We start from the raw sequence: 57,671 nt of genomic DNA, 5'->3' as shown, positions 1-57,671 counted from the left end.
ATAACTACATCAGTTGGGCTTCAGGGCACAGGCATAATACGTTCTGCAGTTTTTGCTTTACTGAGATACAGAAATATTAGAGAAAATAGAAAAGAAGTTGGACAGATAAGACCTCTTTTGATTGGATTTGAAGAACCGGAGATCTATTTACACCCTAATGCAGCACAACAAATGAGAGATACAATTTACGAATTAGGGAACTCTTCAAGCAATCAAATTGTCTGTACCACTCACTCCCCATATATGATTGATTTAAGTAAAAAACCTTTACAAATTTTGAATTGTTTATCTCTTAAAAAGGTCAATATAGAATTAAGTGGAACGGAGTTTGAAGTAGAAAAAGTGAATTGTAACTCGTTTAACACTAGTAAGGAGTTCATTAATCTTCATGAAGTAGACAAAACTTATGTTAAAATGATTTTGAAAATAGACGATCATATTTCTAGAGTGTTCTTTTCTAAAAATATTTTAATCATAGAGGGAGATACGGAAGATATTGTTTTAAGAGAAACGATAAAAAGAATGCCTGACGTGGTAAGAAAGGACATTGAATGTAACTGGCAAATAGTTAAAGCTAGAGGGAAGGCAGTTATAATTTCACTAGTGAAATATTTGAGAGCCATGGGTCTGAGTCCAATTGTTATACATGATCAGGATGGAGGAGTTGCAAGAGCCGAACAATACAATGAACCTATTCGGATTGCTGTAGGCGATGATGAAGCCAGAATGATGCTGACCAATTGTATAGAAGATGTACTGGGGTACACGGCACCAGCAAGCGAAAAACCATACACTGCTTATAAGTTCATTACTGAAAATTGGAATGATCAATGGAACTCAATCTCTAGAGAATGGAGTTTAATTGTGGAACATGTATTTAAAGAATCATTTAGTCTCATGCCTAAAGACGATGTTTTAGATATTCTAGATCAAGTAGCGACGACTTTGGATGAAGAACCTTCAATTTAAGGGATAAATAAAAGTATGAATTATGGTCTAAAGCAGTTTAATTTTACTAAATGAATAGAGGGAGATTGCATGTGGCAAAATTTTTATTTTACAGAAAAGTCGGATTATGAAACTCCACCTTTGAAAAATGAAAGAAGGAAAGTTTTGGAGGTTGTCTCGGAAAATATCCTTTTTAAAAATGAAATAAAGATTGCGTTAGGATTTGGAACTGCTCATCCTATAAATGACGAGCTTAGAGAGTTTCCTTCATTGTTGAATCTATATCTACATCTGAAAAAAATGCACCCGGTACGTTACGCACAGGTTTTAAGATCTATTTGGATTGATATTTCTAAATTTGGCATTGACTTGACGGCTGATTTGAAACCGTCACCAAAGATTGGTCAAATATGGCTTATGGATACGCCATACGGCGATTATAATTTAAAGCCCGAGAGATTGTTTGTAATAGTGGGGATTGCAATTAAGAAAGTTATAGTATGTGAAGTTCAACAAAGCTGCGAAGATGGGGCAGTAAAACTAGAAGATGACAATTTCCAAAAAGGTAGGCCGTTGTATGTGAATTTTAATAGAGATGTTGCAATGAGAGAAGATAACCTTAATATTTGTATAGCATCCCTAAACGAAAATAATGCATGGCGCGTTTCTGATAAAATGATTGAAATGCAACGAATTCGTAAGGAGAGTTTTTATAGAAAAGTAAAGTTAAGTTGATAAGTCGGACTTTTAAGAAAGTATTTATGATCTTTTTTTTGTAATTTAATGAACTATTTTATAATATATGTATATATCCAATTGCACCATAGTCAACAAGTACAGCTACCTCATCACTTTTATCAAGCTGGTTACAGAGATGGACTAGACAATTTCCTTCGCTATCGCTAAGATTTGGATTCAGACCGTTGTTTAACATCAATAGAAGTGTCTGTACATCTCCAAGAGCCACGCATTCAAAGATGAATGGTGGTTCTTGGAGAATTTCGTTTCTATAGATACTAATGAGCATAGCACACTTTAATGAATCGTTGTTTTGGCAGGCATCTAGAAAACTTTGTTTTATTGACAACTGAATCAGTCCTTTTATTTCAATTAAAAATCGGACAATATTTTTGTGTCAATTTATTTACTTCGTTCACACAATGATCCTTGGCATGGTTACGTAATTGTATGCATAAGGGGATCCTACTATGTAAAACTCTCTATGATCCTGAAATGAATCTCGAGAAAAGTGGGGATACAGTACATGTGTTTTTGTTAATTACCTTCTGTACCTATATCACAAATAATCCTTCCAGCATACATGTAGAGACGCGTTTCCAAAACATGAAAAGAGCCCACACAGTGTGTAGGCTCTTATTAATCACTATTTGGAGAATCTGATTACAACAGTGTCGTACGCTGTAGGGTGCGGCTCGATAGAGACTTTGTAACCACCATATGTTGTGGTGGAAGTTTCACGAGATTCCACAGCCGAAGACAGTTTGCTTGTGAAGCTACTTGTCACTGGTACACCAGCAGCCTTCAAGATGTCAGTAGCCAGTTTTTGTGAAGCGCTGCTACTTGCATCAAAAGTAATAACTTGGTTACTTCCTTTTCCACTTTGTGGCAGCATGTAACTCACAGAAGCATACCCGTCAGAGTTGTTTACACTGACTTCTTTAGCGTTGCTTTTTACTTCATATCCTTTGTAGGCACTAGCACTGATTGTTTTTACCACAGCATCGTACACTGTTTTAACATCGGCAGGTACATTTGTAGCTGGTGGTGTTACAGGCTTGTCAGTTGGGAAACGTGGACGATCTTCCAGTTTAGTCAAACCGTTATCCATTGCACGTTTGATGAAAGCTACAGCTTCGGCACGAGTGAGTTTGTCATTCCCCTTGTAACCTTCTACTGTACTTCCAGTTTTACCACCTGCCAAGTTTTCATTGAGCAAGTACTGAATAGCATCTTTTCCGATGTAGTTAATACCGTTGGCACCGGCGATGATGTTGGCTACATCACCACGAGTAACTGCTTGGTCACGTGTAGCTCTACCAATTGCAGTTTTAGCAGCGCCATTCACTGGCCAATTTTTCGCAGTTGCGATTTGGTACACTGGGTCAGCCCAGTGTGTTTGACCAGAAATTGGTTTTACCTCTTCGTAAGCCGAGATAAACATCATCAAGAATTCAGCTTCAGATACTTGTTTGCTCGGTTTGAACGTACCATCTGGGTAACCTTTGATTACACCGTTGTTGATGGCCCATTGAATTGTACCGTACGCCCAGTGAGTGGATTTGACGTCTTTGAATTTTTCAGTTGGATCTGTGGCGAAGGCTGTAGTTACCAATTGTACAGAGAGCAGTACCGTCCCCATTATACCCAATAGCTTCTTGCATTTCATTTTAATCCTCCTGATCATTTTTTTTTCATTAAAATATGATTGAAAGATTTTTGTCAATGTTAACAAATTAAAACTTTTTAGCATGAAAGACTGATGTGATGTTGCAAAATATTGTTGTTAGATAATGTTTACCTATGAAGCAATAATTACTGATACAAATTTTAAATGCAGGTGCTTTAGGATAGGTGTAAGATTACAGTTCAATTTGCTAATTTCATAGAAGTGCGCACTAACTACATAATTTTTTGATTATTTACGAGATAACACAGGATTCACAATATTAATCATAGCATATCCTTCATTAACGACTCCGAATTCCAGGCTAAGATCCAGAACACCAGAAATATTAACACTCGCACTCTGGGTTGGCACACCTTTGCTAACTATACTAGTCCAAAGAACCTTCCCATCCCCTATAATAGTTAATTTTCCTGATCCTTCTTTAACACTATCGTCAACCCCGTACATAAAGGATAAATCTGAATATTGTCCATTTAGGGTGTAGCTTTGAGTAAGGGATTTATGATGATCACCAAAACCGTTAATGATAAAACCTCTTTTTGGAAGCTGTAAACCTTTATCATATTCCTGCCCGTCAATTTTCATCTTACCATTAATCACCATATCTTCAGCTAGCTTAATTGGAGGCTTGTTAGAAAGGTAATCTCCTTCTGCTACCGAGTCCCCAAACAAAACAGATTTTGTTTTACCATCCCAGGCAACAGACTTCCCTATCATATCTCCAATGAGCTTAATAGGCACATATGTTGTTCCACTGTAGATGAGGGAGGAGGGAACAGGCGAGCCGTTATTGTTAAATTTACCACCAGAAGGAGTTTTGTCGACTTTGTCCACAATAAATCTAACCGGATCAAAGCTGACTTCAATCTTGTTTGTTGCTCCCCAAGCTATTCCACTGAAAAATAAAGTACCCACTAAAAAACCTGCTGCTCCAAATTTTAATTTCCCCATTTTTCCCATTGATTGTTACCTCCGTAATTAGAATTAGTTTGAATAGGATAAACTTGTGAAAAAACTTTAAATTAAAAACTATAAATGTTATTATAAATAATTATAACATTTATAGTATGTTAATATGGTGTGCCGCCTCAGTTACGCTTAGTTTGAGGTGGTTTGTGTGGAAAATTTAGTAATAAAACTCGGAGATCGTATTCGAAATATTAGAAAGCAACAAGGGATGAGTCAGGAACTTTTAGGAGAACGTTCAGGACTACATACCAATTACATTGGACAAGTTGAGCGTGGCGAGAAAAATGTAACAGTAGAAAGTCTGGAGAGAATAGCCAATGGGCTGAACATTACACTTGAACAATTGTTCCGTCACCTTGATCCAGTTCCTCCGACAGATGACCTTCAAAGACTTCTTCTTTTGCTTGAAGATAGACCCCCACAAGACAAACAACTTGCACTTCAATTGCTTCAATCCGTGTTTCGCTGGGGGGACCAAAAATTCTGATCTCCCATAGTAAAGGAGTATGACGATGTACCAATCTGTAGTGGATAGTCCTTTTTTCAAAGATATAATTAAAGAAGAGGAGCGAACTTGGATAGAGTCCAAGTTTCTTCTCAGAAAATATCCTAAGAACCAAGTACTTTACTTTCAAAATGATCCAGGTCACACGATGTACGTTATCCAAACGGGTATTCTGAAAATATTTCGTCAAGAAGATCACCAAGAGATTGTGCTCGGGCATCAGTTTCCTGGAGAAGTTATTGGTGAACTTGAGTTATTTCATCACGATAATCTTAGAACAGCTTCTGTCGCCGCGTTTGATGAAGTCAGTGTGTGGGAAATCAGACGTGAACAAATGGATGAAATTGTCCGGATCTATCCGGATCTCATGCGTAAAGTAATATACATACTTAGTGAACGCTTAATTCAGGCGGATCGTAAAATCGAATATCTTGCCTTCTTGGATGTGCGAGTGCGTGCAGCAAACTTACTGCTCGATTTGGTATCCAACTTTGGTAAAAAAACATCAAATGGATATCTGATCAATTGGAAAATTACGCAACAACACTTCGGTAGTATGATCGGTGTAGGTAGAGAAACTGCTTCCAAGGCTCTTAATGATTTTAAGGCTGAGAAATTAATTCACATGGATCATCGTGAAGTTTACGTTATTGATCTTGAAGGTTTACAGTGTGTTGCTAATGCCAATCAAGATCCAGTTGAAAAACGTGTGTGGCATTCGACCCATAAGTATCATATCCCAACGATTTAGATGATTCTGCACTCTTGCTTACAGAATTTATGTAATTCTCATTACAAACGAATGTTCCTATAGATTCTGTCTCCTAGTACATTCATTTACTTGTCCGGCAAAATTTGTCCATGTTTCAATAGGGACAAATTTTGTAGGGGAGAGAAGTCATATAGCTAGATTTCAATTAGGTGATATTGTAGTTAATGACGGGGTCTTGGAGCAGATTAGCGAAACCGATCAATTGATTGCATTGAATCGCCATGCTCAAGGAGACTGGGGAATGGTATCAGAGGAAGAGTTTCTAGCTAATGAGAATGGTTTGTTAGTAGGATCATATTTAATGTCCGTGTACTTGAGTGAACGTGGTGTTGTGTTCTGTGTGATCACGGATGCTGGACGAACAAAGACGACACTTTCTCTGCCCGAAGAAGCTAGGTGGATCTGAATATGAAAAAAAGTGTTGTTGGTATTGAGCTATATTCGTGTTCAGAGATTCTGATACAACATCGGAAATATATTGCAGTACATGGGTTTGTATTTGAAGCGGGGAGGGAGCCTGCTGATTTTGTGTTGTTACTTGATGTATTTTACGGGAGTCCAGTTTATATTAAATTGGAGGATTACGAACTTTTACCAGTGATTAGGGAGAATTTATCAAGAATTGGGGCAGCCGCTAAAATGTGATCTCGGGCAGGGCGTAAAGCCCCACCCAAGTCACATGAAGTTGTCCATTCTCGGCCAACACGAGTGTGACTAGTTCTGGTTGAAACAAACTAAACCAGGGTCAACGCCATGCCCACTTGCTAAAATCAATTCTTCAAGCATACTCTTCAGATCATCAAGGTCCCCTGTTTTAACAGTCCGGTCAACATCGACGTCTCTAATTTTTACAGTGGCAGTACCACTAGCTATGTCGCACTCTACTGTCACTGTTGTAGCTTCGTTAGCAATTCGAAATATGGTAGGTACATCGGAACCGTAGAATACTTCTACTCCAGAGGGTGAAACGGCATGACCGCTATCTGGCAACGGAGCCTGCTGAACTAAATCAATGATTTCTTTTATTTGATCAGATATATTCATTCAAATCTCTCCTTAGCTTGTTATCTGTTGAGGCCACATGCAGATACAAAAATGTGCACGTAACTGTCTTTATAAATCGAATCATGGTCATTAAAATGTAGTCAATGTAATCCATGATGTGCTGGATAGCGTAATAGGGATATTTTTTGAAGAGTAAAGCCAAAGAACCGATCCATTGCTCTGGAGCCATGAAGTCCCCAGAAAAATGGTGATTATTTTGATCAGTCCGGTTTATAGCCGAAATAATCACAGTCTTCATCTCGATCTTCAATGGCTTCAAAATCTACTTCAACTGGGTCATATTCTTGGAGGCTCAATATTTCCTCCACATAAAGGAGTTCAGTTGCTTTTTCTTGTTCTTCCAAAATAGCTTCTACTTCTTCTGTATCAGGTCCTTCTTGTTCTCGGGCCAGCATTTCGGCATAGTCTTCATCCATCCACGGTTGTGAAGTTGTTGTTTTGTGAGTAGTTTTCAATAGTATCTCCTCCTTTGTTTGGTACACATGCAGTATGTCACATAGAGCCTTCACACGTCAGCGACCCTAAGAATGCATGTTCTTATTCTTGCAGTTTGATTATGTCCAAAATGTGAACGTAAAGTTCGTGCGCAAGCACATTCCATTGGTTTCAGATTAAAGAACTTGAATATACGTCTCGTCAGAAATGAAGAAACCTTTTCAGGAAGGGGAAGTAGACTCGTATTATGATGCCCCCTTTGAGATTTCCCATTATCTATTTCTTAACGATGACCCGATAACTATTTTGACTTTCTCAAGTTGCACTAAGTTTTTCGACTTTTGGTAGAGTGCTTCGAAGTATCTCTTGGGGTCAGCTTGGCACATCATGTTTGTTCCAACAGGAAAGGAGGTGAATATATCTTCAATCTCTTGTTTCGACAACCCTGCTTGAATGAGCCGGACACAAATGTGCCCTTCGCGTTGAGACCAAGTAGGGTTTTTACGCGGGTGTTTTAGAGTATTGTTGTAATGCTCTAAATTACTAGCTAAAATTCGATCAGCCAGTTGCTTGCCATGAGCGTCCAATTTGTTTAGTAGTTCATTATACGTCATCTGTAAACACCTCTTTCTTTGTGAGTATACGTATCCTAGCACATATTTTTTGGCGGCATAATTCCCTTGACGTGAAAAGGTAAAATGTTGTACGATATCTTGTTTTGTTTGTTCAATAATGCGACTTTCTTAAAAGAGCAAAAGAAGTCAAACAGGATACTTGCTATCAGTTTGTTCCCCCGCCGTGGAGTATGAGAGACTGGACGTATTGTGAGCGATAGACTTTGGATAGCTATGCTCTCCCAAGAGAAAGATCAGATACAATAGCGTCCAATCGTAACATAGAGATAGGTCACGTCTGACATTTTTTTAGAAAAGACATGTTTAATTTCTGCCCCTGGCTGTCCAGACACTATGGGCAGGCTTCATCTCTTGCCAGAAGGGACTCTGTTCCACATCAGCCCACAGCCCTAAACTTCGCATATACATACATACAAACTATAGATTTAGGAATTGATATTTGTTTAAAATTCTGGTCTTCTGGGCTGAATTTAGCTGATGCCCTTGTTAGCAAGGGGAGATGATTGCCCAGAGGGTATTGGGCAGGTATGGGCGTAGTGGGCTTGTCGGGTAAGAGATGTTGGAGATAGGGTTTGGAGATTTTTATGTTATTTGGAGCATGTTTTTAGAGTGCTTTGTATCTGGACTCTTTGGGAAAAGTGTGTATGAAATATACAAACGATAGAGATTGTAGTAGGTTTTATTTTTCTGGCGCTTGTAAGAGCGAGGTGAGAGGAATCTTTCTACTGGTTTTTTGGTTATGAACACATGTGGGAATCATTTGGGTGGAGTATTTTTTATGGAGACGGGGGACTTGATATTGGACTTTTCAAAAATAATACAGCACAGCACAGAAGCCTGTAATAGCTTCTGTGCTGTTGGGTTGCCACTTAATAATCGCTCATATCGTGTTCGTAGAAACCTTCACCGATGTACTTTTCTAATTCTGACCACTTGAATTTCATCATACGTTGACGTTTATGTGAGCTTATTTTGACTTTGGGATTAGTCTTGCCGTCACTTTCAAGCTCTAGAATGCCTAGACTCTTCCATTCGTCAATAACCGAAAGATTAAATCCTTCTTTAGTAATGTGGTGAGAAACGGATTCGGCTGCAATTGCGATATATTGGCCGGATTCAATGACGCCGTGCTGTTTACCGCTTTTACTTATTGCAGAGAAATGTGCACCTTCGTTGACGACCGCCCAGTGCACTAAATTTCTTAGTGCTACTAGTGGTTTGCTGTTTCCATCGAGTTGTTGGTAGACAATTTCAGTAATGTCCTTCATTACTTTGTCTTCGTCAAAAGAAAACCCAAAGCAACTGTTCATAAGCTGAATGGTTACGTAAACCACGGCGAGGAGAGAGTTTTGGTCCGTAATTGAATCTAAGTCGGTCCGTGAAAAACCTCGTCCCTCTGCAGCACAATCCATACGTTCAATAGTATCTCTATATGCAGCTTTCCATTCGTTTTGTAGTTCAAGATTTGCTATAAGAAAGTCTGTCCATTGTTTTCCTGCAATTCCATATGCATTCTCATGGAGTTTCTCTGCAGAGCGAGCAGCTTTTTTAGCTTCGTCCTTATTAGGATAAGGCTTTGCAATCAACTCGATGAGTCTTCGACGAATTCCGTCAAAATGAATGCGATAGGAGCTCTCAGTTTCTGTACTAGAAAAAAGAATACCTGTGAACGAAGAGGTTAGCCGGTTCCCGCCTTTTTTTGCGCCACGCATTTTTCCACTTCCATTGAACACCATATAAAACACATCGGCTATTATAGTTTCATCTTCATTGGAGTGTGCATCCTCTAAGCAAACAATGGTACCATCTGCGAATTCCAAATGGGATTCAATCCCTGCATAAGTGGTTTTCCAAGGGCGCATTAGCTTTTTTGGATTCCCCCACACCCCAAGCGCAAGTTTTTGTAATACTGATTTCCCGTACCCGGAGTTCCTGCAAATTTCGACTGAGAAAGGTTGGGCGTCTAAAATTTTAAGTAGAGGTGATGCGAAAGACAATGCATAACAAAAAACAGGCACACTGTAATCTTGTAACGTTTCTTTGATACCTTCTACATAACTTCCAAGACTGTTTGAGTCTCCTTGCATGACATATCCATTCTTTAATTGCTGGCGCTGTTCCTGACCAAGCGGATTGATTTTTATGTTGTTACTATACAAAGCAAATTCCTTAAAGTTTTCTGTAAACCCAATCGTTGTCGTTAGAACTTGTCTTGGGATATGCATGTAGTTTTGTTCTTCAAATTGTTGAAGGAAAGTCATTAACCTTTTTGCTGTAGAATTATTCTTTTCATAGGAGACCGAGTAACCGTATCTATTGACCTGTGTAATCGTGCTCTCTTTGGCAAGTGCTTCACGAGTTATAATAAAGTATCTCCATTTTAATGTAGCTACATCGTAGAAAGCCAATTCAAGCTGTTCTTCATTTGAAGCGTAATCACCTTCAAAAATTTTAGTTATGACAATGGGGGCAGGCAAGTATGTTTTGAAAGTGTGGACACTGTTAACTTTGTCTGAGATGCTTTCTACTAGAACTCCTGCCCCAAACTTTGATTGAAATCGGTATTGTGCTGGCAACATGATGTTGTTCCCAACAGGTGCATGAAAGAGATCCGCTAAAACCGGACGTGGATCTCCGGGAGAAATTGGGAATTCAGGGGGCGAATTGATGCCAGCATCTTTCTCTTGAGGATCTTTTGAGTTGCTAAGAACAGAATCGAAAATTGGTATGTGCAGCTTGTTGATGTCAATCTGGTGACTTGAATAATTTGGGATAGTCTCATGATGTGTTTGCTCATTTTGAAGAGTTTCGTAAGTGTTGAGGTTGGATATGCTCGATCCCATTGCTAGTTGGGCTGCCTTAAATTCATTAGAATTTTGTAGTATTGACATGTTTTTGTGCCTCCATTTTAGTGGTTTTAGGTTGAACTTGATAGAGGCACACTGCATCTTGACGCGATTTTACCTCGCGTGTTTTAATGAAAAGAGAGTAGTCAGATGTAGTGTGCAGTTGGTAGCAGTGGCTGGGTGGGTAGACCGAGTCACATTTTATGCCTTAGTTTTTAAATAATCACCTCTTTTCAGGACGCAAAAAGGCGAGCTCTACGAGAAGTGCACATAGTTAACCAGACCCGATAAGTTCATCGGATGTGATAAGACTATGAAACACTCCTTACATTAGAACTCGCCTTTATTGGCGTGCGATATATTTTATAGTACAGATACTACTTCGTTGTGATTTTTAAGTAAATAGGTATAATTACCTATTTTAATTGTTGTTCTTCATCCATTCCTTAACTTCTATCAAATCAAAACGCGGGTGACCTCTTGGTGAGAGCGAATAGAAGGGAAGCCCGTGTTCTTTGCGAAGCTTTTCAATATTTCTTCGAGTGGTCTGCAAAATTTTACTGAGTTGACTGGTTGTCAAAAGTTGACTGGTCTCAATTACAGTGACTGCTGGATCGTGTGTATGCTGGTTCAAGATGTTTCCCCCTTTCTAAATCTATTTTATCATGTCAAAATATGTCGGAACAATTATTCTATTCGCATCTTTTCGTATGATGAACAGTTTAACTTTGCAGATCAAAATATTGTTGATTACGTTAAAGAGGATGGTTTTTCTGGAAAAGTTAAACCGTGTTAAACCGAGTTGAACCAGGTTTAACGAAGCAGGCGAGAAGCATTGTTCAGTCCTTCGCAAGATACAGGAAATTCCTTGGCGATGATTTGTTCTCCATGTTTTACTTTTGGGGATAACTATGTAAGGAGGCATGATCATGCGAGGTTGTATCAGTAAAAGGAAAAATGGTACATATGCTTACACCATTGAGATGGGGAAACACCCGGAAACCGGTAAACGTCGGCAAAAAATGAAAGCAGGATTTGCTACACGGAAAGAGGCAGAAGCAGCGCTGGCTCAGGCTTTAGCTGAAATAGGGAGAGGTAGCTATATTACTGAAACGAAGGAGACTGTTCAAGATTATTTTATCAAGTATCTTGATCTAAAGCGGCCCCAGCTACGTCCAGGCACAATTAAAACATACAAATGGCTGATTAACTATCATATCATTCCGAAGCTTGGTCAGATTCCGCTGGCCAAGCTTGCTCCACATCATTTGGTCGCTATGTACGAGAAGCTACGGATTGAAGCTGGGCTGTCGCCCCAGTCGATTAATCATGTCCACAAGGTGCTACATGACGGTTTAGCTACAGCAGTCCGGCATGAAATCCTGAATCGCAATGTGGCCACACTAGTAAAGCCGCCGAAGATTCCAAAAACTAAAACGACTGTATGGACAAGTGAACAGCTTACTCAATTCTTGCAATACACCGAGCCGTATCGATATCATATGATTATTTTGCTTGCTGCCACTTGCGGATTACGTCGTGGAGAAGCTATCGCACTGAGATGGGAAGATGTTGATTTGAAAGCTAGAACACTAACCGTAAAGCAATCCTACACCAGGGGAGAAAAGGGGCATATATTTCAGGAACCAAAGACTGCTTCCGGCATTCGAACCATGGCTATACCTGATGTAACTATGACCGCCTTGAAAAAGCAAAAAGTATTGCAGGCAGAGGACAAGCTGGCATCTGGTTCTAAATACAATGATCACGGGCTCATTTCTCAGACCAAACATGGTTTGCCAATCAGTCCTTATTATTTTGAAGCACGTTGGCTTGATTTGCTTAGGAGGTCAGGGCTTCCCAAAATCCGGTTCCACGATTTGCGTCACACCCATGCTTCATTGTTATTGAAGCAAAACGTGCATCCGAAGGTTGTATCGGAGCGAATGGGGCATTCGTCGGTGGGGATTACTTTGGATCGTTACTCGCATACGTACGGTGTAGATTACGGAGCAGCGGAGCGGCTAAACGACTTGTTAACATATGAAAAGAAATCATTGTGATGCGAAAGGCCTGTTAGAACGAATGTTTGTGATCAATCCTACACATTAGATGTTGTGCTGGTTACTGCTTGGTGAGGAAATGTAACTCATAATGATCTATGTATAGACGATCAAACGGGGGTGAAGAGGTGAGTAAGCGAAATTATGGTGCTGGAAAACTCTTTTTGGCGCTGTTTACAGCGACTACACTATCGAGTGTATCCTATCCAGCAGTGCCGGTTTCAGCAGAAGTGGCCCCAAAAAGCACCAACTTTACGGATATCAAAGGCCATTGGGCTGAAACATCTATTAAAAAAGCGGCCGAGCTTGGGCTAGTGGAAGGATACACTGATGGCACATATAAGCCAGGTGCTAATGTCACACGGGCTGAATTTGCGGCAATGCTTAGCAGGGCTACAAAATACAAGCCGAACAAAGTGAGCCAAGCATTTAGCGATGTATCACCTACAAACTGGGCAGCAGAAGCAGTAAATAAAGTTACTGCGCTGGGGTTTGTGAACCGTGTAGATTATCCAAACGGATTTGTAGGTAACAAAGCAATGACGCGGATCGAACTTGCGAAATGGATGGCTAATGGACTGGCGGCAGCAGATTCTGAGTACAACAAGGCTCAAGGAGATGCAAAAGGGGATAAAGCCTTGATCCCAGTACAAGAGTTTTTCAAAGGTACACTGAAAAAGTCTGACTACCCATTCGTTACGATTGCAATGGGCACGGGGATTATGACGGGGGATGCGGCAGGAAAGTTCAACGTAGACGCTCCGACTACACGGGCTGAGGTAGCCACGATCTTGCTTCGTTACATGGAAGCAGAAGGCAAGAAAGCCACTGACTTTTACGGACTGAACGAACTGCGTGAAGTAGCCAAAACAGGTACTAACTTCAATACATTTGGAAAAATGAAACTCCTACATCCGATGAGTAATCAGTACAAGAACGTGAATGAAGCATTTGGTAAGTCCTTGAAACTCAGAAGTGATGTAGCTACGGTCACAATGTCGAAGATGATCTTTGTAGACCCGTATCCAGCCGATGGTAAAAAGAGCGTGTATGCTCCAATGTTCCATTCAGACGCTGATCCAATGGCAAAAAACATCTACCCAGACCGATATCGTGTATTTACAGAATACTCGTTTACATCAAAAGTAGATAACTTGGTGCGACTTGGTACATTGTCTGACCAAGGGTTGCCGATCCAAATCGGTAGACCAATCTTCGATACAAACATCGATAAATACGGCGCTAACTATTATAAACGAGATGGTACATCAGTTTCGTCTTACAAAAAGGGTCAAGGTGAAAGAGACATGTGGGCAGAAGCCTACGCCACAAAGGTATCGGGAAATGATATGGTGCCTATGGAAACAGAAGATGGGCGCAGACTGCTAGTCCAAGTTAACTGATATGAGAGAGGCCCCTACAGAGATGTGGGGGCCTTTTGCTATGTTACATATGTATTCTCTGATGTTACCTGTGATGCTGTGAAAGTAGAGAAGAACCACGTGGTTACACGTGGTCTTTTAGAACAACAGCATGGAGTTATGGTTTATATTTTTTAGCCATTGCAGAGTTTCTAAGCTGTCTGATTCTAGTTTCACTTAGGTTTAGTTGTCTAGCGACTTGAGCCATAGTGCGACCTTGAAGTACAACTCTGTTCCATACTTGTTGCTCTCTGTGTGTTAAAGTCATTATAATTCCTCCATAAGAAGATTATTTACACTCCTTAACACAAATGCATCATAACACATAACAACATTTAGTTCTATATGAAATAGACCCCACAAAAATGTGGAGTCTTCTAAACTGTAAATCATAAAATTTATTGAACATAATGACCTCGAGTAATCGAGGTAGGACGTTATTTAAAACAACTCCCAACAAGAAACCGCCAAAAGCGATACAGGTAAGCCAGTTATTTATCATAGACATCCCCCCCCTGAATACTTGCCAAATTACAATGTCCCCATGAGTTCGTTGGCATTCAAAAGTTTCCTTTATCCGAGGCAGGACAACAAGAATATATCACAATTTTAAATATGAATTCAAGTGTCTTCTTATACTGTATAAAGTATAAAAATGTCGTTTGTTTTTCCTTGATAGAAGTGCACGTAGTCCTCTGCATAGTTGCTGATCAGAATAATCATTTAACAACATATGGAGTGCCCACATGTTGATCTTTTTTTTACTGACGTGTAGAGTGTGGTACTTATATATGTGAATTTGTTGGGATATTTCAAACAGCACCGTTAACAGATCGTTTGATAATTCAACACGAGGATAGGTGTAAAGTACCTTAGTTCCACTGCTTAAATTAAGATTTTTGCATTCAAGTAGATTCGTATTGATGAAATAGACATTAATTAACTCAGTATCAGTGAAATCTGTTTCACGCAAATCACATCCGAAAAACACTGAATCGCTTATTTTAGCGCCTTTAAAGCTAGTCTTTTTTAGGTTGACAGATATGAAGTCTATTCCCGTTAGAGAGGCGTTCCTGAAATTACATTTTGTAATGCATGATGCTCTGAAGTTTACATTTTCGATTGTTGCGTCCTTAAATGTTAGATTATGTATATTGGATTGATAAGAGTATTTATTGCAAAATCCTCTATACTTAACTGGCGAATTAGCTAAAGTAAATCTGACTGTTTCTCCTGATTTACTTCTGTTTAATCTCTTGAAATTTAGGTTGCTTTTTCGTCGCTTCCTTCTTCTATCCATAACCGACCTTCTTTCATGATGGTGCGTAGTTAGAATCACATAGTCATTACCTGATTTTCCTATGAGTTCTAGACGACCACGGTTGATCGAATGTTGATTTCGATTTAATCCTGTTGATTTGTAGCTTATAAGGCATGAGGGTTTTCCTGAAATTCTAACTATAGAGTTGGATTTTTTTGAGTGAATAACGAAAATTTGGGCAATGAGCAATGGCTTAATTAACCCAGATCAATCATTGTATGATATTATGCTTTCAAGTATAAAAAAACTCAAAGGGTTCAGATCTGTTCATTTATTTTCTTCCTGTTTTGCAGATAGGTGTCAAAAAGAAATAGGATTGTAATGGCTTGTATTAGTAATCCATTATTAGCACCAAAAAATGTGGCATAAACAAAAAATATTAATAGAAACAAATATGTTGTATTTCTTAGAGAAGGGAGAAAATTATCTTTACCTGTTCTGCAGTAGCCTATTTTTTTCAGAACTATATTGCGTAAATAGCCAAATAGCCAAGGGACCATATAGTAAAATAAAAATAATAAGACACAAACTGTAATTAACTTAAATGAACCGTCTACTAATTTATGAACAATTGGTATCGTGTATCCAAGGTACAAAAGCATAAACAGGAAGTATAACAAGTATAAAAGCGGTGTAGTCAGTTTATTTATGAGCCTATCCATAGATCTGAATGATATTTGAATTGCATTACTAATATTCTCCTTCACTCGATCAAAACCTAAATATTCAAATAGTTTTTCACCATAAAAAATCCAGAAAGAGATGAGAGAGATAACTGGCATAGTAAACTGAATCCCTAATACATTGGGATCTTTTAAGAGTATATTACTAAAGTCTAAGCTTGAGAGAAGAAATACAATGTAGAGTACAATAGAACTAAATTGTATTAATCCTGCTAGAATGTATAAGAAGGCTCGCATCTGAAATGCTTTAATCTCATCACTTATTAATAAAGCTCTTTCCTTAGGTACGTTAAGGTTTTTAACCAAATAATTATAGATCATAGTGTGGTTTTTCTTTATGGGGGTAGACCAAGATATAACTAACTGAAAAGATTGCATTTCCTCCATTTCAACGATCTCGTTACTCTTCTTTACAAATGAAAGCAGGGGGACTACTGGCATAATAATAATCAAGAATCCAATAAAAATATAAATCATTGGGATACCCCCTACTAAGATTAGTCTATTTCCTAAGTATGAGAATTATATCAAATAAAGAAACCTAAAACTATATGATGATAAACATTCCATAGCCTATATATCTAAAATGTGAGATTCTTTTGACGTGAAAATGTTTTCTGTTCTTTCTTGTTGACCCTCTGTTGATCTTTAGTTTTTAGCTAAAATCTTGGTAGCTCACTACAGCTATGGTTTTCGGTATAAAATGCCGAAGAAGCCCGCGCAGAGCGCGGGCTTCTTAAACGTTATTCAGTCCCTGTCGCCACTGCATTCTCCTCATAACTAATCCAGTCGCTCCAGCTCCCGGAATACAGCTTCACATTCGCGTATCCCGCTTCTTCGAGCGCAATCACGTTCGGGCAGGCGGAGACACCTGAGCCGCAGTACACGATAATAGAATCATCTTTCCCCAGCTTCACGAACCGCTCCTCCAATGCATCAACACCAGACCAGCGACCATCCGTACCAAGCACGTCTTTCCAAAAATAATTCACGGCCCCCGGAATATGTCCGGCCTTCGCATCGATCGGTTCCTCCAGTCCCGCATAACGGCGGGTATCTCGGGAGTCGATGAGCACGGCGCTGCCGCTTGCAGAAGCGTGCTGCACATCCTCAACACTGGCCAGCATCTGTGGCTGCAGCTTCACGTCAAATGAAGACGGAATCTGTACCGGTACGTCCGTTGTCACCGGGAACTTGGCGTTCTGCCAAGCCGAGAAGCCCTCGTCCATAACATATACTTGTTCATGACCCATATAACGCAGCAGCCACCACAAACGCGAGGCGTTCATGCCACCTTGATCATCATAGGCAATAATGCGACTATTGGAGCCGATTCCCGCTTTGGCAAGGCGGCTTGCGAGCGCAGCCGGATCAGGAAGCGGGTGACGCCCGCCGTGCTCAGTGACCGGAGCAGAAAGGTCCTTTTCCAGATCAAGATAAACAGCTCCCGGAATATGTCCGGCTTCATAGGCTTCACGTCCGGCATCGGGTTGACCGAGCAGGAAGCGACAATCTACGATGGCAACATCGGATTCGTACATTCTGGCGAGTAGCCAGCGCATGGATACTATATTTTTCATAACAACACACCGCCTTCATATGTAATGGGTTTTTTACACCGTCTTTGGTTCAACTGGAACCGGAGCAGTAATGGGCGCATCCGCCGGAATGGGCTGGGGTTTGGTTTTGCCATACCGAATGAAGATCCACACCCCGAATAGAATCACGATACCAGCCAACATCTGGAGTGTACTCAATGCTTCACCCAGCAGCACCCAGGCCAGCAAGGATGAGAATACAGGCTCACCGAGAACTCCCATAGATACCGTGGTCGCATTCATATATTGCAGCAACCAGTTGAAGAGGTAATGTCCAAAGATGGTAGGCACGATGGCCAGCAATAGGAAGATTCCCCACTCCGAAGCCGCATAACCGCCGAACGGATGTCCCATGAACAGATTGTACACCGCGAACGTACAGGCCGCGACAAGAAACACCCAGAAATTATACGAGAATGCACTGAGACCTGTTCGTAAAAATTGACCCAGCAACATATGCACAGCCACTGCCATCGTACCAAGTAATGATAAAATATCTCCCTGCAGCGCAGTGCCTGCCACCTGAAAGTCCCCTGCACCAATAATGATCGATCCGAACAGCGCAATTCCCATACCAATGAGCATCATGCGGTTGATTTTAGCTTTGAACAGCCATACCGAGCCGGCCAGAATTAAAATTGGCTCCAGAGCAAGGATGACGGTGGAACTGGCGACACTGGTTAATCGCAGTGATCCCATCCAGAGCAGAAAGTGTAGCGCAAGCATTACACCGGAAGCAAGTAACAAGACCCACTGCCGAGAATTCATCCGTAACATCTCATGCCTGTGCGGCCAAACGAAAGGCAACATGAGCAGATTGGTTAAAAACAGACGATACATGGCAATGACCGCAACATCTGCGTCTGACCAGCGTACAAAAATAGAAGAGAAAGAAATGGCAATAATGCCGACAACAAACAACAAATAGATGGATCTGCCGGCACGGTTCATGCTTGTCATAGGTGTAGCTCCTTCTTGTAAATAGATAACCCAAATCACCTCATTATACAGGAGAAGATCAGCGCAGGGAAGATCAATAGCAGGTAAAGGTGCTGCACTCCTTAGCAGACATCTTGTTATCGATAAATAACATATAGACGCTGAAAAAATTGGAAGCAGCATCTCGGCCATGAAGTACGTTTTACTTTTAACAACGAATAAATTCAGTTGCACATCCGTGGTTAGAGAAACATGGAAAAGAGATAAGTAGATTGTAACCGAGCTTGTAACTATTCTGTCATTCACAGTGTCCAGTTTTCTATTAATCTTCTATATAGAGACATGAATCGATATAATATTCCATTCATCGGGAAAAAATGAAAGTTAGGAAGTGGCCAGGACGTGAGAGTACAACAAGAAACAACGCGAGACTATGGAAATGCGATTCGCAGTGTCAGTCGAAAACAAACTCATAAAAAAAGGAAAATCCGCTACGGCAGATTGAGCGTGGCGATCATGCTCTTGCTTGTGTTTGTTGCGGGCTTGACATATGTGTTTATCGGTATGACTCATTGGATGAAAACGGTATTATCACCACCTCCGATTGCTGTCATTGAGCAACCTGCCAAACTGGGGATGATTCAGGCCACACCGGAGGCGAAAGAGGAGCCGGCACGATTTATGGGTCAGGTTCGAAAAGTGGTGTACATAACATTTGACGATGGGCCAAGTCAATATACAGATCAATTGCTGGATATTTTAAAGCAACATGAAGCGAAGGCAACGTTTTTCATGATTGGACGGCAGTTAAATGAGCATCCGGATGCAGTGAAACGTTTGGTAAAGGAAGGTAGTTATCCAGGGCTGCACAGCATGACACATAACTATAATAAGCTCTATAAGAGCGGTAGCTCGGCGAACTTTGTGAATGAGTTCAAAAAGGAACAGAAAATGGTTGAGAAACTGATCGGATACACACCGCATCTCATCCGTGCTCCCTACGGAAGCAGTCCGCAGATTGGCGAATCATTCAGGGGAGACATTGCAGCAGCAGGTTTCAAAATGTGGGACTGGACGACAGATTCCCTGGACTGGAACCTCCCTGGTCAGCCGGATAAAATCGTAGCCCGAGTGAGCGACAGTGTGCACAGGGATAAGGAAGTTATTTTGATGCATGAACGGGAACAGACTGTGCAGGCGCTGCCGCGCATTATGAAGCTGCTGGAAGAACGGGGCTATGAATTCGAAGTGTATGATCCGAGCGCACACTGGGTCGCCAATTTTAGCGGAGATACTCGTCTGTGAGTGATAAATGGCGCAATAGTAACTGTTGCATGTTACAAGATGCCGCTAGCGTGTATATTAGAACAACATAATGATTGAACCTTTGATGGTTATGGCAAGAAAGGGAGAACACATGGGGATTATTCGTAAAAAAATTATTCTTACAGCATGCAGCATAGGGCTGGTGCTTTTACTCAGCGGGTGTGGAGAACCGCAGGAGCCTGCGGCTAACCAGATTAATCATTTGGTGCAGGGCGGTCAGGAGATTGACAAAAGTTTGAAGGCTTTAACACGTTATGAAGAAGAGGATATGGATTTATACAAGTCGATTTTAAGTAAAGGGAAGAAAAAAAATAGTGATATTGAAGCACTACTGGACCAAGCCGATGCTCATATTCAGGAACGACGGGCGTTGCTTGAACAGACGGGCAAGGTGATGCAAAACACGGGAGAGAAAACAGAAGCGCTGCGCCACTCATTAAAGGAACTTACGATTGAGAAGGAAGAAACCCTTGTTCACGCAGGGAAAGTGCTGGATCAGTATGAGGCAAGAGCCAAAACATTTGAACTGTTTGTTGTCTCTTATGGGCACAGTCTGGATGCCGAGGCTGAACTGTATGGACTTATGAGAGAAAGCGCCAAGCCGAATCTGGTCAAAATAAAGCGCGCTATCCGCACACGCAATGAAGAATATGCAAAGCTCGCGAATGTACGGAAACAATTTAACCTGCAGACGCAAGCGTTCAACGCTGCACACGCGCAATTGGTCAAGCTGGATCAGCAGGGCTAAGCTTGGAGCGGACTGACGAATACCGTTTTTACGTGATTGAGCTGTCTGACTCCCGTGTAAGTAATATTATAAGGAAGCTATATAATAGAACGAATAGCCTTTACACATAAGCGGAGAGAGCAGAGGAGATCTGGGAAGCGAAGCGGTTGCTTCAATGCTTTGCGGCAAGAAAGCTACATCGGAAGCAATCGCCTATAACCGGATGTCTCCTACAGAATAGGGGACAAAAACCTGTGGATCACAGCGTTTTTAAAAATTCCTCTGCCACTCGGAGTATATTCGTGTGAAGCATCGTTGGTTCAATTGATGTAGCAACATGGACAAGCAGCATTGCGTATAAGCTAACGGAGGTGTTCATATGCGAAATGGAAATAGGGCAAAGGTCAGCACCACCGTACTGGTTCTGCTCATGGGATTCTCGCTTGTGGCTTGCGGGAGCAGTGCACCTGTACTTCAACCATCTGTGAACAATACGGAGGAAACGTCACCAGCGCCGGAACAGAATACAGAGGAGAGCAATGTCCTTGAAGCAGAGGGCATCCTGACAGGCTGGGCTGACCCGCACACCGTGGAGATTCGTGTGAATGACCAAGCGATGTCATTCCAGGTGGGCGAGGATATGCAGAAGTCACTGGACGACATCGACGATGAGGATTCAGTTCGTTTCAAATATGTAGAAAAAGCAGTTGATGCATCGACTAAACAGCTGGTACTCACCCAGATCACCAAAATCGCATCAGCGGATGACGATAACACGGGAGCAGGGGCGGGAGACACCATTACATCTGACCGTCCAAAAACGTCAGAGCTGGAAGTAACTGTGGAAGGAATCACCGAGAAGCGGCCAGTAACTCTGGCACAGGCGAAGGGATACTCCCTGTATATCTTTGGGCCAATGGAGTTTGATGCAGAAGACCATGAGTTAACGATGAAGATTGATCCGGGGTATAAGGTAGAGATCGAAAAGCTTCCTTCGGACTTTAATTTGGATTATGTGAAGATGGACGCCAAGAAAGAGTTGTCCAAAACCGGAGAGGTCAAAGAATTAATGGCTGAACAACTCAACAATGGACCGATGAAAGATGCAAGGTTGTTCATGATGTCCCAGAACGATAAGAAAACGCAATATTTTATCGTCAAAGAACTGGATGGCAATGGATTCATTTTCCACATTAATGCGCCGATTGGTGAACCTTCCGAAGGTTTTCTGCCTATGGTGTATGCATCGGTGAACTCCATCATGAATGAATAGAGTGGTTTCTGTAAGCAGCGTGTTCCCTGACAAGAGGGAATCCGCTGTTTTTGTTTTGATAATAGTAAGGGCAGCGTAGAGATAAAGCTTCCGAAATATTGGGGAAAAGGAACAGGAAAGAGCCGGAAGGACCAGAGTATGCACAGGTTCCTTCCGGCGTCTTCGCCGTGGTCATGATATTGATAGTCTGTTAAGATCGTCGATTCATATCTTGAACAGTAAGCTCAGCTGAGTACGCTCGGTACCTTGTGCCCTTGAAGTTCGTGATAGCGGTTAATCACTTGCTGATGAACGGGGTGGCCTTCGGGGATGCCCATGTGTTCACGGATGAAAGCAGAAGGGCCATCTTCACGAATCAATCGTTGCAGCTTCATTGCTTCCTCATCGCGCTGGTCATCGAACAGCATTGCAGCTGCCATTGCAGAGGTTAAATGAGGAATAGCCATTCCGAATTCACTGGCCTGCATCGCTGGGCGAACAAGCCGATCATGAAGCGAAAGCTTGCGAAGCGGGGAACGTGCAACCCGGGTCACCTGATCGGTGAGATTTGGGTTAGCGAACCGACCTAAAATGGTATCGATGTATTTCTGATGTTTTTCGGCATTAAAACCGTGTTTACGGATCAGCATGGCACCTGTCTCTTCCATGACGTGACGTACTTTGGTGCGAAGAGCCGTGTTGCTCATGACCTGACGAATCGTCTTGAAGCCAGCGAGATAACCGAAGTACGCAGCGACACAGTGACCTGTGTTGACCGTAAACATTTTGCGCTCAATATATGGTTCCAGTGAATCAACGTAGTGCACGCCTTCGATTTCTTTAAAACCATCCAGTAGTGCGGGACGATGAACGACCCATTCATAAAAAGGTTCAACGGTGACCTGCAGCGGGTCTTCGTGGTTTTGAGCCGGAACAATCCGGTCTACAGCTGCATTGGGGAATGAAACATAACGTTCGGCTTTGTCCCGGGTGGACTCATCCAGAAAAGGATAAATACGCTTTTTCAGCCGGGTGCTGCCGCCAATCGCATTTTCACATGCGATAATGTGCAGAGGATTATAATTATTGGCTTTCATACGCAGATAGATGCCTTTTGCAATCGGTTCGGCGATATCCCCAAGAGCAGAGACACCTACCGCCGTAGTGATGAGATCAGCGGATGCAATCTCTTCTGCGACACGGTGCTGCTCGTTTATGTTAATCGCGGTTACATTGTTAACGATGGTTGTATCCTGTTCGTTATTGGCGAGGGTAATCGGGTATTCCTGCCTCTGTTGAAGCATCGATATTTTCTTTGGGTTACGTGCGACAAAGCAGACGTCATAATCAGAAGCGGACAACATATGACCGATAAACCCGCGACCTATATTGCCCGCACCAAAATGTACAGCTTTCATGTGTGAACTCCCCCTTTAAGATTGGATGACGAAATTCGTTCAGACCTTAGACGGTAGTGACGAGTGGCTTCGAGATCAAATCGTTAAATTGGAGGTCGGTCAGGCAAGATAGCCGCTGGTGAGGCATATCAAATTCCAACGTCCCAGTGATGGTATTCGAGATGACCACGCAATGCATACCAGCTGCAGCAGCTGCACGTGCGCCGTTAGGTGAATCCTCAATGGCTACGGCCTCGTCTGCAGTTACTCCAAGGGCTTCAAGTGCTTGATTGTATAGTTCCGGATCGGGCTTTACATTGGCGACATCATCTGCTGTACGGATCACTTCGAAATAGTCTTTTAGTTTCAATTGCTCCAGGTGCTGATCTACCCAGTCACGTTTGGAGCTGGAAGCTACAGCAAGTTTGATGCCGGCTGCACGCGCTTGCTCCAAGTATTCCTGGATACCTGGTCGAATTTTTTCTTTGTTCATTAGCGCAGCGTGCTGCAATTGAACCGATTCCCTGAACTCATCCCGATCAATTGGAAGATTCAAATCTGTGATCAGGTACTCGTATGGATTAAAGGTTTTGAGACTGGTACCAATGCACCCGGAGTACATGTCAAGTGTTAGATCAACACCGTGTTCTTTGTACGCGTCCCGAAACGCAATAAACCACGCCGTCTCTGTGTCAATAATCGTTCCATCGAAGTCAAAAATCAGTGCCTTAATCATAAATCTGTTCCTCCTGTTTTCAGAATTTGTTTTTTGGGTTGAAAACAAAACATTTGAATTGCGAAATTTTTCTGCAAATTCAAACCCATACATTCATTAAACCGCGGGATATTAGTTAACGCGAAAAGCGGGTGTAGAATATTAATTTGGGAAAAAATATGCGTTTAATCTAATAAAACCGTAACACAGGACGAAGAATAGGGTCAAGTGTGTCATGATTGTTTACATTGAAAGTTTTCGTATTCATGACTCGTTTTCAGAAAATAAAAGATCTTGCAAACCGTTAACCCCTTTGCATGTAAGCGGTGTACTGGATGAACTGTTTTTTCAATACAAAAAAAATAATAAAAATTGTTGAAAATGAATCGGATTTGACCATTCAACAGCTTTCGACACGTTTATAATGGAAGAAATGAATCAGCATGCTTTGTTTAATTTGCTTTACGTCAGATCAGCGCATGTGGGAAAATAAGAGAATGAGCTTGTTAAGTTGGTATGAAAGAATGGGGTTCGTAAATTTAATTGAGGAATTACAATGAGGCTATGACTTGCCTGTTGTATAAGTGATGTGAAGGAGGAAGAGAACATGCTGCAAAGAGATCGTTTTGAAGGTTGTTTGGTCGGGCTTGCAGTGGGTGATGCACTGGGAACAACGGTTGAATTCAGCAGTCCGGGCACTTTTGAACCTGTTACGGATATGGTAGGCGGCGGAGTGTTTGGATTAAAAGCGGGAGAGTGGACAGACGATACATCCATGGCCCTTTGTCTGGCGGAAAGTCTGGTACGTCAGCCAGACTTTGATCCGGGTGATCAGATGCGCAGGTATACGAACTGGTACAGAGTAGGATATATGAGCAGTACAGGGAACTGCTTTGATATTGGCGGAGCAACACGAAGTGCACTGGAACGATTTGCTCGAACTGGGGAGCCTTACAGCGGATCAACTGACCCGATGACAGCAGGCAATGGCTCCATCATGAGACTGGCTCCAGTTGCCATGGCTTACGCGTCTCAACCGGAGGAGGCCGTTCATTACGCAGGGCTGAGTTCACGGACAACACATGCCGCAACGGAAAGTGTAGAGGCTTGTGAAGTGCTGGCCGCTCTTCTTGTGGCCGGAATCCATGGAATGGACAAGGCCGCGATGTTATCTCCAAAGACGATGAGGCACTGGCGTGCGGAGAATAGAGCATTTTTTTCACCTGCTATTGAAGATGTGGTTATGGGATCATATCAACGCAAAGAACCGCCGGAGATTCAAGGCAGTGGGTATGTGGTACGTTCTCTGGAAGCCGCGCTTTGGGCGTTTAACAAGTCATCCAGCTTCGCGGAGGGTGTACTGCTTGCGGTTAATCTGGGAGATGATGCGGATACAACCGGTGCGATCTATGGACAGATTGCAGGTGCGTATTACGGACGCAGTGCGATTCCCTCACATTGGCAGGACAAGCTGGCGATGAGAGATACGTTTGATCAATTAAATGAGGCGTTATGGTTAAAAGCAGCAGGAGATACCGCGAGAGAGAATTAGGAGTTCAAGTAGAAAAGAAACAGAAGCAACTTCGAGCAGATCAGGGTCTGTCTGAAAACTGTGAAGAAAACAGATGTTGCCGAATTTTCGTTCCAAGTAAGGAAATTTCCCGCAGGCGTGCCGGTGCACATCAAGGGGAAGTGACGTAGCAGAGGGCGAAAAAGGGGTACAAGATGCACTTCAGTAGGTTTCAAGACACGCCCAAGATAAAACTATAGACATATGAAGGATAGGAGCAGAGAACACATCATGAGCAGGACAGAACATTCACGAGACGATTCAACAGATGAACGGAAAGAATCCGCGAGTACATCACAGGCCCCGGCATCTGGAAAAAGAAAACCGTTCCCCTTATCGCTGTTATGTTTGACGATTGGGGCATTTGCTATTGGCATGACTGAATTTATCATTATGGGTTTGCTGCCTAATGTGGCAATGGATCTAAACGTAAGCATTCCGCAGGCAGGACAATTAATTACCGGATATGCACTAGGCGTAGCCGTAGGTGCACCCATTCTAACGGTATTCACACATAAGATTCCGCAGAAAAAACTGCTGGTGCTGCTGATGTGCATTTTCATAGTAGGTAACGCCTTGTCTGTCATCGCGCCTACGTATGGGCTGCTCATCTCGGCACGTATTCTGACGGCATTTGCACATGGCACGTTCCTCGGCGTAGGTTCAATTATGGCTACCAAACTTGTCACACCAGATCGACGGGCTGGCGCGGTGTCGGTTGTGCTTGCCGGACTAACCATCGCCAATATTATTGGTGTACCGTTTGGTACGTTTATCGGTCAGCAACTTGGCTGGCGATCTTCTTTTGGCGCGATTACCATTCTGGGTATCGTTTCACTGCTCGGAATTATTCGTTTTATCCCGGTTATTCCGCAAGGTACACCAGCTAACCTGGGACAACAGTTCCGCAATCTGATCCGCCCACAGGTATTGCTTGTGCTGCTCATCGGAGCGTTGGGTTGCGGAAGTTTGTTTGCCGTTTTCACCTACATTACACCAATGCTTGTGGATATTAGCGGCTTTGCGGAGCAGAGTGTAACCTGGATTCTGGTACTGTTTGGCTTCGGTGTTACGCTTGGCAATATGCTTGGCGGACGTCTGGCGGACTGGAAGCTCATGCCTTCGCTTATTGTAAACTTTGGCATTCTTGCGGTATTGCTTGCTGCATTAACACTGACACTGCACAATCCGGTGTTGGCCGTAATTACGATCTTCCTCTGGGGTGTCGCGGCCTTCGGCATTATGCCAGGACTTCAGCTTCGCATTATGAATATGACGCGTGAAGCCCCGCTGCTGGCGACGACATCCAGTCACTCTGCGTTTAACCTGGGGAATGCGGCCGGTGCTTATCTCGGCGGATTTGCCATTACGCATACGGGGCTGATCTCGGTACCGATCTATGCAGCAGTAATTGCGGCGCTTGGCTTGATTGGGCTGTTATTCAGCTTGTTCAGGCAAGATAAGAAGTCTTCGCCAGAAGGGGCAGAGGGCATTCATCCCGCATCGGTACATTAAATTACAAATTATAGACTAATGATAATGAAGAAAACCTCAGCTTCTTGTTGGAAACAAGAAAACTGAGGTTTTTTGCTCTGCATTATTTTAATAGATCTCAAGCTCGTTAATTCGAACATAGGTTGGCTGATGTGAAGGCCCTCTGCTAGCAACGACACGTACCTTAGAGGTGTTTACTGCTGCAAAAGTATGTGATCGTGTCGTCTCCTGATTGCCTGTGACTTGAACCAGGTTTACCCAGCTTGAACCATTCCAGTATTGCAGGTCGTAGTTGGCAAGGACATAACCCTTGGTTGTATATAGATCGATCCGCTGAATGGAACTGGATGCAGGCAGATCAAGAATGACGTATTGCGGCAATGAGGAATTACGATTATTTGCCCAGCTATAACTTTCCCCAAGTGCCGTGTTACGGTCGCCGTCATTGATTCGGGCTGTTGAGTACCCCGGATAGGTTGAGGAGGCGGTTATGGTTGCATTTCTCGCAAGGTTCTGACCGGTTCCCGGATTGGTAGGATTTTTCACCAGTCTTACGAGATTCCAGCGTAGCTCAAAGAGTTTGAAGGATTTATTAAATACAGCTCCTTCCCCCTTCACGAGCGCATCAATGGTAAGGGACATGGTGCTTGGCACACTGTTGCTGCTTGTCCACTTTCCTGTGGCCTCAATGCCTGCGAACACACTGACCTCTAATATTTTCTTGCCTGCAATTTTCAAACTCACTTCAGCTTTGGCACCTGCCCAAGCCGTAACTTGTCCTTCAATTTTATGTGTGACGGTAAGATAACGGCTCACATTGCTGTAAGGCTTGATTTGTACAGGAATATAGGCCCGTGTTTTACCTTTGACACCTAGCGTGACGGTATACCCCTGATCCACCTGGAATTCAAATGTGACATTGCCATCAATCCCGATGACCAGGAAAACGCCAACGGATACGGAGCCCAGACTGCCTGCACCGATGTTGAAGCCCATGATGGGTACTTTGACTTCTTTTTTGAATTTGGCGTCGCCTTTAATATAGACGTTCGCTTTCTCACCTGCAGTGAATTTCAGATCATATTTTCCCCAGAAGCCGTATTTTCCTGTTACCTTGGGTGCGATTAAGGTAAGCTTGCCGCCTGCTTCAACAAAAACCTTGTTGCCGTTTGAATTTTGTTGATTCACAAGCACTTTTTTGAAATCACAGACAAACTCGTTACCCGATTTTTTACAAGTGGCAAAATCACCTGCTCCAGCGGTGCGAATAAGCTCATTCATATCGATGGCGTTTGCATCAGTGATGTCTGCGGAATTTGCTTGATTCAAGTCTGTGGTAGCTTCTTCCCCCTGATTATTTAAGGTTTCGTTATTGTCATGGATCGAAGTTTCATCGCTCTGCTCGGATGTAATTTCACCAAATCCCATAGGATCGTTAGTTGTGAAGGCATCATCGGCAAGAATATCTGGATTCGAGAGGTCCGCATCTTGCTGAAGTGTGTTGTCGATGTTGAAATGTTTGATCTCTTGATCCACATCGATCTGCTCATCGGATACAGACAAAGCACCAAGCCGCTCATTGCTTTCCAGCACCATGTCCAGGTCAGGCATGACAATATTTCGCTCTTCCAAAGAGACTTCCTGCTCAGGAATATCATAATAATCAAACAGTTCATCTACACCAGGCGTGGTGTAATCTACCAGTAAGCCATCTCTACTTTTGCTGGTGCTCGCGACTTTGATTGCACGGGCAGAGGACTCATCGAGGAAAATCTGACCCGGTGAAAGCAGGTTTCCAATCTGAGCGGCTTCTCGTGAATTCAATTCGATTGAACCTTTATCTTCCACTGTCTCGAAGACAGAATTGACTACAGGTAGTTTTTTTACCATGGAAGATGGCATAGGTTGCGTTGGCTTTAATTGATAATCCACCTGTTCAAACTGGCCTGAGGATGTAATCGGATTACTGACACCCAGGCCGTCTTCCGAAATGGTAAATGTAATGCGGAAATAAGCTTCCGCAATCGGGGCATCCACATTTGTTTTGCCTGCCCAGATCCAACGTGCACTTGTCTCTTCCGGCATGCCTTGAATTTGTTTCCATGGATCAATGCCATAACGTCCAAAATCTGAAGCGCGCGCCCAGGATGTATCATCGAATCTTGGTTGTTCCCATCCCTCAACGTATCGTTCGGATACTTTCCAGTTGAAGTCAGTAACCAGATTTTCATCTTCATAACTGAGATCTGCCAGCAGTCCGGCATACGAACCCCAGTCCTTGGCTTGAACCGCAATAACATTGGTGCCAGGTTGAATGGGGACAGGGAACGTATAGGCTTTGGTCCAGTCATCCCCTTTACCTGCTTGTTTACCGTTCACAAAAAGCGAGAATTCATTGTCGGCTGTTATGTATAGTTTTCCCTCGTTGTTAGAAGCAGAGTAGGCGTTGGTAGGCCAAAGACCGACAAGTAAAGGCAGCAATAACGTGAAAACCAAAAATGAGGCCCATGTCTTTTGAATAGATGAGCGAAGTTTGTTCACAATCATTTCCCTCCCAAGAAAAGTTGGTTTGCAGAACAATTAATCATGCCGCCTGACTTGGTGAATTAAATGCCTGTAGAGCGGAAAAACGAGAAAATATTGTAATTTGGTATAGACACCTCCTTGTTTGAGTTTATAATAAGGTAAAATATTCAATTTAACAACAGTAATTTACATTTTATCCATGTGACTTTGTTAGAAAGATAGAAGAAAGAATTCCTCTTTGTTAGATAAAGATGGATTTCGTAGATGTAAGTGTCGAATATAGTTGCAAAAAATGGATAAATAAGTTTAAATATACTATATAAGTAATTTTCGCGAGACAATAGAGTTAAATCTACGATGTTCAATGTGTTTTGAATCGTAATGTTTATGATGGAAGGGAGGTGGTGGATTTATTTGTAAGGGCTTTCATGACAGAGGTGTTGCTTGTGATTAACCCAATTGAGAGGAGAAAAGTGAATGAAGAAACGTATTTCTATCCTTTTAAGTCTTTCTATGGTTGTTGCTATGCTTGCTCCAACGATGGCGTCTGCCACGGAATCTAGCGAAATTTCTGCTCAGAACACTGCATATGAATCCACCAATGCTTCCAACAATGAGGTAAACAATACTTTGAATTCAACACCGGTTATACCGGCACCAGCGGGGTATGATGGCTATCGGAATAACATTCCGCATGGGAATATGAACCTCATTACCTATAATTCAACGACGGTTGGCAATGCACGGAAAGCGATGGTATACACGCCGCCTGGATATTCACCTAATAAAAAGTATAGTGTGTTATACCTTCTGCATGGTATTGGCGGGGATGAGCACGAGTGGGCTAACGCGATGAAACCGAAGAACATCCTGGACAACCTGTATTCGGAAGGCAAACTGTCCCAGATGATCGTAGTTATGCCGAATGGCCGTGCAATGAAGGATGACCGCCCGGTAGGGGATATTTATGCACCGGATAAGGTCGCCGCGTTCGAACGGTTTGAGCAAGATTTGCTCAAGGATCTCATCCCTCACATTGAGAGAAACTATCCCGTGTATAAGGACAAGAACAATCGTGCATTAGCTGGCCTGTCCATGGGCGGCGGACAATCTCTCAACTTTGGATTGAAGAATCTGGATACGTTCGCTTATGTAGGTGCCTTCTCGGCAGCACCGAATACGAAGCCTGTGAACCAATTGATCACGAACCCTGGACAGGCGGCCAGCAAACTGAAATTGCTCTGGATTTCTTGTGGAGGAAATGATGGCCTGTTGTGGGTGAGCCAGAACTTCAAAAATGGCCTCAGCAGTATGAATGTTCCACATATTTGGTATCAGGATGTCGGCGGACATGAGCCAAAGGTTTGGAACAGTGGCCTGTATCAGTTCTCCCAACGCATTTTTAAATAAATAGTTCACCAACTTCCATCCAAAAGTAATCATCTCAAAGTTCCATCCACACGGTTCTCTAAGAAGAGGGTAGTGTTAAGAGGGAGCGTTCAGATGAACATCAGCCTCAGGCTTGTATTATACAGTGCCTGAGGCTTTATGTATTTTTCTCGGTGAAGCGAATTCAAATCAGAAGGGTAAATAGTATAGTATTAGATGAAACGTACATAGGTAGTTTCGTAAAAGAGGAGGAACCCATTACAATGTTTTATTATAAAGGGGCATTTCGGGAAACGGATAATGTTATCTATTTTAAAAGTGAAGTTCCGCTGGTACAGCATGATGTGGTTCTGTTTGGAGAGAGAACATATTTTATTGAGAGTGTGGAGAAAGAGTTTTTGTTGCTCGAGAGGGTGGGTTCAATTGTTACGGTGAGTGTGTAACATGTTTATTTTGATACAGATTGAATGGTACGTGCACTTCTAGGCCCCTGCCCACATACAATAGATCGACCCTGTTCCCTTATGTGCTCAGGCCAGATCGTTGTAAAACTGCAGGAGGTGTCATCTGTGCCCGGATTGTTTACCGCAATAGCCCTGTTCATCAAAGAATTAACGTTACTCGTTTCATATGTCAAAAACAATGCGTTTCCTCAGCCGCTTGCTGAGGATGACGAAGCCAAACATCTGCGCCTCATGGCTGAAGGTAACGCCCACTCGCGTAATCTGCTTATTGAACACAATCTGCGCCTTGTGGCGCATATCGTCAAGAAGTTTGATAATACCGGCGAAGATCAGGAGGACCTGATTTCCATTGGAACGATTGGTTTGATTAAAGCCATTGAAAGTTTTCAGCAAGGCAAAGGCACAAAGCTGGCTACATTTGCGGCGAGATGTATTGAAAACGAAATCCTGATGCATCTGCGTTCCCTGAAAAAAACACGCAAAGACGTATCCCTGCATGACCCCATTGGGACGGATAAAGAAGGAAATGAAATTACACTCATTGATATCCTCGGCACCGAAGCGGATGATGTGGTAGATCGTGTACAATTAAAGATTGAAAAAAGTAAAATTTATCGCAATCTCGACATTTTGGATGATCGGGAGAAAGAAGTCGTCATTGGCCGCTTTGGCCTGGAGGCTGGCGGAGAAGAGCGCACTCAGCGCGAGATTGCCAAGGAGCTTGGCATTTCACGCAGTTATGTTTCGCGGATTGAGAAGCGGGCGTTGATGAAGCTGTACCATGAGTTCTATAAGCAAAAATAGATGTGAACTAAACATGTATGTGTTTATGATTCAGGAGGGCGGCCTTTCGTTGTGAGAGGCGGCCCTTTTATGGTTGCTTTTTAGTTGAAGTGAGAATTCACCATGGAGATCATACTCTTTTTTTAGAGAGAATGTAATAACTTCCTAGGATGATTGAAATTCCAATAACTGAATAAATTAACATAAAAGTGTCATGGCCAAATCGGCTTACGAGAAACCCGCCGATTGCAATAGTTAAGGTGATTAGACCAAAAGGGATTTTGTTTTTCATATCAAAACTCCTTTGTATCGTTGATGTGCAATTCTTCTGAGCGCGAGAGGTATACCAAATGAAATTCTAATGCATCTGCGTGAACTAGGCAGTCCTACAATAATAATTATAAAACGGATAAAGAAGGAAATGAAGTCACATTCATTGACAGTAGTTATTCGATTCAAAGGCAATCCTTAAAAGATATTTAAAAGAGGATCTTTTTCCCATATCCATTGATGAAAAGTAATGATAGGTATTCCGCGTAGATTATTATATATTAGATGGTATATTATTTTGCATCACAGAGAGCATGCGCAGAAAGAGAGTGGTGGTGTACCATGCAGGAAGAAACGTTGACAAGAGGACTCAAGAACAGGCATGTGCAGTTGATGGCGATTGGAGGGGCGATCGGAACCGGGTTGTTTCTCGGAGCGGGCAAAACGATTCAACTCACCGGCCCATCGATCCTGCTCGCATATATCGTTACAGGTATCGTATTATTCCTCATTATGAGAGCACTTGGAGAGTTGTTACTGAGCAATCTGCAGTATCACTCCTTTGTGGATTTCGTGCGTGATTACCTGGGAAATATGGCGGCGTTTATTACGGGCTGGACTTATTGGTTCTGCTGGATATCCATCGCGATGGCGGATATTACTGCTGTTGGTTTATACACGCAGTTCTGGTTTCCGAACGTACCTCAATGGATGCCGGGACTGATTGCCTTGGTCATTTTGCTGGGGATGAATCTGGCTACGGTCAAGCTGTTTGGAGAGATGGAGTTTTGGTTTGCCTTGATTAAAGTTATCGCTATTTTGGCGCTTATCGTGGTTGGTTTGTATATGATCTTTACAGGTTTTACAACGGATCAGGGTGCTGCAAGCTTCACGAACCTCTGGAGCCACGGGGGCTGGTTTCCGAATGGGATGCATGGTTTCATCATCTCATTTCAGATGGTTGTGTTTGCGTTTGTGGGGATGGAACTCGTCGGATTGACCGCAGGAGAGACGGAAAATCCCGAAAAGGTCATTCCAAAAGCTATTAATCAGATTCCCATTCGGGTACTACTTTTCTACGTAGGTGCTTTGTTCATTATTATGAGTATTTATCCATGGAGTGCGATTGTGCCGACCGAAAGCCCGTTTGTACAGGTATTTGCGGCAGTGGGTATTGCGGCGGCGGCTGGTGTGGTGAATTTCGTAGTGCTGACCTCCGCGGCATCCGCATGTAACAGTGCGATTTTCAGTACAAGCCGTATGATATATTCCATGGCGAAAGATCAGAACGCCCCTGCTTCGTTTGCGCGTGTAAATAAACGGAAGGTTCCAGCCAATGCACTTTTTTTCTCCACCATTGTGATCTTTATCGCGATTGTGCTGAACTATATCATGCCCGAAGGAGTTTTTACACTGATTACCAGTGTGTCAACGGTATGTTTTATATTTGTCTGGGGAATCATGGTGATTTGTCATCTGCGATATAAGCGTACTCAGCCTGACCTGGCACGTCAAAGTCGGTTCAGACTGCCGCTCTATCCTTTTTCAAATATATTCATACTGGCATTCCTGGCCTTTGTAATCGTTGTATTGGCGCTTGCAGAGGATACAAGAGTGGCGTTGTTTGTAACACCCGTGTGGTTCCTGATCGTCTCAGTTATTTATATGATCAAGAAAAGAGCAAAGCAGTAAGGGGAAATCGACCTTTTATTTAAAGCAGATAAACTGGTAGGAGATAAGGGATAACGAGTAACGAATAACGATTAAAGAATTAACGAATTAAAGAGTTAAGGGAATGAGGAATTAAGGAAAGAGAGAAGAGCAATCTCCGAGGAGGTTGCTCTTTTCTTTCATCCCGTTTTATCATCTGAGTAATTGGAATCAAGCCACTTCAGAATCACATCTACGGCTTCCTTATATCGCTGACCCACAAGCAAACCTGTATGTGTTGTATCCCAAAGCCCGGCATAACTGGCTCCTAGTTGCTTCGCGGTTAGCTGGCCTCTTTGTTCTTCGTCCTCGGACAACACAGCTTTAATCACCAGACTGGGACAAGTAATCAGGCTCCCGTCAATGGATATGCCTTTTGCCCCGCAGAGTGCGGAGAAAGTTCGAAATGCTTTTGCCGATTCCATTTGCAGATAGTGTCGTTGAAAAGCGATATCCTCTGCGGTTTCATCGATCGTTTCGTTCTCTTCACGTACAGGTGCTGGCATGATCAGTCCTGGTTCTATTCGAGCACTCAAGGGGTAAGGGAGGGCATCATGAACTTCTTGGCTGATACTGGTGTCGATAATAATTAAACCTGCCAGGTTAGCGGTTTCCGCAATCTTTTGGCTGAGTATGCCGCCCATGCTGAAGCCCACCAGCACAGGAGGGGTATCAAGCAGAGACAGCACCTCTTGGATATCCTCCAAATAATCCTCCACCGTAATTTGAGTCATGTCCATTACCCGACTTCTATAATGACTTCTGAGATTCATTGCATAACAAGTCCATCCTTGCTCGACCAAATGGAGGATATACTTACTCCACATCCAACTGCCTGTGTATGCGCCGTGAACCAATAACAGCGGAGGATGTGTGCTCATCGTTGTTGTGCCTGATCCTTGATTTCCCCTGTATACTTCAACGTGAAGTTCATGTTTACCAATTCGCTCTACCTCATGTTCGGGTAAATATTGTGTGTAATCTATCATATAAATCCTCCTTAAAAATTAGTTTGATATCAAACTATTTATCCAAAAAAAATTAAAAGTTGTCATGAATTTTGATCAAAATACGAAGCAATTCTTGTTTCTCATCGTCTGTAACATTTGCATAAAAGGTATCCAACAGTCGCTGCGAAATATCCTCGAAAATCGGTTTTAACGCTTCGCCTTTGGCAGTTAACGCTACATGAACGATACGGGAATCGGCTTCATCTCGCTCTTTGGCAACGTATCCGGTTCGTACGAGCTTGTCTACCAGTGCAGTTACTGTGGATTTATCTTTGCGAATGTTCCTCGCAATCTCCGCCATGGTTAACCGCTGATGGTTGTAGAGCGTGTAGATGATATCTCCATGAGAAGTAGCGAGATCGTTGATCCCCTGTGCTGCCATTTCGTTCAGAATAAAACGAGCGGTTTTCTCTTTAATTTTGGATATAAGTGAAACTGCATCTCTTGTTTTCATACTCGCAATATAATTTGATATCAAACTATTGTCAAGATTTAAATGAAAATAGACCTCCCTATTTCGAGCAAAACATGACTCTCTGGAATGGTCTATGATTATTTTTATTTATTGTTGTCAGTGCACTTATTGAAGTTTGGGATTAATGGGGTGGGTGTGCTTACCTTTGCTGACCTCTTCGAAAATGTTTGTAGAATTCGTGCTCGCCTTGGTGGGCTGGCTGTTATTATCCTCTTGCTGTTGATTAGCGGTAGATATGCGAGTAAGACTGTAGCTGCGCAAAATCTCTTCCAGATCTCCAACGGTCACGGGACGGGCGTGACGTTTCAAAATGTAACCGAGCTGCCCGTTGGGTTCAACGGTTGCTGTCTGTAAATCCGCTACACTTTGGATTCCCTCCTGCCTTAAATGCATCTCCAGTTGATCCATTGTGTAACGCATGCGTTTCAGATTTGGGATGATGACTTTCCCATTCTCTACAACGACTTTGGAGCGGCCACTCATTAAACGTTCAAACATGTTGAATTTGATTTGTAATTGCTCTACAACGAGCAATGTTGCAATAAACACCGCTGCAGAGCCAATCGCTTTACCTAGCTCATGGTTAGCAATCGGCTGTACAATGGTAGTTCCGATGGAAATCATAATAACGGTTGTTGCAACACTCATCTGTGAGATGGACTTGCGACCAGCGATTCTAAGCAGGATCATGCCAATAAGAACAAGCAATACGGATTTCCAGATCCAGTCCATAGTTAACATCCTTTCTGTTCTAGTATGCATTCTAGCTATTAGACTGTTCTGATGTGGGGGGGAATATACCAAATTCGTCCACTCTGGTTATTTCTCCGTTTGCAGAATCAAGAAATAACAAACTTTCACTTTAAACGCTTGATCGTTTACAATAGGGTATTGACGCAGTGAACAAAGGAGCGGTTACACATGGCAAAACAAAAATATTACGTGGTATGGGAAGGAAAGCAACCAGGCGTATATAACACTTGGGCTGCGTGCAAAGCACAAACGGATCAATATGCCGGAGCCAAATATAAATCGTATGAATCCAGGGAAGCCGCCGAAACGGCATACCGTGCTGGATGGAAAGGGAACTGGGGATCAAGTGCTGGCGGAACTGGCGGTACTTCCAAGTTCAAAACGGGCAGCAGCAGTAGAAGCGCCGGAATGGAAACATCGGAGGAAATTGATTATGACAGCATCTCTGTGGATGTGGGAACACGCGGCAATCCGGGGCCTGTTGAGTATAAAGGAGTCGACACGCGATCAGGCGAAGTGCTTTTTTCCGTGGGGCCGATCTCGAAAGGCACGAACAATCTGGGTGAATTTCTCGCCATCGTGCATGCACTGGCTTACCTCCAAAAAGAAGGTAGCAACAAAACGGTCTATACCGATTCCGTGAATGCGATGAAGTGGCTGAAACAAAAAAAGGTTGCTACAACCCTGCCGCGTGACCATTCGACTGAAGAAATCTGGCTGATGATTGATCGGGCAGAGCAGTGGCTTCGCACGAATACGTACACCAATAAAGTGCTGAAATGGCAAACGAAACAGTGGGGGGAGATTAAGGCAGATTACGGCCGAAAGTGATATATTTTAACTCCAAAATGAAAGCCTTGAGCTTGTCTATTAGAATCGATATTTACAATTTCCATTTTCCATTCTATAATCATCAGCATATGATTAGTCGCACATATGGAGGAGCCTGTCATCCAACAGGCCCTCCTTATATTTTTAGCCCGGGAAAGTCCCGGTCTTGATCACTGTAATAGGTGAGATGAGTATACATTGCAGGAGGCAGACATGAGTTCCATTTATAGAAGTGAAGAAGGAAAGAGCAGTATTCTGGAAGAGTACGAAATTTATTTGAGTGAGCTGGGTGAAGGATTTACAAGAGAGTACGTGGAGACACGTTTTGGAAAAACACATGTGTTGTTGACCGGGCCTGAAGACGGCAAGCCATTATTTATTCTTCAGGGCGGCAATTGTGTGAATCCGATGACACTGTCCTGGTTCTCATCGTTATTTCAATCCTATCGCATCATTGCACCGGATACGATCGGGCATCCTGGCTATAGCGAGGAAACGAGCATTTCGGCACGTTTTGACAGCTTGGCCTTGTGGGTATCCGATCTGCTGGATCATTACAACATTGAACAAAGTGCATTCATCGGACCTTCTTTTGGCGGTGGTATTATTCTCAGACTGGCTACTTATATTCCGGAACGCATTGCGTGCTCGGTGTTGGTGGCTCCTGCGGGTCTTGCTGTCAATTCCAGAATGAAAACTGCTCATGATATTACACTTCCACTCGTCAAGTATCGGATGACTTCTTCGCCAGCTTCTTTGCAAAAGATCACGGATAATCTGTCATGCCATTGTATGAAGGAAGCGGATAAAAATCTGATCGGCAAAATATTCAAATATGTCAGTCTGGAGCAGGATTTGCCCAAACTCGCAGAGCGAGAAGAACTTGAAAATTATACCTCGCCTACATTACTTCTGGTGGGTGAGAAGGATGTCTTTTTCCCAGGAGATAAGTGTATTGACCGTGCTCAGAAAATTATTCCGAATGTACAGGCGATCAAATATGATACGGGACATTTCCCTTCTCAGGATGTGCTCAGTGAGATGAATGAGGAAATTCAGCAGTTTTTAAGCAAGCATTACTAGCAGTAATACCATTTTTGAAAGCAATATGATTGAAGGTAATACAACGACACAAATCGTTTGGGGACGTGGGGCAGTTCGCATTTTGACGAATGGATTAACGAAACTGCCCCTTCTGTCGATACTATGTATAGAAGAGTATGTACACATCTATGTATTGAAAACGGAAGCTTGAACAAATATGCACTTTCCGCAAAGCCAATGTTTCAAAAGGTAGTGTTTGGTTTATATAGATGGTTAGCGATGAACTGCTATCCAATTGCACTCTTTTCGGAGGTGTCTGAGGATCAATTACACAACTATAATTATGCGGCAAGTCTTCCGATCGACAAGGTTGAAAAGAGGTTTGGTATGAGAAAAGATAACTGGAATATGGCATTGCAACGTAATGTCATTTTGAATGATACATATCAGGTAAGACAGGTTCTGACCAGCAGTGAATTGGCTATTGTATATGTTGGTCGGAATCGGCAGACAGGGGCCAAGGTAGCCATAAAGGAATTTTTCCCACATCGGATTGCTGCACGTCAGACGGACAAACGCAGTGTATTCTGTGCATCCCGAGGATATGGTGGACAATTTCACGAATTGCTCTCTGCATTTCTTCAGGAGGGCGAGCTGTTGTCTTCACTTAATCATCCTCACATTATTACATATGTGGATCACTTTGAGGCCAATGATACCGGGTATCTGGTCACTGAATATTGTACAGGCATGATCCTTACCGATTATTTACAAGAGCGTAACCACGCATTGCAGGCCGATTTTATCACTGATACGCTGCTGCCACTGGTGGATACGATCGATTATATCCATAAAAAAGGTATTCTTCACCGGGATGTTAAACCTTCCAATGTAATGGTGATGGAGGATGGCACGCCCAAATTACTGGATTTTGGTTCAGCCGTTCGTTGGCCGATGCAGACCGGGGCAAAGCAAGCCATTTTTACTTCAAAAGGGTATTCGCCGCTTGAATTTTATTCTGAGAAATCGATTCAGGGGCCGATGTCGGATATCTATAGTCTGTCTGCCTTGCTGCATTATTGGACCTGTGGACAGCCACCTATGGATGTGAAGCAGCGCCTGTTTCAGGATGAACTGCCATCGGTGCGTAAACATAATGAATATGTGAACCCATGGCTTGCTCGAGTGATTCATTGGGGACTTGTAGTTCGTTCGGAGAAACGTTGCACCTCGCTGTCCTGGGTAAGAAGATCGCTGCGTGTTCAAGCTTTGCTGTGGAAGGTGCGCAAACCAGGTACGGTGGAGTGGATGCTGGAAGAGAACGAGCATACACAGGTGTACGAGCCGGAGCCAAAGAAGCAGCATGAGACGGCCTGACCGTGGTGAGTTTCAATGAAATTGGAGTAAGACTGTGTTGCGTATAGCTGTGGTGTTTAAAGGAGACCAAATCGACTCTATCTGCGGAGAAGATTTGGTTTTTTTACTATTTTGGGTTTTACTATAATAAAGGTAGAGTTAATCTAGTATAAGCACGTTGGAAAGAGGGTTGTGAACGAATGGAATTTGAATTTCATGTTACCCTGAGTGACCTCAGCCAGCAAGAAAAGCAAACTTTTATCCGTATCTGTGAAGAAGAGAACGTAAAACCGGTCCTGATCGAACTCGATCAGGGAGAGCACATCCATCAACCCATGATTACGGGCATGGTCCATAGCGAGGATTTTCAGGATGTACAGCGTGTCATTGAAGAGATTTCAATAACATTTAGGAATAACGGGTTCACTGTGGTACGTACAAAAGTAGAGATACCGGCTAAGGAGGAACGGTTTTTCAAACAACCGATGGTGCCTCAGTCCAGACCTTATTTTGAGTGGCATGGTAAGGTTCAAGTCGAAGATGTGAATAGGCTGAAGCATATATGTGCGGGGACAGAGGGGCATATCTCCCGTAATTCGCTCCATAAGAATGGCAGTATAAGGTTTGTAACTGTGCGTGAGTATGAGCATGCAGATCATTTTTATCGTAGCGTCAAGGAAATTCATAACATTTTGCAAAGCAATCAAATTGAACTGATCAAGCAACAATATGAGCTGTGTATATATGATAGCCGGGAAGAGTTGGATCGGGGCTGGATTTGATTGAATTTGATTGAGGCGGTCTTATTTGTTTAAGGTGAAGAGAGGGGGAAGAGTTGTGACGGGGAATGAGATACCTATGCATCGTTTCAATGAAGATGAGAGACTGATTGTTGTTTTGGAAGCCCTATTGAAACGGGCGGTGATGGTCGATTCATCCTTTATTTTAAAAGGCAGCCTGTTAACGAGACAGTACTTGGAGAATCCAAGTCTGCGCTATGCTGAGGATATCGACTTTTTGTATAAGGGTACGATTGAACATGCGGATCAGGCCAAGCAGATTTTTACGGATTGGATGATTCAGGTGACTGAACTTGATCTGAATGATGGAATCCATTTTCGCAGTTTTAGGGAGAACCCTTTCTGGCGTGAAATTGACTACGCAATGGACGAGGACTTTCCGACAGTGAATACAGATATTGCCTATGCTATTCAAAGTGAATCCAGTGAAGGAGATCGATATGAGGACGAGCTCTTTCTCGACGTTTCATTCAACCTGAAGCTGGATGCGGAGCCTGTCCCGTTAAACTATCAGACGTTACGGGGAGAATCTTTTGTAGTACCATACACGGTTCCGCTGTCTACTCAAGTGGCTTGGAAGCTGCATCAGACGATTGTGAGGCCCAGATTCAAGGATCTGTATGATTTGCAGTATCTCGTATCTCACCCGTCCTATGACAAGCTGGCTGTAGAAGATACATTGCAGACCCTCGTCAATGAATGTAGCATGACGGCTAGTATTACGAGTGAAGATATGAAGAAAATATTAGTCGAAGATTTGCATCCACTGTATCAAGGTCTGGAAAATGATTATCTATTGAAGCAGCTTGCAGGGGATCGGGTACCTGAAGTTTATTTTAGGGAAGTTGCTACTCGCTTGCGAAAAGCACTGAATCGTGCGGGTATCCATCAAGAGGCTTTCAAACATCTGCCTTCCCCAACATGGAAAAGATAATTCGAATATAGCTCAGCAGAAACGTTACACGGAATAAAGGATAGAACGGAGAATATGGATATGAATGATTTTATGAACAAGGATGATAAGAATGATGTTATTTTGGCAGCAGCAGCCCATGAACTGGAGCAGATGGTCGATCAGGTCTGCGAACTAATTGGCACACCACTCGCAGAAACGACAGAACTGCAACGTCAAGTGCTTGCCGCTTTTGGTTTTGGCGCAGTATACAGCATTACTCATCGTGATCAATTAGCCGAACCTCAGGCTCATGCGCTGAGTATTCGGATGCTGATCAAGCCGTTTAACTATAGCGAACAACAGGCGGTTGATTTTGCTGACGATCTGATTCGTGTTGCATCCAATGATGAGGTTCATCCAGTGATGAATACGATTATTCATCGCGGTATTAACGGACATGTTCAATTTGCGCAGGAGGATCACGAGGCGCTGGCAAGTAACATTCGAGAGATTTTGGCGGCAGTACAGCAACAAGGATAGATAAGGGAGATTAGAATGATGGACTACATGAAATTAAGCAAAGAGCTCTCCTATGCATTGCGACATGCCCCTTGGGAATACGAGCTTGAATTGGATGAAGAGGGATGGGTAGATATTCCGCAATTGCTCATTGCTCTGCACGAAAGTCCTCAGTGGCGTGAGGTTACAGAAAAGGATCTGGAACAGATGATTGCAGATTCGGAGAAAAAACGGCACGAGATCAATGCTAATCGTATTCGCGCACTTTATGGTCATTCCACTCCGCAAAAAATATCTAAGATAGCTACTCAGCCTCCGGAATGGTTGTACCACGGTACACCCGGACATGCGGTTGCTTCTATTATGGAGCATGGTCTTCAGCCTCGGCAGCGGCAGTATGTACATTTGTCGGCTGATAGAAACACGGCACGTCAAGTAGGTAAACGACGGGATGATCATCCTGTCATTTTGTGTGTTCAGGCCGGGCAGGCAGAACGTGATGGCATTCTCTTTTACCACGGCATTGAAAATATATGGCTGGCTGATGTTATTCCTGCACGTTATATTAATCAGGAAGATCCAGCGGGTAGTTAGATGGACGCGTGCGCAAGCTTCGTTTGAAGCATATCTTAAAACAAGAAAAAAAGGGTTGTTCCCGTCGTCATTGTTGACGTATGGAACAACCCTTTTTAGATTCCTATATTATCGATCAAAAATCACATCGTGACGGATTACTTACCCAAAATAGCTTTGATCCCTTCACTTAGCGGTTGGGCTGGGCGACCAAGCAATGTTTCTAACGTATCACTCTCAACAGCAAGCGCACCTTGGCGGATTGCACCCTGCATTTCAACTAACATCGATACAACAAAGTCAGGTAAACCTGCGCCTTTCATGATGTCCGCGTAAGCCGCATCGTCCACATTCTGTACGTTGATTTCCTGTCCGAGTACTTCGCCTGCAATGGCAGCAAGCTCAGCCTGTGTGCGCAGTTTGCCAGATAATTCGTAAACCTTGTTCTCGTGTCCTTCGCTTGCAAGTACGGTAGCAGCTGCTTCGGCGTAATCACGGCGGGTAGCCCAGCCAACCAGGCTGTCATTCGTAGCATGTACCCAAGGAGCGCCATGTGTTACGGCTTGTACACTACCTGCTTCATTTTCAAGGTACCAGTTGTTACGCAGGAAGGTATATGGAATGCCAGAATCCTGAATCGCTTGTTCTGTCTTGCGGTGTACTTCAGCGAGAGAGAGCGGGTTATGTTCTGCATGGACAACACTTGTATAAGCGATGTAACCAACGCCGGCTTTTTTGGCGGCTTGAACGGCAGCCTGATGTTGACGAATACGTGTCTCGTTATCCCCGTCTGTGGAGATCAGTAGTAACCGATCTACCCCAGCGAAAGCTTTCTCCAGCGTTTCTGGCTGATCGAAATCCCCTTTACGAACGTCTACACCTTGGGAGCGCAAAGCTTCTGCTTTTTCTGGTGAACGCACACTAACAGCCAAATTTGCGGCAGCATTCGTTTTCAACAGCGCTTCTACGACCAGTGAACCGAGTTTGCCTGTAGCACCTGTAACTAACAATTTCATTTGTGTTTCCTCCTAAAATGTAATTTGCAACATTCGCCTCGTTGGCAGCTTATTGTCTAACAATCGTGTATGTACAGCGGCCCTATGGAGGTTGTGGTTGTACAGCTTCCAAGGAGCAACTGTGGATGTGTGAAACGGAAAGGTTTATCTATGTAACTATAATAGTTACATAATTAGGGGTTGTCAATTTTTTTGTTGCGTAATAACTGACTAATATAATCCGAATATATGGATAAAATTATTCGACCATTGGTTGTTAAGTTTTTTTAATTGTCCAATAAATGAGTTGTGGTTCTTAAGGAGTGTTAAAAAAGAAACATTTTTTATGTGAATGTATGTAAAAATGGTATTTTAGTACCAAAGAATTCAAGTTATTTAGAACTAGTTTGAAGTATAGGATTGCACATAAGAGAAGGGATATGTAAAAAACTTCGACAAACTTGAAAATTATGTATGAATTGACAAATGTAAAAGCGATTATATAATGTGGATATCTACAAATTAATTCATTTAGTTACAAATGATTCCAAAATAACAAATTGGCGGGAGTGAAACAGCAATGTGGTTTTTGGTTCTATGGTTATTTGGGCTTATTTCAGGAGCAGTTCATCTTTGGATGCTCGGTTTCCCGGGAGAAATGAGCGAGATTAGCAGAGTGTTATTGCTTCATCAGTTTGTAGTTACATTTGGACTTGTAGGTGTTATTGGTTACGTGGTTAACATCGCCAGAGCAGATCAAACAGCCAAGATGTTGGGTTGGCCGGGCGGACCGTTTCAGGTCAAGTACGGCTTTTCGCAAGTTGGACTTGGTGTTATGGGGATTATGGCAATCTGGTTTCAAGGGAATTTTTGGGTTGGTGTGTTGGTTACGATGTACATATATGGTTTAAGTGGTCTATGGTCACATACTTATGTCATGATTAAGAATCGCAAGGCAGACGGAGATAGTATTGGTAATCTGATTATGGACGTCGTCTATCAAACGTTTATCACGGTTCTTTCCATATTGGCTGGCGGCATCTGGGTAATGAGCTAAACAGAGACTGGATTTATGACAACACAGCTTGAACTTCAATTAATGAATGAGGTGTGGTCGTGATGGTACGTAAAACCGTGGAACTCTCCGAGACACAAAAGGGAATCTATTTTGATTGTCAAATGAATGATCATTCTTCTTATAACATCTCAGCTTCGATACAATTAGAAAGGCTTCAACTTGAAGCCTTTCGACGTTCCATTGAATTGCTTATGCATGAACAAGTCGTGCTCCGCACGCATATTGAGATACAGCAGGACAGACCGGTTCTGGCGATCCACGATGATATGGAGTACTCACTGATTTTGCGGGATGTGAGTCAGGCACATCAGGATGGCAAGGAACAACGACTGGAGTCATTCATAGAAGAATGTATTCAGGCCCCCTTCATGTTAGAGCAAGGCCCTTTGTTCCGAATCCAGCTTATACGTATGGATGAGGACAAACATGTTCTTACTTTATGTATTCATCATTTAATCTGTGACGGTATGTCACTTGAACTGTTCAAAAATAAACTTCTCCATTTTTACACCTGCATCCTGCAGGATCTGCCTTTGGAGGTAAAACAGGATCAAGGTTTTATCTCTCATATTGAAGCAGAGAACTTGAAGTTACAAGAGAACAAGTATAACCGTGAGCGTGAGTTCTGGTTATCCAAAATGAACGGTGCAGAGCCCCTGGCACTGCAGCATGACTATCCGGCTAGCGGTTCGCAGACCGGTGTGGGACATGAGCTACGTTTTGATATTCCAGAGGCGTTGATGGCGGATATTACACAGAAATCCAAGGAACATGAGGTTACTGTGTTTATGTTTTTCATGGGTGCATTCAGCATTCTCTTGAATAAATATGCGGGCAAAGAGGATATCACGTTTGCTTCTCCGTTTTCCCATCGTCCAGGTTTTGAATTGGAAGAAACGATTGGCTGTTTTGTACATATGTTGCCCATGCGGTTCCAGGTCAACCTCGAAACCAAATTTGGTTCTTTGCTTGAGCAAGTCACTGCAGCCTGGATCGATACGTATAAACACATTGGCTATCCCAATAATCTGATTATCAGAGACAGCATGCTGCAGGTGCAGCCAGGCTCTCCATCGGTATTTGATATTTCCTTTGTGTATGACTCATATGAGGAGGAGCTGCCAGGAAGCCAGCTTGTGGAACAGGATAAGGTTACTTTTCCAGGCGATCTGATGGTTGTATTGAACGGCACACCTCAAGGTACACAGCTGAAACTGCAATATAAACCGAATGTGTTTCGAGCAGACTCCATTGAACGAATGGGTCGGCGCTTCTTATACCTCATGCAACAGCTGGTAACTGAACCAGAGAAGAGCATTGGTGAATACAGCCTGCTGATGCAGGAAGAGCAGGAGCAATTGCTGCATCAATTTAACCAAACTTCATATTTTTCCTACACTCCGCAGCATATCATCGATGTTTTTCATACAAAAGTAACAAATCACCCAGAACGAGTCGCTCTACTTGAAGGAAAAGAAAAACAAACCTATGCACAAGTTAATGCAAAGGCTAATCAATTGGCAAAACAGATCATCGCACGGAAAAAGATCGAAAATGAGGCAGTCGGCGTACAAATGCCACGTTCTTCCGATCTGGTCATCGCCTTGCTGGCTGTTCTGAAGGCTGGATGTGCTTTTGTTCCCCTAGATCCTTCCTATCCGGTATCGAGAAAAGCCTATATCTTATCCGATGCGAATATATCCACAGTCATCGCAATCCGGCCAGAAGCAGAGGACGATTCTCTGACTGCCCATTATATTTACACGGAGGACGAGACGGTTTATACCGGGGACAGCTCCAATCCCGAAGAGCCTTTGGATCCTCACAGTCTCGCCTACATTATGTACACGTCAGGATCAACGGGCAAACCCAAAGGGGTCATGATTGAAAATCATAGCGTTGTGAATACACTGCTGGATCTGGAACGTCGTTTTCCAGTGCAAGCGAGTGATGTGTATATGTTAAAAACAGCGTATACCTTTGATGTATCCTGTACGGAATTGTTTGGTTGGTTTATGGGTGAGGGGGCATTAAGTATTCTGCCGCCAGGCGAGGAAAAGAACCCTGATCAGATATTAGCTACAGTGGCTGAGCATCAGGTAACCCACATCAATTTTGTACCGACTTTATTCCGTCTTTTCCTCGAAACCATAGAGCTTCGCTCTGATCTCTCGGGGTTGGACACGCTGAAATGGGTATTCGTTGGCGGAGAGGCCGTCACACCAGATATCATTAAAAAATTTAACAAACTGAATATCCAGGCAAGCCTGGATAATGTATATGGTCCGACGGAATGTACGATATGGGTCTCTCATTATCCATTGAGTACATATAAGGGGAATGGAAATATACCGATTGGTTCCCCGCTTAACGAGTCCAAATGGTATGTCGTCGGAAGTCGGAATGAATTGCAGCCTTTGGGCATTCCGGGGGAATTATGTCTAAGCGGTGTAGGCCTTGCGAGAGGATATTTGAACCTGGAAGAAATGACAAGGGAGAAATTCGTTCCTAACCCTTTCTTTGACGAAGAGAAGGACCCTGAGCATTTCAGAATGATGTATCGTACAGGGGACATGGTTCGATCTCTGCCAAGCGGAACGATGGAGTACTTGGGACGCATTGATTTTCAGGTTAAAATTCAGGGAGCCAGACTGGAGACAGGGGAGATCGAAAACACCCTTTCATCCTACCCTGGAGTTATTCAAACTGTTGTTGTCATGAAATCATCCGAGACAGGGTCCGGCTTATTGTATGCCTACTATCTGTCAGAACAGGAATTGCCCGTGGCTGATCTGAGAGAACACTTGTCCAAATCTCTGCCAGCCTATATGATTCCATCTGTTTTTGTACATAAATCGGAGTTCCCGCTTAATAGTAGCGGGAAAATCGATCGCAATGCGCTAATCGCAGATACCACGCATATTCACACTTCAAGCACGGCTTACGTTGCTCCTGCTTCTAAATTGGAGCAAGAGATCGCTGCCGTATGGGCGGAAGTGCTTGGTGTGGAGCGAGTCGGAAGAGATGATCATTTCTTCGAACTTGGTGGCAATTCATTTTCCGTTATTCAGGCTCATAACCGATTGAAACATCGCACGGATATCGACTTCCCGGTGCCCCGCTTTTTTGAGTGCCCTACACTGCGGCTGTTCGCAGCACTGGGTCAGACGAAGGAAATAGTCCAAACACCTATCTTGCGAGATGAACGTTTTGGGCGGAAAGCCGGCATTCTGCGTGAGGATATTGCGATTGTAGGGATGTCTGTCAATGTACCCGGAGCAGAGGATATTCATGAATTCTGGCGTAATTTGGTGGCACAAGAGGAGAGCATTCATTTTTACAGTGATGAGGAACTGAGGACACTCGGTGTAGACGAAGCATTACTGCGTTCCCCTCGTTATGTGAAGGCTAAAGGACGGGTCGAGGGAATTGAAGAGTTTGACGCTGGCTTCTTTGACTACACACCTGGCGAAGCCAAAATGATGTCTCCTCAGTTCAGACTGATGTATCAGGGGATTTGGGAAGCGCTCGAGGACGCGGGATGTAGAGCGGATCAAGCAGGCAAAGTCGGCGTGTTCCTCGGTGGATCGGATGACTTTGAGTGGTATCGCCAAGTGCTGTTCGGGGATGCGGGATACAGCAGCAAATATGAAGCATTTACACTCAGCACGAATCATTTTTTGGCTACACGAATGGCTTATAAGTTGAACCTTAGAGGCCCCGCTTATACAGCTCTTACGGGATGTTCAACTTCATTGGTAACACCGCATCTGGCATGCCAGTCATTAATGGTTGGAGAATGCGATGTGGCTGTGGCTGGTGGAATTACGGTTGAACTACCGAATGAAGGCGGCTACGTGTACGAGGATGGCCTGATGTTTTCTTCCGATGGTCACTGCCGTCCATTTGATGCAGCAGCGAGCGGCACGGTGTTCTCCAACGGGATGGGGATCGTGGTGTTGAAGCGATTAACGGATGCGTTGCGAGATGCAGATCATATTTATGGGGTTATCAAAGGTTCGGCCATTAACAATGACGGACAGGAGAAGCTCAGCTTCCTTGCGCCAAGTGTGAGCGGTCAGGCGGAGGTCATTCAGGATGCGTATCAGGCCGCCGGAGTTGATCCCGAAACGGTCAGCTACATCGAGGCGCATGGCACAGGCACACTTCTGGGTGACCCGATTGAAGTCGAATCGTTGACACGTGCTTTTGCCTCCGAGAAGAAGCAGTTTTGTTATCTTGGATCAGTAAAAGGCAACGTGGGACATATGGATACGGCGGCCGGTGTCGTTGGTTTGATTAAGGTTGCACTTAGCCTTGATCAAGGATATATCCCGGGTACCGCTAATTATGAACAGCCGAATCCGAAGATTGATTTTGCAAGCACCCCCTTCATGGTTAATCCGCAAGGAGTTGACTGGAAACCAGGTGAAGCTGGAGTTCTGCGTGCAGGTATTAATTCATTTGGTGTGGGAGGCACGAATGCTCACATGGTATTGGAGGAGGCTCCAAAGATGGACAAATGCAGTCCGGATGATGATGTCAACGTATTGCTTTTTTCAGCCAAAACAGAGTACTCACTAAACCGCACCGCTGAACAGATCATGGAGCATTTGGTGCAGCATCCAGATCTATCGGTTTCAGACGCAGCGTGGACGTTGCAGACAGGCCGAACAGGTTTTACTTATCGTAAGGCACTGGTTCTGGATAAAAGCTGGAAAGATGATCCCGAGCAATTCATGCGTCAGTTGGAGAAGGCTAAAATCTCTTATTCGCCGCAAGGGCGGCGCCCGGTATACTTTATGTTCCCTGGGCAGGGCAGTCAGTATCAGGGTATGGGTGTGGCATTGTACAAATCGACAGAACAGTCGGGCATTGCACCGCTGTTCAAGAGACATGTACAGCAGATTCTGGATCTGCTCCCTGAAGTAGAACGTGAAGAGGTACTGTCTGTTGTCTACGGTGATCAGCAACCAGAACGAATTAACCAGACGGAGTACAGTCAATTTGCGCTATTTATGACCAGTTATGCTATGGCTCAATCCTTGATCGATCTGGGTATCCGGCCAGATGGCATGATCGGACATAGTATTGGGGAACTGACTGCTGCTGTGGTCGCCGGTGTATTCGATCTGGGAGACGCTGTGCGGATTGTAAGGCTGCGCGGGCGTTTGATGCAGCAGCAGCAACCGGGTGTCATGCTTGCCATTATGGAGGACTCACAGCTGGTGAAGTCACAGTTGGACGAAGAGGTGTGGCTCGCTCTGGTCAATACGACAGGTTCCAGCGTCATTGGAGGGACGGTAGAGGCGATTGATCGAATGGAAGAAAAGGCTGGAAAACTCGGCTGGAAATGTGTTCGTGTGAAAACTTCCCATGCGTTCCATACGCCAATGATGAAGGATGCAGCGATGGAATTTGAACGCAGTCTGTCTGCCTATTCACTTCATAACCCGCAAATTCCATTGCTTTCGAATACGAGTGGAACGTGGGCATTACCAGATGAAATTACGAGTCCAACCTACTGGGCAAAACATATTTTGGAGCCAGTGTTGTTTGAAGCAAATCTGGCCGAGATGCTAAAAGAGGAGCAAGCGGTATTTATTGAGGTTGGTGCAGGACGGACATTAAGCTCGTTTGTGAGACAGCACATTCAGTCCAAGGAAACCCATACTGTGTTGAATATGCTGCGTCACGTCAGAGAAACCGAACATGACATCCTCTATACAAACCGTAGAATAGCTGAGTTATGGTGCGGAGGCATTGAACCGGACTGGAAGGCGTACAAGGGAAAGAATGTGCGCCGAAAATGCTCTCTGCCAACATATCACTTTGACAAGCAACATTATCCGATTGGTCAATCGCTTACCGGTGGTTCAGCAGTAGAAGGGACGAGTGCTGGTCAGCGTCAGCAGCAGTCGAGAGCGGGCAACACGCCACGATCCAGTGGGGGAGGTTATGTGGGCAGCCTGGATGACATGAAGCGGGTTGTTCTGGAGGCATATCAGTCCATTTTTGGCATCTATGATCTGGAAGAGCATGTGAATTTCTTCAGCGTTGGCGGAGACTCGCTCAAAGCAGTCAGTTTGTCTGCGTCAATCCGGTCTTCCATCGGCCTTCAGACAGAGGTAGCGGATGTGTTCAACCATGCTACACCTGCCCAACTGGCGGAACATCTCTTGGAGATGGTTAAACCGCAACCACAACACCAGAACAGGGTTGAGGCTGCGCCGGTTATGGATGCTTACCCGATCTCGTCTGCGCAGATGCGGATGTTCACCCAATCCATGCTTGATCCGAACAGTACAGCATATAATTTGCCGTCAGCCACCCTGATCGAGGGAGATTTGGATCATGCCAGAGTGGAGGCTGCACTGGAAAAGCTGGTTCAATGCCATGAGGCCCTTCGAACGACGTTTGAAATACGTGGAGACCAAGTCGTACAGATCATTCATCCATCGGTACCTTTACAGTTAAGTTTTTCGGAGCAGCACTTGGCCGATGAACGCGAGATGTCTTCTTTAATCCAGACGCTAATTCGACCTTTTGAGCTTCATCAAGCTCCACTTATGCGAGTGAACCTGATTAAAACAGGGGAGCGCAAACATCTGTTGTTCTTTGATATCCATCATATTATTGCGGATGGCACTTCGGTGGAGTTGATCACGCGTGACTTCAATACATTGTATTTTGGCGAGGAACGAACCGTCCGTTTACATTACAAGGATTACGCCGTCTGGCAGCAGGAGCGTCTTGCCTCACAGGCTTATCAGCCACATCAGACATACTGGCTGGAACGTCTGGGTCAGGCACCACCTGTACTGCAGCTTCCGCTTGATCATGATCGTCCATTGCAGCGGTCGATGCAAGGTGAACGTGTGCAATTCACGCTCAGTCACTCGTTAACAGAGCGTCTGCATAAGCTGGCTTCGTCAGCGGAAGTTTCCATGTATATGGTGATGCTCAGTGTGTGGAATCTTCTGTTAGCGAGTCGAACAGGTCAGCAGGACATCGTAGTTGGAACACCTGTAGCCGGCAGATTACAGGAAGAGTGGAAAGAAACGGTCGGCATGTTTGTCAATATGATTGCCATGCGGAATTTTCCGGTATCTGATCAAGCATACAGTACATTTTTGCGTGAACTTAAACAGCATACACTGGATGCTTTTGCATATCAGGATTATCCATTTAACGAGCTTGTAACACAGCTTGGGATCAAGCGGGAACTGAACCGCAATGCCATTTTTGATGTGTGTTTCGATTATCAGAATATGGAACTGCATGATCTTGAGCTTCATGGCTTACAATTCAGTTCTTTCCCTGTTGAAACGGGAATCTCAACCTATGACTTGTTATTGACATGTCAGGAGAACAGGGAGCAGCACGTCATCGAAGGTTACATTGAATATTCACTCGATTTGTTCCGGGGTGAAACGGTTGAGAGTATGATTCAGGAGTTCATCGGACTATGTGAGCAGGTTGTACAACAGCCGGAAGCACCTCTAGGTAAACTGTATGAACGAGCACGGACTTCTATTGCAGCTGAGGTTCATCGGTTGACGGGACCACTTTTGCATTATGATCGCAAGCTAAGTTTGCATCAATTGTTTGAACTACAGGCAGAGCGTGCACCGGATAAGACAGCACTTATTGTCTCTTCTGGAACGGAACTTACCTACCGTGAGCTTAATGAGCAAGCAAATGCGCTGGCTTGGAAGCTGATCGATCGAGGTATACGCAAAGATGAGCCTGTGGGCATATTATCGAGCAGGAATGAAGCATTAATTATAATGTTGATCGCAGTGCTCAAAGCAGGTGCAGCCTATCTGCCTATAGATCCAGCATTTCCGCCGCAGCGCATTCTGAACATGATACAAGACAGCGGTATGAGATTGTTGCTGTGCACTTCTGATGAGGCGAATGTTGTAGCTTTTGAAGGAGACCGCTTGATTTATGAGCATGAGTCTGCTGACCAACATTCAGTTATCAATCCCAATGTGGACGTCCTGTCTTCTGACTTGTCATGTGTAATATTCACCTCGGGATCAACCGGAAGGCCCAAAGGGGTGATGATTGAGCATGCAGCGATGGTCAATTTTGTGGAGGACATCAGGCATCGAAACATTTTTGCCCATGAAACAGATCGGATGATCAGTGTAACGACGGTTTCCTTTGATATTTTCGGATTTGAAGTGTGGGCACCATTGTGTACGGGATACTCTTTATATCTGGCGGACGAGCAGGAACAGCTTGATCCGGTTCTTGCAGCACGAAGAATAGAACAACAGGGTGTTACGCATATTCTCAGCACGGTGTCTCGTATTAAAGCATTTGTTGAGAATTCGGAATTTGCAAAGGCGCTCACGCATCTTCGGTGTGTCCTTACCGGAGGAGAAAGTGTTCCGGCAGGACTTCTGACCGATATTAAAAAACACTCATCCGCACGTGTCTTTAATATGTACGGCCCTACGGAAACGACGATTTGGTCAACGACCAAAGAGTTGCAGGAATCTGGGCTAATTACGATTGGCAAACCTATTGCCAATACGGAACTATATATTGTGGATGAACAAGGGGAAATGCTGCCACCTGGAAATTATGGGGAATTATGCATTGCAGGCAGGGGCTTATCGCGAGGCTACCTGAACAATAAGGCCGAGACGAGTGCCAAGTTCATTGACCATACGAGTGTTTTGGGAGGACGGATGTATCGGACAGGGGATCTGGCCCGTGTATTGCCGGACGGAGAGGTTGAGTTGGCAGGACGTTTGGATCAACAAGTGAAAATCAGAGGATACCGCATTGAATTAAATGAAATTGAACAAGCGGCCTTGAGTTATGAACGTGTGAGAGAAGCCGTTGTGAAGGCAGAAGGAAATCAGCCGGAGCAGTTGCAACTTGTTCTCTTCTACAGCTTGAAGCCTGACGTAAGTCTATCGGTTACGGCTGAAGATGATACATTGCTTCGTGCTTGGCTCAAACAGAGGCTGCCACATTATATGATACCTTCCCGCATCATTCGTTTGGAGAAGTTGCCTGTTCTGCCGAATGGCAAACTGAATCGGAACGCCCTTCAATGGACTGATTTTGAAGTGATCCAGAAATCAGAATCGTTGGCGACTTCGAGCTCCTCTTCCTCAATGGGGAGAGAGCAAGCTCGCAAAGAGCTGGAACAGATGCTGATAGAAGCGTGGAAAGAAATATTGAACCGGGATCATGTCGGAGTACAAGAGCACTTTTTTGATATTGGCGGTAACTCGCTAGGTCTGATCTTGATTAATAACCGGTTAAACGCTTATCTGGGCAAAAATATTCCGCTTGTGCAGTTGTTTGAACATTCTTCCATTGCTTCTTTGGTTGATCATCTGATTTCAGAGCAGAAGTTAATTTCTGTGAATGTGCCTACGCAGAAAATGCCTAAGCATATAGGCAGGGAAGTCGCCGCAAACGTTGGGACCGAGCCGGATCCTTCCATAATGCAAGGAAGAGTGATTATGAACAGAGCCGCCCATGATCTGGTGGAGGAGCAGAGTGAACGCCAAGAACAGGCAATAAACGTTGAAGCAGAAGTTGATGTAAACAGCCGAAACAGAAGTTTTTCTCCATCAGATATCGCTGTTATAGGTATGGCGGGTCGTTTCCCAGGATCAAGAAATATCGAGGAGTTCTGGGACAATCTAATGGCAGGTAAGGACGGTATTACCCGACTGACTGAAGAAGAATTGGCAGCAGCAGGGGTGCGGCCCGAAGAGTATAAACATCCTGAATATGTACGAGCTAAAGGGATTTTGCAAGATACCGAGTTTTTTGATTCCGGATTTTTCGAATACCCGTATCAGGAGTCCGATATGATGGACCCGCAAATTCGACTGCTTCATGAGTGCTCCTGGGAGGCGCTTGAACATGCAGGCTGTGATCCCTATCGGTACTCCGGTTCCATCGGTTTATTTGCCGGAAGCGGATTGAGTTTACCATGGATGGTTCAATTTCTCGGTCGTTCAGGTGATCTGTTGCAAGCTTTTGAAGCGATGACGCTGAATGAGAAGGATTATATTACGACACGTATATCCCATAAGCTGAATCTAAGAGGGCCAAGTATGGCTGTGCAGACGGCATGTTCGACCTCGCTCGTCGCCATTCATCAGGCAGCAGAATCATTGATCCGGGGAGAATGTGACGTGGCTCTCGCAGGGGGAGTGTCCATCTCTTATCCGCTCAAAGAAGGGTATCACTGGCATGAAGGCATGATCTATTCCAAGGATGGGCATTGCAGAGCCTTCGACGAACAGGCCTCAGGTACGGTTTCTGGAAACGGGTGTGGCATGGTTGTGCTTAAGCCGCTTCGTGATGCTTTGCGTGACGGGGATCAGGTATTTGCTGTGATCAAAGGCTCAGCGATTAACAATGATGGATTGGATAAAATCGGATACACTGCTCCGAGTGTTACCGGACAGGTAAAGGTGATTCAAACGGCACTGGAGCGTTCGGGAGTGTCACCGCAAGAAATCAATTATGTGGAGGCACACGGGACAGGCACCAAACTGGGTGATCCCATCGAGATCGAAGCACTTAGACAGTCCTGGGGAACGGATAAACGTAATTATTGCGCCCTCGGTTCGGTCAAAGCCAATATCGGTCATCTTGATGCAGCTGCTGGTGTTGCCGGTTTTATCAAAACGGTTCTGACGTTGCATCACCGGACGGTTCCGCCGCAGATCTATATGGAAAGAAGCAATCCCATGCTGGAACTGGAGCGCAGTCCATTTTACATCAACCAGGAGCCGCAGCACTTCAAAAGTCAGGAACAGGTTCTACGCGCAGCGGTAAGTTCCTTCGGAATTGGCGGCACGAATGCGCATGTTATTTTGGAGCAGCCACCTGTAAAGGAGAGCAAAAACGTATATCAGCCTTTACACTTGCTTCCATTCTCAGCCAAGAGTGAATCCGCCTTGGAACGCACGTACCATTCGATTTTGCAAGCACTTGAGGATATGCCTGAACAAATGTCGAACGCTGCCTGGACTTTGCAGGAGGGCAGAAGCCGATTTAATCACCGCAAAGCTCTTGTTGTAGTGGACGGGTATATCCCTTCGCAGGATCAGATGGAAGAACATGAAGCACAGGCGAGTGTGATAAGTAATGGTAAGCCTACAGTGATGTTTTACATTCATGGGAAAGCTTCTTGGGAAATGCGCTCGATTCGAGAACTTTATGCTTCCAGGTATCGTAGTCAGGTGTCTGAACAATTCAAGCAACACTTTGAAGAAGTGCTGAGCCTTTTTGAATCCAAGGAACAATATGCACTTCGGCAAGGTGTAGGCAGGCCTATTCGGGATTTACGCCTAGAACGTATGCATTGTTTTGCAGTCCAGTATGCGCTTTTTACAACCGTGATGGAATCAGGTGTCAAACCGGATGTGATATGTGGACAAGGCGTCGGTGAGTTAGTCGGACAGGTCATTGGAAATACGCTGGAGTTGGCTCATGCAGTGCGTCTGTTGTATAGCCATGAAGATTGGCAGACACAAGAAGAGGCCTTGTCTGAAGCGATGAGTGCGATCGGCACATCGAGAAATCTTTCACAATCTGCGGAAAATACACTTTGGGTTACAGCTTCTCCGATGCAGAACGGTGAATTTGTAAACAACGATATATTGAAGGATGCGCAGGTTATCTCTCTTACGGGAGATCGTTCCAGCCCACTTGAAGCCGATATCTATTTCATGAAAACACTGGGATATTGCTGGTGCAGGGGCATTGAACTGAATTGGGAGCAGATTAACGGACAGGAGTCTGGGCAAAAGATATCTCTCCCAACCTATTCTTTCGATCGAATTGTTCATAAGCATGATGTTCCGCTATACCTGCTTACGGGTATGCCGCAGGCCGCGGATTCTGGAATCTATTCATCTGTACAAGCGGTAGAAGAAAAGCCAGGAACCCGGCTAAATGTAGATGAAATATACGACGCAACGGCACAACTCTGGCAGGAGTTGCTTGGGTGTGAGACGGTCACCTCGGAAGATGATTTCTTCCAGCTTGGAGGGCATTCCTTGAAGGCGATCACTCTGGCATCCCGAATCAAGGAAACATTTGGTGTCTCTATGGGATTAGAAGATGTTTTTGATCATTCGGGACTTGGCCGCATGGTAGCGTGGATCGAGCAGCAACAGAATGTTGGCGTGAAGCGTTCAGGATCGGAAGAACACATTTTACCGGTTGCACAACAAGACAGGTACAAGACTACTTCTGCGCAGCGAAGAATGTTTGTGGTGCATGAATGGCTGAAAGGCGAAAGCACAGCGTATAATCTCGCAAGTTCGTACAGGCTGCGGGGAGAGCTTGACCCTGCACAATTTACAGCAGTAATGGATACGCTTGTACAGCGTCATGAAGCGTTCCGTACTCGGTTCGAAATGGTTGAAGGTGAACTGTATCAGGTTGTTGAGGACCAGGTTGGAAGTGTGGTGGAGTTGCTGGAGCTTGAAAAAGAAGAGCCAGAGCAGCAGTTGATGACATGGCTGCAGCCATTTGATCTGACCCGTGCACCGTTGGTTCGCGTAAAGCTTGCTCGAGTTTCGGACGAGGAACATATTTTGTTCATAGATATGCATCATATCATCTCGGATCAGAGTTCCATTGCGATTCTTTTACAGGAATTTAAACGTTTGTCCAATGGAGAGTCTTTAGAACCTTTAACAATTCAGTACAAGGATTACGCCGAATGGATGGATCAATCCGAATCCTACGGATATTCCGCTGCGAATGCAGCATTTTGGCTGCAGGAATTCAAGGATATGCCTGCACCTATAGAATTGCTTACGGATTACCCGAGACGTGGTGTATTATCCAACCGGGGAGAGCGGTTTAGCAGTGAGTTTGGAGAAGTTTTGAGCACACAGATTAATGATTTTTGTACAAGACAGGGCCTCACTCCATACATGTTGTTCATGGCGGCTTTAAATGTGTTGATCTCAAAATATACGGGACAGCATGATCTGGTCGTGGGTACAGCTGTAGCCGGAAGAGAGAAGCCGGAATTGAATAACGTCATAGGTATGTTTGTGAATATGCTTGCCATTCGGACTATT

The 57,671-nt window shown here is 43.9% G+C and carries 45 protein-coding genes (2 of these 45 cut by a window edge); 26 read left to right on the top strand and 19 right to left on the bottom strand.

The annotated features are described in order from the left end of the window. Window positions 1-969: the 3' portion of an AAA family ATPase gene (locus tag AC1VYS_RS20755; protein ID WP_482911266.1), read on the top strand. The gene continues 960 nt to the left of window position 1, outside the view; 969 of the gene's 1,929 nt are visible here — the last part of the coding sequence; its start codon lies off the left edge, out of view; the stop codon is at window positions 967-969. A gap of 69 nt (window positions 970-1,038) precedes the next feature. Then, entirely contained in the window at window positions 1,039-1,683 is a 645-nt protein-coding gene (locus AC1VYS_RS20750) for a hypothetical protein (protein ID WP_482911265.1), read from the top strand. A 649-nt stretch (window positions 1,684-2,332) separates the two neighbouring features. Here the strand turns inward: AC1VYS_RS20750 and AC1VYS_RS20745 are convergent. Both AC1VYS_RS20745 and AC1VYS_RS20740 read right to left on the bottom strand, forming a co-directional pair. After that, window positions 2,333-3,355 (bottom strand): S-layer homology domain-containing protein, encoded by a 1,023-nt coding sequence (locus AC1VYS_RS20745; protein WP_482911264.1) that lies wholly within the window; start codon window positions 3,353-3,355, stop codon window positions 2,333-2,335. Window positions 3,356-3,604: 249 nt separating this feature from the next. Further along, window positions 3,605-4,336 carry an NPCBM/NEW2 domain-containing protein gene (locus AC1VYS_RS20740; protein ID WP_482911263.1) on the bottom strand — a complete coding sequence of 244 codons (732 nt, stop codon included), beginning with the start codon at window positions 4,334-4,336 and terminating at the stop codon, window positions 3,605-3,607. A 157-nt stretch (window positions 4,337-4,493) separates the two neighbouring features. On the opposite strand from AC1VYS_RS20740, the gene AC1VYS_RS20735 reads away from it, so the two are divergent. From AC1VYS_RS20735 to AC1VYS_RS20720, 4 genes are all read left to right on the top strand, one after another. Next, the gene (locus tag AC1VYS_RS20735; RefSeq protein ID WP_184182064.1) at window positions 4,494-4,832 is read left to right on the top strand and encodes a helix-turn-helix domain-containing protein; all 339 of its coding nucleotides are present in this window, start codon (window positions 4,494-4,496) and stop codon (window positions 4,830-4,832) included. A gap of 25 nt (window positions 4,833-4,857) precedes the next feature. Further along, window positions 4,858-5,601 carry a Crp/Fnr family transcriptional regulator gene (locus AC1VYS_RS20730; protein WP_482911262.1) on the top strand — a complete coding sequence of 248 codons (744 nt, stop codon included), beginning with the start codon at window positions 4,858-4,860 and terminating at the stop codon, window positions 5,599-5,601. A gap of 196 nt (window positions 5,602-5,797) precedes the next feature. Next, window positions 5,798-6,028, top strand: a complete 231-nt coding sequence (locus AC1VYS_RS20725) for a hypothetical protein (protein ID WP_482911261.1) — start codon at window positions 5,798-5,800, stop codon at window positions 6,026-6,028. Between the two features lie 2 nt (window positions 6,029-6,030). Next, on the top strand, window positions 6,031-6,267 hold the full coding sequence (locus AC1VYS_RS20720; RefSeq protein WP_482911260.1) for a hypothetical protein: 237 nt from the start codon (window positions 6,031-6,033) through the stop codon (window positions 6,265-6,267). A gap of 69 nt (window positions 6,268-6,336) precedes the next feature. Here the strand turns inward: AC1VYS_RS20720 and AC1VYS_RS20715 are convergent, their stop codons facing one another. The 5 genes from AC1VYS_RS20715 to AC1VYS_RS20695 form a co-directional block, all read right to left on the bottom strand. Next, window positions 6,337-6,666 (bottom strand): hypothetical protein, encoded by a 330-nt coding sequence (locus AC1VYS_RS20715; RefSeq protein WP_215076406.1) that lies wholly within the window; start codon window positions 6,664-6,666, stop codon window positions 6,337-6,339. Window positions 6,667-6,887: 221 nt separating this feature from the next. After that, on the bottom strand, window positions 6,888-7,142 hold the full coding sequence (locus AC1VYS_RS20710) for a hypothetical protein (RefSeq protein WP_482911259.1): 255 nt from the start codon (window positions 7,140-7,142) through the stop codon (window positions 6,888-6,890). Window positions 7,143-7,394: 252 nt separating this feature from the next. After that, entirely contained in the window at window positions 7,395-7,736 is a 342-nt protein-coding gene (locus tag AC1VYS_RS20705) for a hypothetical protein (protein ID WP_482911258.1), read from the bottom strand. 890 nt (window positions 7,737-8,626) lie between these two features. Continuing rightward, window positions 8,627-10,648, bottom strand: a complete 2,022-nt coding sequence (locus AC1VYS_RS20700; protein ID WP_482911257.1) for a DUF927 domain-containing protein — start codon at window positions 10,646-10,648, stop codon at window positions 8,627-8,629. A 376-nt stretch (window positions 10,649-11,024) separates the two neighbouring features. Continuing rightward, window positions 11,025-11,237 (bottom strand): helix-turn-helix domain-containing protein, encoded by a 213-nt coding sequence (locus tag AC1VYS_RS20695; RefSeq protein ID WP_482911256.1) that lies wholly within the window; start codon window positions 11,235-11,237, stop codon window positions 11,025-11,027. A gap of 295 nt (window positions 11,238-11,532) precedes the next feature. Between AC1VYS_RS20695 and AC1VYS_RS20690 the strand changes: the two genes are divergently transcribed. Next, window positions 11,533-12,666, top strand: a complete 1,134-nt coding sequence (locus tag AC1VYS_RS20690) for a tyrosine-type recombinase/integrase (RefSeq protein ID WP_482911255.1) — start codon at window positions 11,533-11,535, stop codon at window positions 12,664-12,666. A gap of 128 nt (window positions 12,667-12,794) precedes the next feature. Then, window positions 12,795-14,069 carry an S-layer homology domain-containing protein gene (locus tag AC1VYS_RS20685; protein ID WP_482911254.1) on the top strand — a complete coding sequence of 425 codons (1,275 nt, stop codon included), beginning with the start codon at window positions 12,795-12,797 and terminating at the stop codon, window positions 14,067-14,069. 136 nt (window positions 14,070-14,205) lie between these two features. Here the strand turns inward: AC1VYS_RS20685 and AC1VYS_RS20680 are convergent, their stop codons facing one another. The 5 genes from AC1VYS_RS20680 to AC1VYS_RS20660 form a co-directional block, all read right to left on the bottom strand. Beyond that, window positions 14,206-14,355, bottom strand: coding sequence for a sigma factor-like helix-turn-helix DNA-binding protein (locus AC1VYS_RS20680; RefSeq protein WP_482911253.1), 150 nt, complete (start codon window positions 14,353-14,355; stop codon window positions 14,206-14,208). A gap of 333 nt (window positions 14,356-14,688) precedes the next feature. Next, window positions 14,689-15,387, bottom strand: coding sequence for a pentapeptide repeat-containing protein (locus tag AC1VYS_RS20675; protein WP_482911252.1), 699 nt, complete (start codon window positions 15,385-15,387; stop codon window positions 14,689-14,691). Window positions 15,388-15,665: 278 nt separating this feature from the next. Next, window positions 15,666-16,568, bottom strand: a complete 903-nt coding sequence (locus AC1VYS_RS20670; protein ID WP_482911251.1) for a hypothetical protein — start codon at window positions 16,566-16,568, stop codon at window positions 15,666-15,668. Window positions 16,569-16,834: 266 nt separating this feature from the next. Beyond that, window positions 16,835-17,671: a sulfurtransferase gene (locus AC1VYS_RS20665; RefSeq protein WP_482911250.1), complete on the bottom strand. Its 837-nt coding sequence runs from the start codon at window positions 17,669-17,671 to the stop codon at window positions 16,835-16,837. Between the two features lie 33 nt (window positions 17,672-17,704). Continuing rightward, window positions 17,705-18,649 carry a DMT family transporter gene (locus tag AC1VYS_RS20660; protein ID WP_482911249.1) on the bottom strand — a complete coding sequence of 315 codons (945 nt, stop codon included), beginning with the start codon at window positions 18,647-18,649 and terminating at the stop codon, window positions 17,705-17,707. A 381-nt stretch (window positions 18,650-19,030) separates the two neighbouring features. Here AC1VYS_RS20660 and AC1VYS_RS20655 point away from each other — a divergent pair, with 381 nt between their 5' ends. The 3 genes from AC1VYS_RS20655 (at window position 19,031) to AC1VYS_RS20645 (ending at window position 21,954) form a co-directional block, all read left to right on the top strand. Next, window positions 19,031-19,933 (top strand): polysaccharide deacetylase family protein, encoded by a 903-nt coding sequence (locus AC1VYS_RS20655; RefSeq protein ID WP_482911248.1) that lies wholly within the window; start codon window positions 19,031-19,033, stop codon window positions 19,931-19,933. 70 nt (window positions 19,934-20,003) lie between these two features. Further along, complete coding sequence (locus AC1VYS_RS20650) at window positions 20,004-20,702, top strand: YkyA family protein (RefSeq protein ID WP_482911247.1); 699 nt, start codon at window positions 20,004-20,006, stop codon at window positions 20,700-20,702. A 358-nt stretch (window positions 20,703-21,060) separates the two neighbouring features. Beyond that, the gene (locus AC1VYS_RS20645) at window positions 21,061-21,954 is read left to right on the top strand and encodes a hypothetical protein (protein ID WP_482911246.1); all 894 of its coding nucleotides are present in this window, start codon (window positions 21,061-21,063) and stop codon (window positions 21,952-21,954) included. 224 nt (window positions 21,955-22,178) lie between these two features. Here the strand turns inward: AC1VYS_RS20645 and AC1VYS_RS20640 are convergent, their stop codons facing one another. After that, entirely contained in the window at window positions 22,179-23,351 is a 1,173-nt protein-coding gene (locus tag AC1VYS_RS20640; RefSeq protein ID WP_482911245.1) for a mannitol-1-phosphate 5-dehydrogenase, read from the bottom strand. Window positions 23,352-23,397: 46 nt separating this feature from the next. Next, window positions 23,398-24,066, bottom strand: a complete 669-nt coding sequence (locus tag AC1VYS_RS20635) for an HAD family hydrolase (RefSeq protein ID WP_482911244.1) — start codon at window positions 24,064-24,066, stop codon at window positions 23,398-23,400. Window positions 24,067-24,652: 586 nt separating this feature from the next. On the opposite strand from AC1VYS_RS20635, the gene AC1VYS_RS20630 reads away from it, so the two are divergent. Both AC1VYS_RS20630 and AC1VYS_RS20625 read left to right on the top strand, forming a co-directional pair. Continuing rightward, entirely contained in the window at window positions 24,653-25,597 is a 945-nt protein-coding gene (locus AC1VYS_RS20630) for an ADP-ribosylglycohydrolase family protein (protein ID WP_482911243.1), read from the top strand. Window positions 25,598-25,846: 249 nt separating this feature from the next. After that, the gene (locus tag AC1VYS_RS20625; RefSeq protein ID WP_482911242.1) at window positions 25,847-27,130 is read left to right on the top strand and encodes an MFS transporter; all 1,284 of its coding nucleotides are present in this window, start codon (window positions 25,847-25,849) and stop codon (window positions 27,128-27,130) included. A gap of 87 nt (window positions 27,131-27,217) precedes the next feature. Here AC1VYS_RS20625 and AC1VYS_RS20620 read toward each other — a convergent pair whose 3' ends face one another. Then, window positions 27,218-29,650 (bottom strand): galactose-binding domain-containing protein, encoded by a 2,433-nt coding sequence (locus AC1VYS_RS20620; protein ID WP_482911241.1) that lies wholly within the window; start codon window positions 29,648-29,650, stop codon window positions 27,218-27,220. Between the two features lie 687 nt (window positions 29,651-30,337). On the opposite strand from AC1VYS_RS20620, the gene AC1VYS_RS20615 reads away from it, so the two are divergent. The 4 genes from AC1VYS_RS20615 (at window position 30,338) to AC1VYS_RS20600 (ending at window position 34,233) form a co-directional block, all read left to right on the top strand. Next, on the top strand, window positions 30,338-31,045 hold the full coding sequence (locus AC1VYS_RS20615; RefSeq protein WP_482915078.1) for an alpha/beta hydrolase: 708 nt from the start codon (window positions 30,338-30,340) through the stop codon (window positions 31,043-31,045). 242 nt (window positions 31,046-31,287) lie between these two features. Next, on the top strand, window positions 31,288-31,467 hold the full coding sequence (locus AC1VYS_RS20610; protein ID WP_482911240.1) for a hypothetical protein: 180 nt from the start codon (window positions 31,288-31,290) through the stop codon (window positions 31,465-31,467). Window positions 31,468-31,593: 126 nt separating this feature from the next. Beyond that, a complete protein-coding gene (gene sigK, locus AC1VYS_RS20605; protein WP_090915017.1) occupies window positions 31,594-32,292 on the top strand; it encodes an RNA polymerase sporulation sigma factor SigK in 699 nt (232 codons plus the stop codon). 591 nt (window positions 32,293-32,883) lie between these two features. Further along, window positions 32,884-34,233, top strand: a complete 1,350-nt coding sequence (locus AC1VYS_RS20600; RefSeq protein WP_482911239.1) for an amino acid permease — start codon at window positions 32,884-32,886, stop codon at window positions 34,231-34,233. A 158-nt stretch (window positions 34,234-34,391) separates the two neighbouring features. Here the strand turns inward: AC1VYS_RS20600 and AC1VYS_RS20595 are convergent, their stop codons facing one another. The 3 genes from AC1VYS_RS20595 to AC1VYS_RS20585 form a co-directional block, all read right to left on the bottom strand. Beyond that, entirely contained in the window at window positions 34,392-35,240 is an 849-nt protein-coding gene (locus AC1VYS_RS20595; protein ID WP_482911238.1) for an alpha/beta hydrolase, read from the bottom strand. Window positions 35,241-35,292: 52 nt separating this feature from the next. Further along, window positions 35,293-35,739 (bottom strand): MarR family winged helix-turn-helix transcriptional regulator, encoded by a 447-nt coding sequence (locus AC1VYS_RS20590; RefSeq protein WP_482934405.1) that lies wholly within the window; start codon window positions 35,737-35,739, stop codon window positions 35,293-35,295. A gap of 102 nt (window positions 35,740-35,841) precedes the next feature. Beyond that, complete coding sequence (locus AC1VYS_RS20585) at window positions 35,842-36,468, bottom strand: DUF421 domain-containing protein (RefSeq protein WP_482911236.1); 627 nt, start codon at window positions 36,466-36,468, stop codon at window positions 35,842-35,844. 189 nt (window positions 36,469-36,657) lie between these two features. On the opposite strand from AC1VYS_RS20585, the gene rnhA reads away from it, so the two are divergent. The 7 genes from rnhA (at window position 36,658) to AC1VYS_RS20550 (ending at window position 42,528) form a co-directional block, all read left to right on the top strand. Further along, a complete protein-coding gene (rnhA, locus tag AC1VYS_RS20580; RefSeq protein WP_482911235.1) occupies window positions 36,658-37,320 on the top strand; it encodes a ribonuclease H in 663 nt (220 codons plus the stop codon). A gap of 213 nt (window positions 37,321-37,533) precedes the next feature. Beyond that, window positions 37,534-38,403 carry an alpha/beta fold hydrolase gene (locus tag AC1VYS_RS20575; protein ID WP_482911234.1) on the top strand — a complete coding sequence of 290 codons (870 nt, stop codon included), beginning with the start codon at window positions 37,534-37,536 and terminating at the stop codon, window positions 38,401-38,403. Between the two features lie 240 nt (window positions 38,404-38,643). After that, window positions 38,644-39,741 (top strand): serine/threonine-protein kinase, encoded by a 1,098-nt coding sequence (locus tag AC1VYS_RS20570; protein ID WP_482911232.1) that lies wholly within the window; start codon window positions 38,644-38,646, stop codon window positions 39,739-39,741. 179 nt (window positions 39,742-39,920) lie between these two features. Next, entirely contained in the window at window positions 39,921-40,502 is a 582-nt protein-coding gene (locus tag AC1VYS_RS20565) for a hypothetical protein (RefSeq protein ID WP_482911231.1), read from the top strand. 76 nt (window positions 40,503-40,578) lie between these two features. Beyond that, entirely contained in the window at window positions 40,579-41,454 is an 876-nt protein-coding gene (locus AC1VYS_RS20560; RefSeq protein ID WP_482934404.1) for a nucleotidyl transferase AbiEii/AbiGii toxin family protein, read from the top strand. 60 nt (window positions 41,455-41,514) lie between these two features. Further along, the gene (imm48, locus tag AC1VYS_RS20555; RefSeq protein ID WP_482911229.1) at window positions 41,515-41,955 is read left to right on the top strand and encodes an Imm48 family immunity protein; all 441 of its coding nucleotides are present in this window, start codon (window positions 41,515-41,517) and stop codon (window positions 41,953-41,955) included. 18 nt (window positions 41,956-41,973) lie between these two features. Continuing rightward, a complete protein-coding gene (locus AC1VYS_RS20550; RefSeq protein WP_482911228.1) occupies window positions 41,974-42,528 on the top strand; it encodes an RNA 2'-phosphotransferase in 555 nt (184 codons plus the stop codon). A 137-nt stretch (window positions 42,529-42,665) separates the two neighbouring features. Here AC1VYS_RS20550 and AC1VYS_RS20545 read toward each other — a convergent pair whose 3' ends face one another. Continuing rightward, window positions 42,666-43,523 (bottom strand): SDR family oxidoreductase, encoded by an 858-nt coding sequence (locus tag AC1VYS_RS20545; RefSeq protein WP_482911227.1) that lies wholly within the window; start codon window positions 43,521-43,523, stop codon window positions 42,666-42,668. A 559-nt stretch (window positions 43,524-44,082) separates the two neighbouring features. Here AC1VYS_RS20545 and AC1VYS_RS20540 point away from each other — a divergent pair. Next, entirely contained in the window at window positions 44,083-44,559 is a 477-nt protein-coding gene (locus tag AC1VYS_RS20540) for a DUF6790 family protein (RefSeq protein ID WP_441929341.1), read from the top strand. 62 nt (window positions 44,560-44,621) lie between these two features. Further along, window positions 44,622-57,671 carry the 5' portion of an amino acid adenylation domain-containing protein gene (locus tag AC1VYS_RS20535; RefSeq protein WP_482915077.1) on the top strand. 3,708 nt of this gene lie beyond the right edge of the window, so 13,050 of the gene's 16,758 nt are visible here — the first part of the coding sequence; the start codon lies at window positions 44,622-44,624; its stop codon lies beyond the right edge, outside the window.

The organism is Paenibacillus sp. G34 (genome assembly GCF_056856875.1).
This window is presented reverse-complemented; position numbering and strand designations above follow the sequence as displayed.

Excerpts from the sequence above, each read along its gene's own strand:
- AC1VYS_RS20750 (WP_482911265.1), top strand. The coding sequence starts at position 1,039 with ATGTGGCAAAATTTTTATTTTACAGAAAAGTCGGATTATGAAACTCCA.
- AC1VYS_RS20745 (WP_482911264.1), bottom strand. The coding sequence starts at position 3,355 with ATGAAATGCAAGAAGCTATTGGGTATAATGGGGACGGTACTGCTCTCT.
- AC1VYS_RS20740 (WP_482911263.1), bottom strand. The coding sequence starts at position 4,336 with ATGGGAAAAATGGGGAAATTAAAATTTGGAGCAGCAGGTTTTTTAGTG.
- AC1VYS_RS20730 (WP_482911262.1), top strand. The coding sequence starts at position 4,858 with ATGTACCAATCTGTAGTGGATAGTCCTTTTTTCAAAGATATAATTAAA.
- AC1VYS_RS20720 (WP_482911260.1), top strand. The coding sequence starts at position 6,031 with ATGAAAAAAAGTGTTGTTGGTATTGAGCTATATTCGTGTTCAGAGATT.
- AC1VYS_RS20715 (WP_215076406.1), bottom strand. The coding sequence starts at position 6,666 with ATGAATATATCTGATCAAATAAAAGAAATCATTGATTTAGTTCAGCAG.
- AC1VYS_RS20705 (WP_482911258.1), bottom strand. The coding sequence starts at position 7,736 with ATGACGTATAATGAACTACTAAACAAATTGGACGCTCATGGCAAGCAA.
- AC1VYS_RS20700 (WP_482911257.1), bottom strand. The coding sequence starts at position 10,648 with ATGTCAATACTACAAAATTCTAATGAATTTAAGGCAGCCCAACTAGCA.
- AC1VYS_RS20690 (WP_482911255.1), top strand. The coding sequence starts at position 11,533 with ATGCGAGGTTGTATCAGTAAAAGGAAAAATGGTACATATGCTTACACC.
- AC1VYS_RS20680 (WP_482911253.1), bottom strand. The coding sequence starts at position 14,355 with ATGACTTTAACACACAGAGAGCAACAAGTATGGAACAGAGTTGTACTT.
- AC1VYS_RS20675 (WP_482911252.1), bottom strand. The coding sequence starts at position 15,387 with ATGGATAGAAGAAGGAAGCGACGAAAAAGCAACCTAAATTTCAAGAGA.
- AC1VYS_RS20670 (WP_482911251.1), bottom strand. The coding sequence starts at position 16,568 with ATGATTTATATTTTTATTGGATTCTTGATTATTATTATGCCAGTAGTC.
- AC1VYS_RS20665 (WP_482911250.1), bottom strand. The coding sequence starts at position 17,671 with ATGAAAAATATAGTATCCATGCGCTGGCTACTCGCCAGAATGTACGAA.
- AC1VYS_RS20660 (WP_482911249.1), bottom strand. The coding sequence starts at position 18,649 with ATGACAAGCATGAACCGTGCCGGCAGATCCATCTATTTGTTGTTTGTT.
- AC1VYS_RS20650 (WP_482911247.1), top strand. The coding sequence starts at position 20,004 with ATGATTGAACCTTTGATGGTTATGGCAAGAAAGGGAGAACACATGGGG.
- AC1VYS_RS20645 (WP_482911246.1), top strand. The coding sequence starts at position 21,061 with ATGCGAAATGGAAATAGGGCAAAGGTCAGCACCACCGTACTGGTTCTG.
- AC1VYS_RS20640 (WP_482911245.1), bottom strand. The coding sequence starts at position 23,351 with ATGAAAGCTGTACATTTTGGTGCGGGCAATATAGGTCGCGGGTTTATC.
- AC1VYS_RS20635 (WP_482911244.1), bottom strand. The coding sequence starts at position 24,066 with ATGATTAAGGCACTGATTTTTGACTTCGATGGAACGATTATTGACACA.
- AC1VYS_RS20630 (WP_482911243.1), top strand. The coding sequence starts at position 24,653 with ATGCTGCAAAGAGATCGTTTTGAAGGTTGTTTGGTCGGGCTTGCAGTG.
- AC1VYS_RS20625 (WP_482911242.1), top strand. The coding sequence starts at position 25,847 with ATGAGCAGGACAGAACATTCACGAGACGATTCAACAGATGAACGGAAA.
- AC1VYS_RS20615 (WP_482915078.1), top strand. The coding sequence starts at position 30,338 with ATGAACCTCATTACCTATAATTCAACGACGGTTGGCAATGCACGGAAA.
- AC1VYS_RS20610 (WP_482911240.1), top strand. The coding sequence starts at position 31,288 with ATGTTTTATTATAAAGGGGCATTTCGGGAAACGGATAATGTTATCTAT.
- AC1VYS_RS20600 (WP_482911239.1), top strand. The coding sequence starts at position 32,884 with ATGCAGGAAGAAACGTTGACAAGAGGACTCAAGAACAGGCATGTGCAG.
- AC1VYS_RS20595 (WP_482911238.1), bottom strand. The coding sequence starts at position 35,240 with ATGATAGATTACACACAATATTTACCCGAACATGAGGTAGAGCGAATT.
- AC1VYS_RS20585 (WP_482911236.1), bottom strand. The coding sequence starts at position 36,468 with ATGGACTGGATCTGGAAATCCGTATTGCTTGTTCTTATTGGCATGATC.
- rnhA (WP_482911235.1), top strand. The coding sequence starts at position 36,658 with ATGGCAAAACAAAAATATTACGTGGTATGGGAAGGAAAGCAACCAGGC.
- AC1VYS_RS20575 (WP_482911234.1), top strand. The coding sequence starts at position 37,534 with ATGAGTTCCATTTATAGAAGTGAAGAAGGAAAGAGCAGTATTCTGGAA.
- AC1VYS_RS20570 (WP_482911232.1), top strand. The coding sequence starts at position 38,644 with ATGAACTGCTATCCAATTGCACTCTTTTCGGAGGTGTCTGAGGATCAA.
- AC1VYS_RS20565 (WP_482911231.1), top strand. The coding sequence starts at position 39,921 with ATGGAATTTGAATTTCATGTTACCCTGAGTGACCTCAGCCAGCAAGAA.
- AC1VYS_RS20560 (WP_482934404.1), top strand. The coding sequence starts at position 40,579 with ATGCATCGTTTCAATGAAGATGAGAGACTGATTGTTGTTTTGGAAGCC.
- imm48 (WP_482911229.1), top strand. The coding sequence starts at position 41,515 with ATGAATGATTTTATGAACAAGGATGATAAGAATGATGTTATTTTGGCA.
- AC1VYS_RS20550 (WP_482911228.1), top strand. The coding sequence starts at position 41,974 with ATGGACTACATGAAATTAAGCAAAGAGCTCTCCTATGCATTGCGACAT.
- AC1VYS_RS20545 (WP_482911227.1), bottom strand. The coding sequence starts at position 43,523 with ATGAAATTGTTAGTTACAGGTGCTACAGGCAAACTCGGTTCACTGGTC.
- AC1VYS_RS20540 (WP_441929341.1), top strand. The coding sequence starts at position 44,083 with ATGTGGTTTTTGGTTCTATGGTTATTTGGGCTTATTTCAGGAGCAGTT.